This is a genomic window from Pseudomonas sp. BIC9C (assembly GCF_034541995.1).
Lineage (GTDB): Bacteria > Pseudomonadota > Gammaproteobacteria > Pseudomonadales > Pseudomonadaceae > Aquipseudomonas > Aquipseudomonas fluorescens_CC.
Genome location: NZ_JAWDGM010000002.1, coordinates 692,058 through 749,454, shown reverse-complemented (window position 1 = coordinate 749,454; position 57,397 = coordinate 692,058). Strand labels below are relative to the sequence as shown.

Sequence of the window (57,397 nt, the reverse complement as noted above, 5' to 3'; positions counted from 1 at the left end):
GGTGGCGGCTCACGATCTGCGTCATGGGGAAACGGTTGAAGAGACGGTTTGCCATCAGGTCGTGGGCGCCTATCAGAAAACCATGCTCGAATGCGCCGAACAAAGTTCGCTGGAAACCTGGTACGAATCCATCAGCTATGACGACCTGCTGTCACAGGCCAACAAAAGCACCCTGGAACATGTGCAACGCGCCATCAAAAAGCCGAGCGTCGCACCCATGCCGAACTGCTGCCAAAAATCAGCGAACGCGACGCTCATGGTCGTCTGATCATTCGCGATGACCTGCCGGAGATTTTCCACCTGCACAAAAACACCACGCTGCTGGACGCCGATGATGACTGGTTGCGCCTCTCGGACTGGCGTCCGCTCTACGACACCTTCATGCGCGACTATCGCGGCACCCTGCAAGCGGACCGCCGCGATCTGGTGTCGCGTTTTCACGTTCAGGACATGGCGTTCAAAGTGGTGGGCGTCGGCAGTGTCGGCACCCGTTGCCTGGTGGCACTGCTGACCGACGATCAGGAGTTTCCGTTGTTCCTGCAATTCAAGGAGGCGCGGCGCTCGGTGCTCGCCGGCTACGTGAAGGTCAAGTCCCGCGTGCGGCATGAAGGGCAGCGGGTGGTCGACGGCCAGCGGTTGATGCAATCGGCCAGCGACTTGTTCCTCGGCTGGACCACCGGTCCCAGCGGGCGGCATTTCTATGTGCGGCAATTGCGCGATATGAAAATCTCCGCCGAACTCGAGACCTTCGATGGCGACGCATTCGCGGCCTATGGACGGCTCTGCGGCCGGGCCCTGGCTCGCGCCCATGCCAAGTCGTCCGGGCACGCAGCGGTGATCAGCGGCTACATCGGCAAGAGCGACGCACTGGCCGACGCGCTCTACAAATATGCCCGGGGTTGTACCGAGCAGAACGAACGCGATTTCGAGCAGTTCCAGCAAGCCTGCCGCAAGGGCCGATTGCGTGCACGGTCGGAAGCCGACTTTGCTGCGGATCATTTGCCGTAGCGGTATCGCAGGCTCTGGTACGGGGCGTTGATCGAAATGAATTTTTCTTCACCCCACGATTGCGTTCCTGCCTGTACATTGACCTCGCTCATTCAAGAAACTACGGTTTGCCCGCCCTCCCGCGGGCTTTTTTTTGCCTGCGATTTTGTCTGACGGCCACCGCTGATTTTATCCGGCCGACATCGCCCATCACTGTGCCGCTTGCGCGCCATTCCCTTGCGATTGCTCGGGCAGCAAACAGCCTTTGGCCATCCACTGGCAGTCTCTGGCCCAGCGATAACCGGATTCCAGATCACCTCGGTCGTTGTAATACCCCAGCTTGAGTTGAGTGGCACTCAGGTCGAGTTTGGCAAAACCAGCCCGCGAGGCAGTAAAGGTGCTATTCGGCGTTGGCGTTTGCAGGACATCCAGCTTCTGGCCACCCGCCCCGGAAATCACCCACGCGGGTTCACCTGCACGCAACAGCAATTGCTGGTTGTGATCATGACCCGACAAAAGCAGATCGACGTGGTTGCGTTGCAGCACTGGCAACAGCCGTGTGACCAGGTCCGACTCCTCGCCATGCTCGCCTTGATTGCGCACCGGATGATGGGACGCGGCTATTCGCCATACCGGAGCCGGTCCGGATGCCTGATACGCCTGATCGATCAAGTCGATTTGCTGCTGCAGACGTTCACGTGGCGCCGAAGTGTCGAGGAACACCATCCGCACCAATGGCCGCCCGTCGACGTCACCGAAATCCTTGACGTAGAAATTCGCCGGCATCTGCCAGCGGCCCGACCCTCGGTGCTGTTGGCCGTACTCGATCTCGTACTTTTGCGACACCGGATAATCGTGGTTACCCAGCACGGCGTAAAACGGCACATGGCTGAGCCAGTGCCCCCAATAGACACGCTCGAATCGGGTTCCCCAACGATAATCGTGAGTCCCGTTCAATGGCTTGCCGTAGAAGTTGTCGCCGAGGAAAACCACCATGTCCAGACGCCCCTCCCGGGCCGCGACGCGTTCCATGGCTTGCCCCACTCGCCACTGTTGCAGGTCACCGCTGCCTTGATCGCCCACGGCAATCAGCGACACCGAAGCGGGGTCCAGGCCGCTCAGCGGAACATAGGGTGACGGCGGCGTGAGCAGCCAGTAGCCACCCGCGATCAGCAGTAGTGCGAGGGCAATGCTTGAGCCGAGCACGCCCCTTCTGAGTACCAGGCGTTTTATAAATGTCGAGGGGGAATTTGTGCGATTCAATCAGGGACTCACCGGGCATCGAATGTCAGATTGGTTGGCGAAATGAAGGTCGACCTTCACCCCCAATAGATCACAGCAGTTGTTCAAGCTTTGTTAAGAAAGCGTTCCCTATACTTTTTTTCAGCCTTTTTTCGGCCCTCATTTTCCGGGAGCCAGAAGTCATGTCTCGCCCTGTCCCACGGCTGTTTGCACTGTGTTGCCTGCTGTTTTTCTTCGCCCTTGGCAACCACCAACTACAAGGCTCCACCGAAGCGCGGGTCGCCGGAATTGCCATGGAAATGCACCTGGATAATGACTGGGTAACGCCGCGACTTTTCAGCGAACCCTTTCTGGAAAAACCGCCCCTGAGCCTGTGGCTCGGCGCCGGGGCGATTCGCGCATTTGGCGGTACACCGTGGGCCGTTCGCCTGACATCTGCATTCGCCGGGCTGTTCAGTGTGATGCTGCTGTACGCCATGCTGCGCCGGCTCGGCCGGCCCGTTACTGTCGCATGGACAGCGGCGATTCTGCTGGCGACCATGGCCAGCTACTGGAGCAACGTGCGCGGTGTCGGTGAAGATGCGTTGCTCGCCCTCGGGGTGAGCACAGCGCTGCTGGCGTTCCTTGCAGGACAACGACAAACAGGCATCGGCAATGGATTGCTATTTGTGGCGGGGATCACCATCGCGACCTTAAGCAAGGGCGTGCTGGGCCTGGCCATGCCGGGTGTGGTGATCTTCGCGTACCTGCTGGCCACCAGCCTGATGGACAAGCGCCTGAACGTCGCGGGCTGGCTGCGACCAGGCCTGCTGACACTGCTGGGGCTGGTACCGCTGATGATCTGGCTCGCGATGCTGTACCAGCGCGGCAGTGCCCATGCCGTGACCGAGGTGCTGTTGACCAACAGCGTCGGTCGCTTCAGCGGTTCCTTCGTCGAAGCGGGGCACCACGAGCCGTACTGTTACTACCTGGCCAAACTGCCCCAGGCCTTCCTGCCCTGGAATATTCTGGTGTACCTGGGCCTGTGGCATTTTCGTAAAAGCCTGGTGGCTAACCGTTACTTGCTGTTCTTCACCCTGTGGTTGCTGGCGCAATTTGTGATGCTGACGCTGGCGTCGAGCAAACGTACGGTGTACCTGATGTCGCTGACGCCCGCAGCAGCGGTGATCGCTGCCGAGTACGCGAGCGTGCTGCTCGAGCGCTTGAAGTCCCGTGAAGGTTCCCCGACCTGGATCGGTCGCGTGGCCGGGTATCGTAACGCTCTGGCTGCTGGCACCCTGGCCGTGGTCATTTGCGGCTACTTCGCCGCGGCACAATGGGCGATGCCCCATGCCGACCGGAAGTTGTCCTTCTTGCCGCTGACCGAGCAGATCCAGTCGATGCAGGCCAATGGGCAACAAGTTGCCCTGTACCAGGCCACTGAACGATTGGGCGGCGCCAGCGTGTTCTATACCCGCAGCGTGCTCAAAGGGCTCGATACCGAGGCGCAGTTGCATGAGTTTCTGGGGGCATCACCCGATCATGTCGCGGTGCTCTCCGGCGACACTGAGCCTGCTGCACCGTTGAAAGTGCTCAAGACAATGATGGTGGGGCGTCAGGCCTACTACTTCGTTGCGCAGTGAGGCACCCGCCACTTGTAGGAGCGAGCAAGCTCGCTCCTACAAGTGGATCTTTGCTGCGCCCAACCCATGACTCACTGACATTTCCTCAGGCAATAAAAAACCCGCAGCCCTTTCGGGTTGCGGGTCTTGCTGTTCAAAGCCGACTCAATTCACTGGCTGAGCCTGAGTCGCCGGTGCCGGTTGTTGCGCTTTGGAAAGCACCGGCTGTTCCAGCCTCGCTCGCCCGTAAAACGCCAGCGCCGTCAGCAAACACGCCAGCCACACAAAGATCCCGGCCCAGAGGGTGTGGGACATGTAGTGCCAGCCTTGCAACACCCGCGTTGTGCCGTAGATGAAACCGAGGGTCAGCGAGCCGTACATGATCGCCTTGGAATAGCGCCAGCGATAACGGCGAGCCACGAAGTACAACGCCAACATGGTGAAACCACCCGACGCATGTCCGCCCGGCCAGCAGCGACCGTCACCGGCGACTTTCAGCAGGTCGAAATTTTCATACCACTCCACGTGCTCCTTTTTGCCGCCGTACTGGGTGGTCTCGATCGGGCAATACACGCTGGTGTGGCCCTTGAGGTAGTGAATGACCCCGGTACTGATGGAAAACGCGAACACCACGTAGAGAAAGTCCCGACGGTGCCGGGTGGCAAAGCGCAGCACCGGGGCGACTTTGATTTTTTCCAGGAAAGCGATGATTTTCGAGTGCTTTTCAGCCTTCAGGCGCGGCCAGAGAAACGACAGCAAGGCACCGATAATCGCAATTTCTCCGGTCCAGTTCGGGATGATCCGCGCCCATTTGTGAGTGATTTTTTCGAACAGATGGACCTGATCCAGCGGGTACGTCTGCGTCACCGGATCAAAAAAGTAATTGTTGAAGGCGATGTCGATTTTGGTCATGTCGAACATCAGGAACACCGCGACCGCGCAGGCCAGCGGAATACCGAAATTCACCCAGTAAAAGCGGTAGCGAGAAGCGGTCAGCATTGTGAATCCTGATTGAAAAAAGGAGGGAAAACTCAATGAGTGTTCACCGAACTCCAGTCAGAGGCATCGATGAAACCCAGCATGCGCGGAGTTTGCGGGGTTTCGGCGGAAATAAACAGCGAAGCGCCATAACCCAGCGTCGTAGGCGGTAGCTTCAGGTCTTTTTCCATTTGCTCCATGCACTCGCTGTGGGTCACCAGAACCAGGTTACGCCCGGCCACTTTATGCGCAAGCGCGTCGCGCAGCATGGTGCCCTTGCAGCTAATCAGCCAGTCTTGCCCTGTGACAACCTTGTTGAACATGAAGTTGGCGGTCTGTGCTGTGCGCAGGATCGGGCTGTTGTAGATATCGGCCTTGCCCAGGCCAAGGTGCTTGAACTGTGCCCCGAGGCTCTCGGCAACACTGCGAGCGCGCGCGGTAATGCCATCGTTGCCCACCAAGCAAGGCGCCGAGGAGTGATCGCAGCGCTCGACGTGGCGCACCAGCACGATCATGTCGCCCTTGGCCCATCCTGTCATCAAGGCCTGTGCACCGGCCACATTGCCATGGGCCAGGTCCGGCGCAGTGGCGGGACGCAGCAAAAACACGGTCAGCGGGACAACCAGCAGCGCCGAGGCCAACACCACCGCAGCGTTGCGATAACGGGCGAAGCGGTTCAGATCGATCGAGCGTTTTATCCCGAAAAGACTCAGTCTTAATTCCACATCAAGCCGCCTCGCCGGCACGGATCACCTCATTAGAACCGAAAAGGTTAAGGACATGTGCGTTGTCAGCGGGTGAAAGACATGTGAAAAAAAGCTTAAAACGCTGCAAAAACCTTGTTACAGAATCCGCCGCACAAAAACCTTTCAGCTACCGGGATTGCTGCCGATACATCTTGCTTACACAGCTTGGCGGCCCCCAAAAAAAACAATCTTCCAGCCAACCGACGAAATAGAAGCCCTACGTTCCTGGAGGAATTTGATGAATAGCTGGTTCGGCAACATCAGCGTGAACCTGAAACTGGGCCTGGGATTTGGCCTGGTCCTGGCACTGACCTGCGTCCTCGCCCTGACCGGCTGGACCAGCCTGGGCGGGTTGATCGACCGCAGCAACTGGATGAGCGACATCACCCAGCTCAATGCCGGCCTGACCAAGCTGCGCGTGGTTCGCCTGCAATACATGCTCACCAACGGCGACGAAACCGCCGCGCAGAGCGTGCAGACCACCCTCGACGCCTTCTCGGCCCAACAACAGGCCCTGCTGGCGAAGTTCAAGAGCCCGGAAAACCTCAAGCTGCTCCGAGAGCAGGGTGCCGTCATCGACGCCTACAGGGCGTCCCTCGGCAAAATGCGCAACGCTTATCGCGCCGGCAACAGCGCCCGCGACGCCATGAGTGCCAACGCCGAAACCGCCAACACGCTGATCAATGACATCAATACCCGCGTGCAGCAAATGCCGCTGAGCGACCAGCGCTTTGAACAGTTCCAGGCCATTACGGCTGCCAGGGAAGCGTTTCTGCTGGCCCGCTACGAAGTGCGCGGCTACACCGCCAGTACCAATGCCGAGACCGAGCAAAAAGCGGTCGGCCAACTGGACACCGCCATTGCCAGCCTGAAACCGCTGAACGCGCATTTCGCCGATACCCAACAAGACGCCCTGCGTCAGCTGGGGGCTGCGTTGGGCAACTACCGCAACGCCTTGCAGGCCTACAAGGCTGCCAGCAATGACGCGGTGCAAGCGCGCCAGGAAATGACTGACCAGGGCGCCGCCATCGTCTCCCTGAGCGATCAGCTGTATCAGATCCAGCTCGACCGTCGTGACGCCGAAAGCGCCCAGGCGCGCACCTTGCAGCTGGTCAGCACCATGCTGGCGTTGCTGGTGGGCGTCATTGCCGCCGTGGTCATCACTCGCCAGATCACCCGTCCTTTGCGCGAAACCCTGGCGGTGGTCGACCGCATCGCCAGCGGAGACCTGTCCCGGAACGTGCTGGTCACCCGCCGCGACGAACTCGGCGTGTTGCAGCAAGGCATAGCACGCATGGGCGTGACCCTGCGCGACTTGATCAGCGGCATCCGCGACGGCGTGACCCAGATCGCCAGCGCCGCCGAAGAGCTGTCGGCCGTGACCGAGCAGACCAGCGCCGGGGTCAACAGTCAGAAAGTCGAGACCGATCAGGTCGCGACCGCCATGCACGAAATGACCGCCACCGTGCAGGAAGTCGCGCGCAACGCCGAAGAAGCCTCGCAAGCCGCTGCAGCGGCGGACGGCGAAGCCCGTGAAGGCGACAAGGTGGTCAACGAAGCCATCAACCAGATCGAGCGTCTGGCCAGCGAAGTGGCGCGTTCCACCGAAGCCATGAGCGTGCTGCAACAGGAAAGCGACAAGATCGGCAGTGTCATGGACGTGATCAAGGCCGTGGCCGAGCAGACCAACCTGCTGGCGCTCAATGCAGCCATCGAAGCGGCCCGCGCCGGGGAAGCCGGCCGTGGTTTTGCGGTGGTGGCCGACGAGGTCCGCGGCCTGGCCCAGCGCACGCAGAAATCCACCGAGGAAATCGAAGGCCTGGTGGCCGGCCTGCAGAACGGCACGCAACAAGTGTCGGCCGTGATGAACAACAGCCGCACCCTCACCGACAGCAGCGTGGCCCTGACCCGCAAGGCCGGCGAGTCACTGGAGAACATCACCCGCACGGTGTCCAACATCCAGTCGATGAACCAGCAGATCGCCGCCGCCGCCGAACAGCAAAGCGCCGTGGCCGAAGAGATCAGCCGCAGCATCATCAACGTGCGCGATGTATCCGAACAGACCGCTGCGGCGAGCGATGAGACCGCCAAGTCCAGCGTTGAACTGGCGCGGCTGGGTGGTCAATTGCAGCAGATGGTGAGCCACTTCCGCGTGTGATGTATTCAGGCTCGTCCTGTAGGAGCGAGCTTGCTTGCGATGGTGGTCAACGATAACGCGTGCATTCTGAATGACCGCGGCGCTGGCAAGTTCTTCGCGAGCGAGCTCGCTCCTACAGGGGAGTTCAGCTCATCCAGGGATTTATCACTTCAACACCGCTGAACTTGAAATCTCGAACATTGCGGGTGGCTATGGCAGCCCCATGGCTTCGGCAAGTGGCGGCAATTTGCGCATCAGCCATTGAAACCGCACACCCATTGGCTTCAGCACCTGCGGCCAGCGTTGCGTACTCAACAGCGGCATGGGCATCGAACGGCAAAATGCGTCCGGCAAAGTCCTCTTCGAACATTGCCATGGCATGGGCTTCAAGTTTCTGTTTGCGCTTGCCAGAAGGCTGGCGCGCGATGCCGTGGAGTATTTCCGCCACCGTCACCGCACTGACTGCCAGATCCATCGCCGGCTGCGCATCGGCCCAGGCAAGCACCCGGGTTTCAGGTTCGACTCGCATAAACTCTGAAAGAACGTTGGTATCGAGCACTATCATTCAGAGAAATCCACCGCCGTTGCTTTCTCTGAACGCTCTGGCAGATCAAGCTCGACGCCTCCGAGAGTGCTGAATCTGTTGCGGATCCTGCTTCCAAGTCCACCGGCGCGATCAACCGTCGCCAAGGCCCTGCCCAGAATCAGGCGAGCCTCTTCTTCCATGGAATGTCCGTTATGAGCCGCTGTGATACGCAACTGCTCCTTGAGCTTTTCATCAAGGTTTCTAATTGTGATGCTGGCCATGATACCTCCTGCAATCAATGAAATCATTGATTGCAGGCTAGCACATTCAGTCCAACCAAAACCCGGCATTCTTCCGAGTGGCCAATATCACCGCGTCCCACGCTGGCGCAATGCCGACGGCATGAAGTACGCGTCTTCCGGCACCGGTTGGGCGAAGTCCACGGTGGCCGGCTCTTCGTTATCCAGGTTCTGCACGTAGTAACGACGCGCCTGCAAGTCATGGAAGACGTCCAGTGCACTCCAGGTGGTGGGCAGGTCGTAGAAGTTTTTCAGGTAGGCCATCGACACCCGCCACAACTCCCCTCGCCCGTCATATTGATCCACCAGTGCGGCGCCCCAACTGTCCTCGTCCAGAAACAGCACGCGCTTGGAATAAATGTGCCGCGCACCTGGTTTGAGCGTGCCTTCGACCACCCAGACCCGATGCAGCTCATAACGGGTGAATTGGGGGTTGAGGTGGCCCGGTGTAAGCAACTGCGCGTACTTCACCTCAGGGCTGCCGACTTTGTAATTGTTATAGGGAATGTAGACCTCTTGCTTGCCCTTGAGCTTCCAGTCGTAGCGGTCTGGCGAGCCGTTGAACAGGTCGGTATCGTCCGCCGTGCGCAGGCCGTCGAATGAGGCGATCGGGGTGTCATACGCGAGGTTCGGCGCCCGGCGCACGCGACGTTGGCCCGCGTCGTAGACCCAGGCCTGACGCGGGTCCTTGAGCTGGTCCAGGGTCTCGTGAACCAACGCCGCACCGCCAGCCAGCCGGGCCGGGCTCTTCACGAACGCCAGGTAGTAAAACAGGATGTTTTTCAGGTCGGCAAACTGCCCGCCCGGACGGTAATAGTTGAAGAACCCCTCCTGCTGCGAGGTCACAAGCGCGAAGCTGCCGTTACGTTGTACCGGCGCTTCGGAGGCACGCCGGACCACATAGATGCCGCGATAACGGGTGATGTGGTTCCACAACACCTCGATCCCGTCCTTGGGCACCGGGAACGGTACACCGCCGTAGGCATCGGCAAAACCGGTCCCGCCATCGAGCAGCTTGGCCGAGGTCGCATTTTTCAAGGTATTGTCATACAGCCACTGCGGCGCCGAACCAGAGCGGCGAGAGGGGTAGACCGGCATCTGGAAGGTGTCGGGGTAGCTGTTGAACAGTGCGATCTGACCCGGGCTGAGGTGGGCCTTGTACTGATCGAGGTTGGCCTTGGTGATGGTGAACAGCGGCTTGTCCGCCGCATAGGGGTCCAGGTGATGCTGGCCAGGCTTGTAGCCCGCCGGCGCCTGGGTGATGCCGCCGTTCCAGGCCGGTATGGTCCCGGCGGCGTTGCCGGCACGCTCGGCCCCCAGCGGCGTCAGCGTGGTTTTCAATTGCTCGGCCAGCTGGGGCGTGACCGCGGCCAGCGCGCTGCCGGCGGCCAGGCTCAGGAACAGCGCCAGCGTGGTCTTGGTCAGTCGTGGAAGGTCAAACATGGACGTTCTCCGAAATAAAAACAGCCGCATGGGAGTGCGGTCTGCAATACACAAAAGATCCAATGTGGGAGCGGGCTTGCTCGCGAAGAGGGCGGCACATCCAGCACAGTTGTCGCCTGATACACCGCTTTCGCGAGCAAGCCCGCTCCCACAATGGGAATACGTGTAGCAATCAAAGGAAGTACTTGAGGTTGAAGCCGACGTTGTCGCGGTCACGCAGGCCGTTGTCCTGCCCACCGCCATAGAACTCGGTGTATTGCAGCTCGGCCTCCAGCTTGTTCTGGTAGTTGGCCTTGATCCCCAGGGTGTAGGCCTTGCGGCCCTCGATGACGTTGCCCGCCTGATAGCTGTTGCCCTCGAAGTCATCCTTGTAGACGACGTAAGGCGAGACGTTGACGCCGGCATACACGTCGTTCCAGGTGCCATTGAGCATCGCGGTGTAGCTATAGGAGTTGCGGTTGACCTGGTCGCTGCGCTCGCCGCCGGACACATAGGAAAAGTTACCGGTGCCAGCGAAGTAACGGGTACTGCCGTCAAAAGCGGTGTATTGCAGGCTGCTGCCGCGCAGGTGCTCGGACGCCAGCTCGAACACGCCGAACATCGAGTCGAATGACAGGCTCGGGCCAAAGTTGTAAATGGTGCCCAAGGACGTGTTGAAGGCTTCCACCCGCTCGGCGTTATTGATCTGGCTGGCGAGCGTGACCTGCTGCCCGCCAATGTTGATCGTCTGGCCGGCTGCCGCGGCGGCAGCGCCGTTGGCCAGGTCGCCGATCAGGTCGTTGGTGGCGGCGATCCCGATGGGCAGGTTCGGCCGATAAGCCACTTCACCGAACACCGACGCCTGGCCCAGGGTGGTGTTGAAACTGAAGCCGTACATACGGATGTCTTCGGCGTAGCGCCGATGCGCCTGGATATTGCCCAGCACATCCACGGTCGCCAGGCCGTTGGCCAGTTGCCCCGCCTGACTGCCGGCGACACCGGTCAACAGGTTGGTCAGGGCATTCATGTCGATGCCCTTGTACCCTCCCAGATCGGCGGAAATGGTCGGTTCCTTGGCGTGGTAGTTGACCATGTACAACCCGAACTCGGTGCTGTTGAGTTCTTCCGCGATGTAGCGAAAAGCGAAACCGAACTGGCCGTCGTTGCGCGCGTTGAAATCCTTGCCGACCGAGGCCACTTTGACGGTGTTGCCAAAGGCAGGGGTAACCCCTTTGGCGTACAGGCCGGTGGTGCTCAGGGCCTGGTTGAGTACCGGGTTGTTGCCCAGCGCGCTGTACAGACCGATCACGTTGCCGAAGCCTGGCACCGGGGTGTCCAGCGCGGTACCGGTAAAGTTGTTGTAGGCGGAGTTGCCGCCGTCGGCGAACAGGTCCGTCTGCGAGTAGAAAGTGCCGACCGGGTCGATGCGGGTTTCCTTCCAGTTGGTCTGGTAAAAGCCTTCCATGGTCAGGGTGTCGGTCAGGCCGATGTTGAAGCTGAGCGCTTCCACCGGTACCAGCACTTCCTTGACTTCGGCCCCGGGCAGACGGTACTTGGCCGCATCCACCGGGTTGGTGGTGTTGATCCCGCCACGGTAGAAAATCCCCTCGCCCCAGTTGAACACCTGGCGCCCTATACGTGCCGTGAGCGGCATCTGCGCTACGTCCCAGCTGCCATGGATGTAGGCGTCGAGCATCTCCACCCGGCTGCCGGCGATATCGCGGGTCTGGTCAGTGAAGTGGTCGTCCTGCGGGAAACTCTGACTGGGTTGCGACGGGTTGTTGTTGCGGTAGTAATCGTTGCGCTTGTCCATCAGTTGGGTGTCATAGAACGCGGTGCCACGCACGAACATTCCGTAGTTCTGATAGTTGGCCTCAAGCTCCGAGGTGATCTTGTACACCTCGGAAACCAGCCCGGTGTCGAAGTTGCGATTGCCGTCGTTGGTATTGATGTCGTCGTTGTTCTTGTCCCGGCCCTGGACCCGCCACAGGCGGCCATAGGACAAGGTACTGTCGAATGAACCGGTGACCTGATTGTCCAGCACACTGAACTCCCCCGCCTGCACGCCGTCGACCGCGCACAGTTGCAGCAGCCCTGCCAGGCCCACGCCGGGAAGCGCCGCGCCAGACAGGCGAAATCGAGTGCTCATGATCCGTTCCTCTTTCCCTGGTTTTATTGTTTTTGTCTTCTGACACTGTTGCTGCGATGGCTATGGCGCCAATCCCGCACGGGTATAAATCCGGCTGTGGGCGCCGAAATGCCCCAGCAGTTTGAACAGCTGTCGGTTAAGTGCCGGATGGTCGAAGTCTTCGCGCTGCAGCTGATTACCGCTGCTGAAGTCGCTGGTGACCGGTGCGGTGTCCAACCACTGGCCGATGGCTTGATCAAACGCTGCGGATGCGTCGACGGACTCGGCACTCACCACTTCGCGCAGGTAGTCCACCGAGTACGGCGGGTAATGGGCGTCCTGGGCAGAGTCGGCATAAGCATCGAGCATCGGATGGGGCTGACCCGCGCGCAGCAAACGACGCAGCCAGGTCGACTGATACTTCTCCACTTCCATGTGCCGGGTCGCGACGCGTTCGATGGCCGCCTGCTTGTCGGCAGCGAAACCGGCCAGTGCCTTGCCTTCCAGCAGAAGAAGACTGGCAAGGTCGACGCCGGGCAATGGCTTGGCGTGATAAGGCTGGGTCAGGTCCTGAATGTGGTGCAGGCCCCAACCGAGAAAGCGATAGCCCCAGTAAGAATGGCCGGTGGCAAAGGCCAGTCGCGCCAACCCCATGTATTGATAGGCGCGCCAGTCGGGCCAACTGCGTTCGAGAAATCCGGCAGCGGCGTACACCACCGGGCTCTCGTGGAAGAAGCCCATATGGAACGGCGCCTGGGAGCTGTACTGAAACCGCGCGTCACCGAAGGGCTGCGGGCCGAAGCCGTACAACGTGCCGACTTCGCCCGGGTTGTCGCTGAACAGGTTGATGTCGTGGCCGTAATCCGGCTCGTCAGCGGCGCTGGCCAACACGGCCAGGGGCGCGACTTGTTCGTGTTCGCTTATGCGGATGAAGCGCTGGCGATTCCATGGCGAGAGCGTCTGCTCGACCATGACCTGCTCGGCCTTGAGGTGTTCACGCTCGGGCAGATCCTTGCCGGGCAACGGCTGAATGACCATCGCCAGATGAATTTGCGGATTGATCCGCAGCGCGGTGAGGAAGTCGTGGCGCAGATTGTCCCCAGGTACGGCTGGCAATTTCAGGCTGTCGGGGCGCGGTGGGTACTGGGCGAAGTGCTCGCGGGCAAAGCGTTCCTGCTCATCCAGCAGCGCGCTCACGGCTTGATATTGCTGCGCGAGAAACTGCTCCAGTCGCTCGACTTCGACCGGTGGCGCATCGCGCAACGCCGGCAGGTCCTTCAACGCCAGGTAACTGCCCACCGTATGGTTGGACCAGCCCCACGCTGTCGGGGCCGTTGCACAAAGCAGCAACAGGAGGAATGTCAGCTTCATTGCTTTTGGTTCTTATTGGATGTGCAGTAGGGGTTGAGCCTAACAACCGACCCCGCCCCTGACACTGTCCAATCTCACCAGAAAAGTTCTCCGATAGCGCCACGCCTCGGTGCAAAAAACACCACAGTTCATTGTGGGAGCGGGCTTGCTCGCGAATGCGGTGGGTCAGTGGAGTCAATCGGTACTGACACTCCGCATTCGCGAGCAAGCCCGCTCCCACAGTGGGTGGCGGTGTTCTATCAGGCCGGGTAACCGGTAATTTTGCGGATGCTTTGGTACAACGGCTTGAGTTGTCGATACATGCGCAGGTAGACCTCCTTGTACAGTCGCTCATAGATCTGCTGCGCCTCGGGCTGCGGCATGAATACCGCACCGACCCGAGTCATGGCGGCCGTCGCCGTGGGGAAATCCGCGTACAGCCCCAGCCCCACCGCGCAGCAAATGGCCGCGCCCAGGCCGGACGCTTCGTAGACATGCGGACGCTCGGCCGGCAGGCCGAAAATGTTCGCCGTGAGTTGCATCGCGGCATCACTCTGCGAACCTCCACCGGCGACGCGCAAGCGCGTGATGGAGACCCTCGAACGCTTCTCGATCTTCTCCATGCCCTGACGCAAGGCATACGCCAGGCCTTCGAGGATCGCCCGGTAAATGTGCGCGCGGGTATGCACGTCGCCGAAGCCGATCATCGCGCCCTTGGCTTCCACACCCGGCTCGCGGATGCCGGGCGACCAGTAGGGTTGCAGCATCAACCCCATGGAGCCTGGTGGCACGGCGTCGACCAGCGCATCGAAGAGTTGCTCAGGCTCCACGCCCTGGGCTTTGGCCTGTTGCATCTCGCGCAGGCCGAACTCGTTCTTGAACCAGCTGACCATCCAGTAGCCGCGATAGATCATCACCTCGCAGTTGAATTGATCCGGCACCGCCGACGGGTAAGGCGGAATCAACGGAACGATTTCCAGGTAGCGCGACCGGGTGCTGGTGATCGTCGCCGTGGTGCCGTAGGAAAGGCACACGGTGCTGGCGTCGACGACGCCGGCACCCACGACTTCGCAGGCCTTGTCGGCACCCGCGGCGATCAGCGGCAGTCCCTCGGGAATGCCGGTGTGGCGACTGGCCTCAGCGCTGATATAGCCCAGGGTTTCACCGGGCTTGTGCAGGCTCGGCAGTTGCTCGGGGCGCACCGCCAGCGCCTGCCATTTCCAGTCGGCGGGTGCAGCCCATTTCAGGCGTTTGAAGTCGAACGGCAGGTAACCGACGCAACAGCCTATGGAATCGACAAAACGCCCGCACAGGCGATGGGTGAGAAACCCCGAGAGCAGCAAAAACTTGTCGGTCGCCGCCCACACTTCCGGCTGGTGACGAGCGATCCAGTTGGCCTCGGCCTGGGCGCGAAAGTAGTCCACCGTGGCTTGCGCACCGACCAGTTTGAACAGCCAGCCCCACGGCCCCTTGATACAGCCTTCGACTTCGGCCTGGCGTTGATCGAGCCACAGTATCGCCGGGCGCAGCGCCTTGCCCTGGGCATCGACGTTGATCACGGTGCCACGCTGGGTGGTCAGGGATACACCGGCAATCTGTGAACGATCGATACCGGTTTGCTGCCACAACTGCTGGCAGGCCTCACCCAATTTTGCCCAGTAATACTCCGGGTCCTGCTCGGCCCAGCCGGGTTGAGTCGAGTAATAGGCCTGCAACTCGACCTTGCCTTTGCCCAGCAGATTACCCTGCAGGTCGAAGAGCAGCGCGCGCACGCTCTGGGTGCCATTGTCGATGGCCAACAGGTAACGCTTGTTCGGGTGGTTATCCATGGAGCTCTCTTCAATGGGCATCAATGCGCGGCATCCGGCAAACCATGATGGCGTTGCCACAACGCCAGGTAGCGCTGCTGCTCCTGTTGCCAACGCTCATCGTCCCAGCCCAGCCGCGGCTGGCAGAGTCGGCGAATCGCCGGCCAATAATCTTCGGCGCCTCGTGGCAGCAACAGGCCCAGGCGGGTTCGGCGCAGCAACAGGTCATCCAGGTGCAGGACCATTTCCGCATCGCAGGCAACGGCCAGCTCTGTCCACAGGGTGTCTGTGCTTCCTACAGTTTCATGGCCCAATTCGGCAATCAGTTGCGCCAGCCTCGGCAGGTCACGACCATGCCGCCCGGCCAGGCGCCGCCACTGGCTGCCACTGAGTCCAGGTATCGCCAGCGGCGGCACGTTGGCGAACACTGGCGCGGCGTCATCATCGAAGGGGCGGTCGAGCATGCTCGCGCAGGCCTTGAGCACTTCGATGGCTTGCGGGCGAAAGGTGGTCAGCTTACCGCCGGCCAGGGTCACGCAACCCGGCTCCTGCCACAGCACATGCTCACGGGTTTCATTCGAGGGCTTGAGTTCACCCGCAGCGCTGCCCACCACCGGGCGCACTCCCGACCAGGTCGACAGCACATCGGCAGCGACCACCTCGGCCTGGGGAAACTGTTGGTTGCAGGCAGCCAGCAGATAGTCGAGCTCCTCAAGGCTGATGCTCGCGCTCTGGTCCAGATCACCGTGATGATCGAGGTCCGTGGTGCCGACCACCGTGGCCCCCTCCCAAGGGAAAACGAACACCGGTCGACGGTCACGCTCGTGCAGGAAGGTGAAGGCCTGCGCCACTGGCAGGCGCCAGCCCGGCAACAGCAAATGACTGCCACGCAACGGGCGCAACTGGCGAGGCGCATCGGACGGGCGCAAGCGCTCGGCCCACGCGCCGGTGGCCACGGCCAGCACACCACAACGCAATGTCAGTAATCCGCCACCCTCGCAGTCTTCGACCTGAACCCCACAAACGCGCCCCGCGTCACGCAGCAATTGCTGCACGCGCACACCGTTGAGCACCACGGCGCCGTCGGCCCGGGCCTCACCCAATACGCGCATCACAAGACGAGCATCATCGGTCAGCGCATCGACAAAACAGGTGCCACCCAGCAGGTCATCTTCCTTCACCCCAGGCGCCAGATAACGCAGTTGTTGCGCGTCATGGAAGCGATGGCTGCGCCGCCCGGCCAATGCGTCATAGACGGACAGCAAGCCCCCCAGCACCCGCGGTCCGGGAAAACCGCCACGGTAGTGCGGCATCATGAAGCTCATCGGTTCCACCAGCCCCGGCGCTTCGTCGAGCAGGCGCTGGCGTTCGCGGACCGAATCGCGGGTCAGGCGCCACTGGCCCTTGGCGATATATCGCAGGCCGCCATGGACCATTTTCGAGGAGCGGCTGGAGGTGCCCCAGGCGAAATCGCGCTGCTCCAGCAGCAGGCAACGCCAGCCTCGGCGCGCGGCTTCGCGCAGGATACCGGCGCCGCTGATGCCGCCGCCGATGACGATCAGGTCCCAGGTTTCATCCGCCAGCGTCGGCAGCACCTGCTGTCGCCACGCCGCGTTCCAGTCCAGGCTCATGGCCGTCACTCCTGCAACAGCGTGCCAGGGTTCAGTCGCCCGGCCGGATCGAAATGCCGACTCAGTGCCTGCAGGGTGTCCATTGCCAGCGCGCCCTTTTCCCGGCGCAGGTACGGCGCGTGGTCCTTGCCCACGCCATGCTGGTGACTGATGGTGCCGTGGTTGTCGACGATGGTCTGGCTGGCCGCCTGCTTGAGTGCCTGCCAGCGCGCCAGGGTGGCGGGGTAGTCCGCCGCCGGGCGAAACACATAGGTGGTGTAGATGCTCGACCCTTCGCCGTAGACATGGGAAAGGTGGGTGAAAACATGCACCCGCTCGCCTTCGGCAGCCAAGGCGTCGCGCAGGCTGCTTTCGACCAGCGTGAGGAGGTTATCGACGTTGCTCCAGTCAGTGGCCGTTTCCAGAGTGTCCACCACGTAACCGGCGTTCCACAGGTTTTCGCGCAGGTAGGGAAAACGAAAACGGTTCTGCGCCCACTTCTTGCCGAGCAAGGTGCCAGTAAACACCCCGCCGAACGCCTTGAGATGCTGCCGGGCCTGACGCAGGGACAGCGCATTTTGCCGACGATTGCCGGTCACGCCGAACGTCAGCAGGCATTTGCCCGCACCGGCACCGCGCAGGGCCAGGTACTTTTCCAGCCAGGCGATCTGCTGTGGGTGACCGGCCAGCGCCAACTGGGTTTCGGTTTCCACCGCGTTGGACAAGCGCAGCATCGACAGCGGCACCCGCGCCTGGGCCAACTGGCGGATGGCTTGCAGCGCCCTGCTCCAATCGGGCAGAAACACCCCATAGAAACGCTCATCGGCGGGCAGTGCGCTGACCCGTACCTTCACCTCGGAAATGATCCCGAAACGGCCCTCGGATCCCAACACCACTTCGCGCAGATCGGGGCCGGCCGCCGAGGCCGGAAAGCTGGGAATGTCCAACGGCCCGGCGAATGTTTCCAGAGTCCCCCCAGCAAACAGTTGCTCGATGCGCCCATAGCGCAACGACTGCTGGCCACTGGAGCGGCTGGCGACCCAACCGCCCAGGGTCGACAGCTCCCACGACTGCGGGAAATGCCCCAGGGTGTAACCCCGGGCGCGCAGCTGACTTTCCACCTGCGGCCCGCTGGTGCCGGGGCCGAAGGTGGCCAGCAGGCTCTCTTCGTCGAGGTCCAGCAGGCGATTCATGCGGGCCAGGGAAACCGTCACCACCGGCCGCGCGGAACTCAGCGGGTTGATGTGACCGGCCACCGAGGTGCCGCCGCCATAAGGAATCAGGCACAGGTCCTGCTCATAAGCGAGTGTCAGTAACTGGCGAATCTGTTCGGCGCTCTCGGGATAGGCCACGGCGTCGGGGTAATTGCCCAACGCGCCTTCACGCAACGCCAGCCAGTCCGGCAGGCTCTGGCCGCGAGCATGCAGCAAGCGATCATGGGCATCCACGCTGTACAAGAAGTGCTGCTGCAACCGCGACGGGGGCACGCGGGCCAATGCCGTCTCAAGCGTCGCATCGGGCAGCGCTCGACCGTCACCCACCCGTTGGGCGAGAAAACTCGCGCCCTGGGCCGGCAGTTCGACCACCGTGGTTGCATCTCCCCAGCCGTTCCAGCGTCGCATGCGTGTGTCCTTTTGCGGTTCTGATCAGTGATATTTCAGGCCCCCATACTAGTCAGCCGCCGGAAAGTGTCACGGTCGCATCCGGCCAGTTCGAGTAGCCAATTGAGTCAAACGTCGCGCAAGCGTCAGCCATTTACTTTAGCCGTGGTTTCAAATTACCTTTCAGGGCATTCATCCGCGCACGCGGGCCTTGATCAAAGGAAACGATCATGCAATCCCTGGGCTTCACTTCAGTTCCGCCGCTGCTCAAATACCTGCGTCATGCCGAACAACTGGGCATGGCCATCGAGCCTGCGTTGGCGGCTGCCGGGTTGCAGGCGCAGCAGTTGAGTGACAACAGCCTGCGGTTGCCGGGTGAAGCCCATGAACGGCTGCTCGATTATTTCTGCGAACACTCGGGCGATCCGTTGTTCGGTCTCAACGCCGCGCGTTTTGTGTTGCCCAACTCCTGGAGCGTGCTGGGTTACATCACCATGAACTGCGCGACACTGGGCGACGCCATGAGCCGCATCATGCCGTTCGAGAAGCTGGTGGGAGACATGGGCGTCAGCCGTGCCGAGGTGCAGGACAGCAACGTGCACCTGATCTGGACATGCCGCCATCAACGCCCGCGAATTCGCCGGCACCTGGTGGAAAACGTGCTCGGTTCCTGGCTGCAATACGCGCGCTGGATCGCCGACACGCCTATGTCGCCGGCCGCCGTCTGGCTGGAACATGCACGTCCGGCCGACACGACGCTGGCACAGTACGAGCAGCTCTTCGACTGTCCGGTACTGTTCGACCAGCCTTATTCGGCGCTGATTGTCCCGTTGCCGTATTTGCAGTTGCCATTGCGCCAGGCCGATGCGCAATTGCTGCGTACGCTGGAAGAACATGCCCAGGGATTGATGGCCACGCTGGAGGATGCATCGCTGGAACAGCGGGTCAAAAGCATCCTGCGCCAGTTGCTCAAGGAAGGTCTGCCACGCAAGGAGCAGGTGGCCGAGCATCTCGCCGTGTCAGTGCGCACGCTGCAACGCCAGCTGCATCAGGCCGGTACGTCGTACCAGCAGATCCTCGATGACCTGCGCCAGGAACTGGCCGAGCATTACCTGCTCAACAGCACCCTGCCGATTCAGGACATCGCCCAGTACCTGGGTTTCACCGAACCCCGCTCGTTTCACCGCACGTTCAAAAGCCGGCGCGGGATGCCGCCAGGCGAGTTTCGCCAAACCCACCGGGTGCAGAACGAAGGCTGAAGGCTTAAGTCTGAGGGGCTGGAGGCTCAGAGGCTGATCGCGTTGGTGAACACCAACCGATTGCCGAACGGGTCGGCGATGGTCATGTCCTGGCTGCCCCACGGCATGGCCTGAATCTGTGGATGGGAAAAGCTGTATTCCTTGGTCAACAGTTGCTGTTGAAACTTCTCCAGTTCATCGGTCTCGATCCGCAGCGAAGAACCCGGTGCGCTGTCGCCATGGTGTTCGGACAGGTGCAGCACACATTCGCCACGGGAGATTTGCAGGTACAGCGGGAAATTCGCTTCGAATCGATGCTGCCAGTCGATCTTGAAACCGAGGAAGTCGACGTAGAACTCCACTGCCTTGGCTTCGTCGAAAATACGCAGGACCGGAGTGGTTTTGCCGAAGCTCATCGGATTGCTCCCAGACAATGAAAGACCTGTAGGAGCGAGCTTGCTCGCGATGGTCGTTAATGATGACGCGTGTCTACTGGGTAAACGCTGCGCTCTTTTGTCCATCGCGAGCTAGCTCGCTCCTACAAAATACGTAACCGAACCGCAATGATAGTTGGGCTTGATGTCAGCAATTCGGCTTGGTGGGAGAATTCTTTAATTGCACATTGCCACTATGTGACGCAGATCAAAAGATCGCAGCCTGCGGCAGCTCCTACATGGATTGCATTTCCCTGTAGGAGCTGCCGAAGGCTACGATCTTTTCGCCTCACCGCAATCCAACAAACCCGTCACGCAAATCACCCTGCCGCGCCAAAAACCGTCCTTCCCTGCGCCCGTTGGCCTGGCCATCACGGTAACTCAACACACCGTTGACCCACACCCCTTCAATGCCCTCCGCCGCCCGCTGCGGATCGTTGAAATCGGCGACATCCCGAATGGTTGCCGGATCGAACAACACCAGGTCCGCCCAATGACCTTCACGGATTTCACCGCGTTCCTTCAAACCGAAGCGTGCCGCCGACAGCCCGGTCATTTTGTGCACGGCGGTGTGCAGCGGGAATAGTCCTACGTCACGGCTGAAATGTCCGAGCACCCGGGGGAATGCGCCCCACAAGCGTGGGTGTGGGAACGGGTCTTCCGGCAAGCCATCCGAGCCGACCATCGACAGCGGATGCGCGAGGATCCGGCGCACGTCCGCCTCATCCATTCCGTAGTACACCGCACCGGCCGGTTGCAGTCGGCGGGCGGCATCCAGCAACGGCACTTTCCATTCGGCGGCGATGTCCATCAGGTCGCGGCCCCCCATCTCCGGATGCGGGGTCGACCAGGTGATGGTGATGCGGTGGGCATCGGTCACCTGCTTGAGGTCCAGGGTCGATGAGCTCGCGGCGTAGGGATAACAGTCGCAACCGACCGGGTGGGTCTTCGCCGCCTGTTCGAGGGATGCCAGCAACTGCGGACTACGCCCCCAGTTTCCGGCACCGGCACATTTGAGGTGGGAAATGATCACCGGGCTTTGTGCATGGCGACCAATCCGGAACGCCTCGTCCATGGCCTCCAGCACCGGTTCGAATTCGCTGCGCAGATGGGTGGTGTAGACCGCTCCGAATGCCGTCAATTCTTCGGTCAGCTGCATCACTTCATCGGTCGATGCCGAGAAGGCGCTGGCATAGGCAAGGCCGGTGGACAAGCCCAAGGCGCCGGCTTCGAGGCTTTCACGCAGTTGCTCGCGCATCGCGCTGATTTCATCGGCCGTGGCGGTGCGAAACAGGTCGTCCAGATGATTGCTGCGCAACGCCGTATGGCCGACCAGCGCGGCAACGTTCAACGTGGTGTTCGCCGCTTCGACCGCCGTGCGGTAGTCGCGGAAGGTCGGATAAACGAACGCTGCGGCCGTGCCGAGCAGGTTCATCGGATCCGGCGGATCGCCGCGCAAACTCACCGGCGACGCACTGATCCCGCAGTTGCCGACGATCACCGTGGTCACGCCCTGGCTGAGTTTGGGCAGCATCTGCGGCTGACGAATCACCACGGTGTCGTCATGGGTGTGCACGTCGATGAACCCTGGCGCCAGCACATGGCCCTGTGCATCGATTTCTTCGTTTGCGTGGGCATCGCGCAAGTCGCCGATACGCTCGATGCGCCCGTTGAAAATCGCCACGTCGGCGGGGTAACCGGGGCTGTTGCTGCCGTCGATGATCAGGGCGTTGCGAATCAGCGTGTCGTACTGCATGTCAGTCTCCCAGCGGCAAGTGATCGTCGCCACCGCGGTATTCGTCCAGGGCGAGTTTGATCCGCCGCAGACGTTCTTGATTGTCTTCAGGATTGGCCAGGGCCAGCTCGGTGGCGAGCACATCGATGGCCAGCAGCATGCCGTAGCGCGCTGCCGTGGGTTTGTAGATGAACGAGGTTTCGGCACTTTGCAGGGGCAGGACGATGTCGGCCAGTTGCGCCAGCGGTGAACCCGCGAGCGTAATGGCCAGAATGCGGGCGCCATAGTTGCGCGCCAGCTCCACCGTTTCAATCAGCTCCGGGGTGATCCCGGTCAGCGAGCAGACAATCACCACGTGTTCAGCGCTGAGGCTGGCGGCGGTGACGCGCATCATCACCGCATCGTGGCACGCCGTAATCGGATAGCCGAGGCGCACCAGGCGCACTTGCAGTTCGTCGCTGCACAGGGTCGAGCAACCGCCCATGCCGAAAGCGTGAATCATCCGCGCCTTACCCAGCAGTTTCACCGCATCTGCGAAACGCGACTCATCGAACGCCGCCAGATGTTGGCGCAAGGTCGATTCGATGTCACTCACGATCTGCCCGTAGAACGCCGACTGCTCGGGTGTGCCCGCCGGGTCGAGAAACCGGCTGCCAACGCCGCTGGCCTGGGCCAATTGCAAACGCAAGTCGCGCAAATCCCGGCAGCCGACCGTGCGGGCGAAACGCGACAGCGTGGCGGTGCTGACCTCTGCCCGCTGCGCCAGTTCATCGAGGCTGGCGGAAGCGGAAAATCCTACGTCGTCGAGCATCAGGCGGGCGATGCGTCCTTCACCGGCGCTGAAGGAGTCCTGACGGGCACGGATCTGGTAGAGGATGTCCATACGTGTGGCTCCGGCTAAATCAGATAAGAAAGGCCAACGGTCAGTCCGAAGGCAACGACCGAGATCAACGTCTCGAGCACGGTCCAGGTCTTGAAGGTTTGGGCAACGGTCATGTTGAAGTATTCCTTGATCAACCAGAAACCGCCGTCGTTAACGTGGGAAAAGATAACCGACCCGGCGCCGGTCGCCAGCACCAGCAGCTCCGGATGGGGATAACCCAGACCAATGGCCACGGGTGCGACCACACCTGAAGCGGTTGTCATGGCCACAGTGGCAGAACCGGTGGCGATGCGCATCAGCGCGGCAAACAGCCAGCCCATCAACAGTGGCGACAGATGAAATTCGTGGGCCAGGCCAACGATCTGGTCGGTGACGCCGGCGTCCACCAGAATCCGGTTCAAGCCACCACCGGCGCCTACCAACAGCGTAATGCTCGCGGTCGGCGCCAGGCATTCGTTGGTGAACCTGAGGATCGATTCGCGGTTGAAGCCCTGGGCCAGGCCGAGGGTCCAGAAGCTCAGCAATGTCGCCAGCAACAGCGCGATCACCGAGTTACCGATGAACAACAGGAACTGGTTGAAGCCACTGCCCGGCGTGGAAATCAGATTGGCCCAGCCGCCGATCAGCATCAGCACCACTGGCAACAGGATGGTCGCCATGGTGGTGCCGAAACCCGGCAGGCTGTCGCGGGGTTCACGCTCCAGGAACTGTCGCTCCAGCGGGTTTTCCGCCGGCAATTGAATACGCGGCACGATGAATTTGGCGTACAGGGGACCGGCAATGATCGCCGTCGGAATGCCGATCAGGATCGCGTACAGCAACGTCTGCCCCACCGATGCCTGATACACCTGTACCGCCAGCATCGCCGCCGGGTGCGGCGGCACCAGCGCATGCACCACCGAGAGCCCGGCGACCATCGGCAAGCCGACCATCAGGATCGATACGCCCACGCGCCGCGCCACGGTAAAGGCAATTGGCACCAGCAAGACGAAACCGACTTCGAAGAACAGTGGCAGCCCGACCAGAAACGCGATGCACACCATCGCCCAATGCGCGTTCTTCTCGCCAAAACGGTCGATCAGCGTGCGCGCCATCTGCTCGGCGCCACCGGACTCGGCCATCATCTTGCCGAGCATGGTCCCCAGCGCCACCACCAGCGCGATGTGCCCCAGGGTTTTGCCGACACCGGCCTCGTACGCCCCCACCACACCGGACGGTGGCATCCCGGCGACCAGCGCCAGGCCAAGGGAAATCAGGGTGATGACAATGAACGGATTAAGCCGGTAACGGGCGATCAGAACGATCAGCGCGATGATGGCAACGGCGGCATACACCAGCAGCCAATAGCCGAAGGACGGGGTCATGCGGTACTCCTCGAGAGGGTCACGTCGAAATATTTGTGAAACTCTTAAAACATTTCGACAGGTGATTTTCAAACGAGGTGAAAGTAATTTTCGTTCACGGGTAAGAGGTGTCGTACAGAGACATGGTGTGTCGCGAATTATGAAAGTCGGCCGTACGAACTTTCATCGCCGAAAGGCAGATCTTTCCCACGCTCAGTGTGGGAAAGATCGAATGATCTGAGGTCAGTCGTGCTGCATCCGGGCGCGCTTGAGCAGTTTCTTGCAGCGTTCGGACAAATGCAGCACCCGCAGGTGCTTGCCGGCCTTGGTGTAGCGCTCGCGCAAGGTGCCCAGCGCGGCGATGGCCGAGTAGTCGACAAAACTCAAGTGCTGGCAATCAAGTGTCACTTGCGCCGGGTCATTGGCCGGATCGAACTGATTGAGAAAGGGTGTGGTCGAGGCGAAGAACAGCGTGCCATGCAGCCGATACAGCTTGCTGCCATCGTTCTCCAGATGACTGTCGGCATACAGCTGGCGGGCCTGCTGCCAGGCAAAATTCAGCGCCGCAATGATGATGCCGCAGAGCACCGCGATGGCCAGATCGGTGAAAACGGTAATCACCGTCACCGCGATGATCACCAGCACGTCATTCAGCGGCACTTTGTTCAGCACCCGCAACGAGGCCCAGGCGAAGGTCTGTTGCGACACCACGAACATCACCCCGACCAGCGCGGCCAATGGAATGCGCTCGATCAGCGGCGACAGAAACAGGATGAACAGCAGGATCGACACTCCGGCCACCGCCCCGGACACGCGCCCGCGACCACCGGAACTGAGGTTGATCATGGTCTGGCCGATCATGGCGCAACCGCCCATGCCACCGAACGCACCGGACACCACATTCGCCACCCCCAGCGCCACGCACTCGCGATCCGGGTAACCACGGCTCTCGGTGATTTCGTCGGTGAGGTTCAGGGTCAACAGGGTTTCCAGCAACCCGACCAGCGCCATCAGGATCGCGTAGGGCGCGATGATCCGCAGGGTGTCCGGATTCCACGCGATGTCCGGCAGCGCCAGCGTCGGCAAGCCACCGGCAATGTGCGCCATGTCGCCGAGGGTGCGGGTCGGCAGGCCAAGCAGATACACCGCCAGGCCCACACCGAGAATCGCCACCAGCGCCGGCGGCACCGTACGGGTCAGGCGCGGCAGCACATAGACAACGGCCATGGTCACCGCGACCAGCCCGAGCATCATGTACAGCGGCGTACCGCTCAACCAGGTCCCACCGTTCTTGAAGTGCTCCAGTTGCGCCAGGGCAATGACGATCGCCAGGCCGTTGACGAAACCGAGCATCACCGGGTACGGCACCATGCGCACCAGCTTGCCGAGCTTGAGCAGCCCGAACGCGATCATTATCAGTCCGCCCAGCAACACCGTGGCCAGCAAATACTGCACGCCGTGTTGCACCACCAGCGCGACGATCACCACGGCCATCGAGCCCGCCGCGCCGGACACCATGCCTGGTCGCCCGCCAAATAGCGCAGTCAGGGTGCAGATGATGAATGCGCCATAGAGCCCCATCAGTGGATTGAGATGCGCCACCAGCGCGAAAGCGATGCACTCGGGCAACAGGGCAAAGGAGGTGGTAAGTCCGGCCAGGACATCGGCGCGTAGACGTTTTGCTTTCATGGGGGGACCGCACACAGGGAGAGACGAGAGAAGAGTGTGCGGATGTTACGGAATCGAGGGCAGCCCGGCCATCATCTGTGTCATCGAAAATGTCTTCGCGAGCAAGCCCGCTCCCACACTCGGCCGCATTCCTTCTGACGGAACGCGATCAATTGTGGGAGCGGGCTTGCTCGCGAAGAACGATGACGCGGTCTACAGCGAACTCACACCATCTCGCCACGAATCCACTCAACCACCGACGTGCGTTTCGGCCCCCAGCCTTGCGCAGCAATCAAGAATCAACCCTTGAAGTCTGCACTCGCATAATCCGCCAACTTGCCCTGGATAAAGTCCAGGAAGCATTGAATCCGCAGGGCCAGTTGCGAGTTGCGGTAGTACACCGCATTGATCGGCTGGCGATAGCCGCTGTTGAACTCGGCCAACAACACTTTCAAGCGTCCGGCACGAATGTCTTCGATGGTCATGAAATGCGACAGGCTGGCGATGCCCTGGCCGTCCAGTGCCAGATGTCGGATGGTTTCGCCGCTGGAGGCGCTGATCGACGCCTGGATCGGCCAGCGATCGCCATGCACGTAACGCAACGGCCATTGGTTGAGGCCTTCGTTCTGGGTGAACCCCAGCAGCGTATGGTTGGCCAGGTCCGCCACGGCTGTCGGTGTGCCGTGCTTTTTCAGGTAGGCGGGGCTGGCGACGATGTGCAGCGGGCTGCAACCCAGGGAGCGGGCATGCAATGTCGAGTCGGTCAGGGTGCCGATGCGGATGGCGATGTCGGTGCTCTGCTCCAGCAGGTCGATGATCAGATCATTGCTGTTGAGTTCGAGTTGGATGTCGGGGTAGAGCCGGCGGAATTCATCGATGTAGGGCACGATGGCGTGCAGCATGAACGGTGATGCCGCGTTGATACGCAAACGCCCGGACGGCGTTTGCTGGCGTGAGGACAGGCGCTCTTCGAGTTCGTCCATCTGATCGAGAATCCGCTTGGCGTGCTCGAAGAAGTACTTGCCCTCTTCGGTCAGGTCCATGCGCCGCGTGGTGCGGTTGATCAGCGTGGTGTCGAGCTTGGCCTCCAGCCGCGACAGCGTACGACTGACCGCCGAAGGCGTTTGCCCGACCTGCTCGGCCGCCGCAGAAATCGACCCGCATTCAATCACGCAGACGAATATCTGCAATTCATCGGATCTGGCTTTCACGTATGTCCCTTTATCGAATGCATGCTTATTGTGGCGAGGGAGCTTGCTCCCGCTGGACCGCAAAGCGGTCCCAATATCAGCCAACCTGGTACATCAGGCAAACCGCATGCTCAGGTTTCACGGCTGCTGCGCAGCCGAGCGGGAGCGAGCTCCCTCGCCACAGTACGGTGCCATGCCCAGATGATCGATAGTAGCCGAGCGTTACGCCTTGAGGCCAAACACCTCAGTCAAATGCTGCGCATAGCGTGCCACGTCGCCTTCAATGTTCGGGCGTTTCATCACGTCCACGCACAGGAAGGTCGGCAATCCGGTCATGCCAAGGAACTCGTTGGCTTTGTGGAACGGGAAGTACACCGCGTCCACACCTTTGGCTTCGAAGAAATCGGTCGGGTCGTCGAAGGCTTGCTGCGGGGCGTTCCAGGTCAACGACAACATGTACTGCTTGCCGTGAATCAGGCCGCCGCTGCCGTACTTCTGCGACGCATCCGAACGGGTGCGACCGTCGCTGGCATAGAGGCTGCCATGGCCTTCGGTGAAGACTTCGTCGATGTACTTCTTCACGGTCCACGGCGCGCCCATCCACCAGCCGGGCATCTGGTAAATGATCACGTCGGCCCAGAGAAACTTGGCCACTTCTTCGGCGACGTCGTAGCCCTCGTCGATGAAGGTGGTTTTGACATCCACGCCACCGCGATCCAGCACGCTCAACGCGGCTTCATGCAGGGTGGTGTTGTAGCGACCATCGGAGTGCGCAAATTTTTTGCCGCCATTGAGCAACAGGACTTTTTTCATGGGAGTTCTCGGGAAGGGTCGGAATTCGATGGCGGCAGAGTACCGACCGGCTTCGCGCGGAATAAGCATCGATTTGGCAAAATTCATTTGAGCTACAAGCACGAATCAACAGGAGATTGTTGCCTTAGACTGGCGCCAGTTCTGACTTGAGGAGAGATGTACATGAGTGAAATCCAGGGCTTCATCCTGCACGCCAAGACCCGCCCGGAAAAATCCGACGCCTTCGAAGCGTTCTTCAGCAGCTACGTGGAAGCGAGCCGAGCCGAACCCGGTTGCATCGAATACCACATGCTGCGCGACAAACAGGACCCGACCCTGTTCATCTTCTACGAGATCTGGCAATCCCGGGCCCACCTGGATGTGCACTCGAACCTGCCGCACATGAAGCAGTTCCTCGACCAGCGCGAAGAATACCTGGAACGGGACTTCGAGATCCGCGCCATCGAGATGATCAGCCCGTCGTCCGCTAGCCGCTGATCAGCAAATGGCCGCCGAGCACACCAAGGCCAATGAAGAACACCCGCTTGAACCACAGGGCGCTGATCCGCTGGCGCAGCGATTGCCCCAGCCACATGCCAAGCATTGCCGGGATCAGCGCCAGCAGCGACGCGCTCAACTCGCCCCCGCCGAGAGCGCCGCGCCATAGCAATCCACCGGCCAGGGCCAGGGTCGAGACGGTGAACGACAGGCCCAGCGCCTGCACCAGCTCGTCCTTGCCCAAACCCAGCGCCTGCAGATAAGGCACCGCCGGAATCACGAACACGCCGGTGGCCGAAGTGATGACACCGGTCAGCACGCCACACAATGGCCCGAGCCAGCGTTCGCTGCGCCGCCCCACGTGCAAAGTCGGCAGGAACAAACCGCTCAGCGCATACAGCAACAATGCCGCCCCCAGCCCCCGCACCACCCAATGGCCACCGCTCATGCCGATCCACAGCGAGCCCGCTCCGGTGCCGAGAAAAATCGCCAGCAGCATTGGCCACAGCCGTTTGACCAGCCCCGACAGGTGACCGCCGAATGCCAGTTGCCAGACATTGGTGAGGGTCGCCGGAATGATCAACAGCGCCGCTGCCTGCGTCGGCGCCATAGCCAGACCGAGCAGGCCCATGGCAACGGTCGGCAGGCCGAGGCCGATCACGCCCTTGATCATGCCGGCCAGCACAAAGGTACCGATAACCAACAGCGAAAGGGCCGATCCGAGATTCTGATAAAACGCCGAGAGTGTATTCATGGGGGCTATGGTGAGCCCGCGAGGGTTGATTGAAAATCTGCCATATACTGAGGTTGCCTCTTGCCTTGACAGAGGCTGAATATTTCGCTGCAGCGACTGGCCTCTTCGCGGGCAAGCCCGCTCCCACAGTGGATCGCATTTCTTCCATGAGAACTCGGTCACCTGTGGGAGCGGGCTTGCCCGCGAAGGCGTCCGCCCAGACAACATCAAATTCAAGGTTGTACCGATGCACTTCGACCTCACCGACCTGCGCCTGTACCTGAACATCCTCGACACTGGCAACATCACCGCCGGCGCCGCACGCAGTCATTTGTCCCTCGCCGCGGCCAGCGCGCGAATTCGCGCCATGGAGGCATCGCTGGGCGTCGAGTTTCTTCAGCGTAATCGCCGTGGGGTCAGCCCGACACCGGCCGGCAATGCCCTGGCGCGGCACGCCCGGGTTCTGCTGCAACAGGCCGAACGCCTGCAACAGGAACTGGCCGAGTACGCCAAGGGCGTCAAAGGTCAGGTGCGACTGCTGTGCAACACCACGGCGATCACCGAATACCTGCCAGAGTTGCTCGCGGACTTCCTGCGCAGCCACCCCAACCTCGACATCGACCTGCAGGAACTGCCCAGTGCCCGCATCACCCATGCCTTGCGCCAGGGGGCGGCGGACCTGGGCATCGTTTCCGACGCGGTGGACACCGATGACCTGCAAACCCACCCATTCTGTGATGATCCGCTGGTGTTGATCATGCCCCGCGAACATCCCTTGGCACAGGCGGCCTCAGTGAGTTTCACCGACACATTGCGTCACGATTACGTCGGCCTGAACGCCAACAGCGCCCTCGCCGTGTACCTGGAGGAACAGGCGCTGCACACCGGCCTACGGATGCAGATCCGCATCCGCGCCGACGGCTTCGACGGGGTGATGCGCATGGTCGCTCACGGAGCCGGATTGGCGATTGTGCCGTTGGCGGCGATCCAGCGCGGGTCGCTCGATGAGCCGTTGAAAAGTTTCGCGCTGGAGGAAGACTGGGCGCAGCGCAAACTGCTGCTCTGTGCCCGCTCATTCGACAACCTGCCCGGTTATGCCAGAGCCTTGTTCGAGGCATTGCAGGGCGACTTCCTTTGAAGACTGTCGCCCCGCCGAGTTGCTTCCAGACTAGACCTTGGGCAACGGACGCAAGGCTTCGGCTGTCTTGGGTTTTCTGAAAAAGATGCCGTAGATCACTGTGAGTACCAGCAGGAAAGGCACACCGAACACCAGGGTCATCTTGAAGGCGTCGGTGAAGTAGGTGGTGATCATCACCGCGCCCATCAGCACCAGCCCCAACAGGGTCGAATAAGGGAACAGTCGCATGCGGAACGACAGTTTGCGTTCGCCGTTGCGTTGGTGATAACGACGGAAGCAGTAGTGCGTCAGGAAAATCATGAACCAGGTGAAAATGGCGCCGAACATGGAGATTGCCATCATCAAGGTGAACGAGCTTTCCGGATACAGGATGTTGAGCAAGGTCGCCAGGGCGATGCCGGAGCTCGACAGCAACAGTGCGTTCAGCGGAATCCCGCTCTTGCTCAACACGCCCATGGACTTCGGCGCATAACCACCACGGGACAGGCTGAACATCATGCGCGTGGTGATGTACAACTGACTGTTCATCGCCGACAACGCCGCAATCAGAATCACGAAATTCATCACGCCGGTCGCGCCGGGAATACCGATCGACTGCATGACCGTGACGAACGGGCTCTGGGCTTGACCGGCCTGGACCCACGGTACAATTGCCAGCATCAGCGCGAGTGTCAGCAGGTAGAACACCACCAGGCGCACGATGGTCGCGCGAAAGGCCTTCTTCACCGCTTGCTCCGGATCCTTCGCCTCTCCGGCGGCCACCGCGATCATCTCCACGCTCAGGTAGCTGAAGATCGACACGATCACCGCGACCCACATCCCTTGCAAGCCATTGGGAAAAAAGCCGCCGTGGGAGGTGTAGTTATGCACGCCGTACTCCGGGTTACCGGAGCCGAATACCACATACACCGCAAGAATGATGAAGCCGACAATCGCGCCGATCTTGATGGTCGAGAACCAGTACTCGAAGGTGCCGAAGGTCTTCACGCTGATGGCGTTGAGCACGATCAGCACACTGGAGAACGAGACGATCCAGATCCATTCCGGCACGTTGGCGAACCAGTACTTCATGTACATCGCCACCGCCGTCACTTCCGTACCGACCGCCAGCACGATCGCCGCCCAGTAGGCATAGCGCACCAGGAACCCGGCCAGCGGGCTGACATAGAATTCGGCATAGGCACCGAACGAACCTGAGGTCGAGTGGGCCACGGTCATTTCCGCCAGGCAGCCCATCAACAGCAGGGTGATTATCGCGCCGATGGCGTAGCTGAGCAGCACGCTCGGCCCGGCATAGCCGATGGCGTAGGCGCTGCCCATGAACAGCCCGGTGCCAATCGCACCGCCAATGGCGATCATGCTCATCTGCCCCGACGTCAGTTGACGCCGCAAGCCGTGTTCACGGTTGGATATCGTTTCAAAACCGGAGTTATCGGTCATTTGCCTGTCCTCTGAATATTGTCTTTCTTGAAGTGAGCACGTGGTTGGATAGTCTCGTGGGGATCAGCCACGCACAGCAGGACACGGATCAGAAAATACTCAGTGGATACTCGATGATGACGCGGACTTCGTTGTTGTCCGTGGTGTCGGCGCGCGCCACTTGAGCGGTCGAACGCACACTGGCCTGACGCACCCGCACCGACAGATCCCTGGCCTTGCCCGACTGCACGACGTAGCGCGCTTCGAGGTCGCGCTCCCAACGCTTGCCATCATCGCCGTAACGCCCGTAAGCGCCGTTGGGGCCGCCGTCGTAGTGGCTGTCGTCGATATGGTCACCGCTGACATAACGGGACATGAAGCTCAGGCCCGGTACGCCGAATGGCGCCATGTCCAGGTCGTAGCGCAGTTGCCAGGAACGTTCGTTGGGGGCGTTGAAATCGAGGACCTGGATCGAGTTGGCGAGAAAAATCGAAGTCCCCGGTTGTTGATCGAACCCCAGGTAGTCGAACGGCTCGTCGCCATCGACGCGCTGGTAAGCCAGGGTTACCCGATGGGCACCGACCTTGTAGGCAGCAGACATCGACCAGGTGGTGTTGTCGATCTTGCCGGCCAGGCTCTGGCCATCGTCGTTGGTGCGGTAAATATTGAAATCAAGGTTCAGCGACTGATCGGGCGTCAACGGGTAGGTGTAGTTGGCATTGGCGTAGTACTGCCGCCAAATGTCGATGAACTGCGAACCGTACAGGCTGACGCTCAGTTGATCGCTCACCGCATAGCTGCCGCCCAGATAATCGACGCTGCGGGTTTCCACCCCGGCATACAGCGCTTTCAGGGCGCCATCGGAGTTGGTGGAATTACTGTCGTTGCCGGATGTGAAGTGGCCGATGTCCACTTGCAGCGCCTTGAGTTCATTACTGGTCAGCTGAAAGCCAGTGGCCACGCTGGTAAACAGCCGCGCATTGCCCGTGCCGAACACCGGATTGAGCGGGGTCAGGTTGCCGTACTTGAGTTCGGTGTTGGAGATCCGCGCCTTGAGCGCACCACCCGCTTCGGAATACTGATCCTCGGGACGACCGTCGGAATCGACCGGCAGCAAACCGGTGCCGGTTCGTCCCTTGCCGCTGTCGAGTTTGAAGCCCAACTGCGCATAGGCATCGACGCCGAAACCCACCGTGCCCCGGGTATACCCGGAACGGTAATCGAGCATGATCCCGTGGGCCCATTCGTCCCGATAGTTCTGACCACCCGGGTTATTGAGGTTGTTGCGGTAGAAATAGAAGTTACGGTTGGTCAGGACCAGGCTGCTGTCTTCGACGAATCCATTGTCGGCTGCGGCATAAGCTATTTGACCGAGGCAACTGGTAATGGCGAGCGGCAAGGCGGGCCAAAGGGACAATTTCATTCTGCGTGCTCCTTATTATTGTGTTTGCACAGAACTCTTGATTGACGGCACCCGAAGCCCTGCTACCAGGAAAACCCGGTAGCAAGACGCGGACATCGGTTAACTCAGGTGACGCTGTGGCGGACCTGGAATTGCGCCTGCGCCCAGGTTTTCTGGTCGAGGATTTCGCCGAGGATCTGCACTGCATCCCAGACCTCAGTGAACGTCGTGTACAGCGGGGTAAAGCCGAAGCGCATGATCCGCGGCTCGCGGTAGTCACCGATCACACCGCGGTCAATCAGGGCCTGGATCACGGCATAACCCTGGGGATGCTCGAAGCTGACATGGCTGCCACGCCTGGCGTGTTCGCGTGGCGTGACCAGGGTCAGCTCATGTGCGGCGCAGCGCTGCTCGACGAGGTCGATGAACAGGTCGGTCAGGGCCAGGGATTTGCGGCGCAGGCTGGCCATATCGGTCTGGGCGAAAACATCCAGCCCACACTCGACCATCGCCAATGAAGTGATTGGCTGGGTGCCGCACAGGTAGCGGGCGATGCCGCTGCTCGGCTCGTAGCGAGGCTCCATGGCGAACTGCCGCGAATGGCCGAACCAGCCCGACAAGGGCTGCGGCACCAGATCGCACAGCTGCGGCGAGACCCAGACAAACGCCTGCGAACCCGGACCGCCATTGAGGTACTTGTAAGTGCAACCGATGGCGTAGTCGGCGCCTGCCTGATGCAAATCAACCGGCACCGCCCCGGCGGAATGCGCCAGATCCCAGATAGCCAGTGCGCCACACTCGTGGCTCAGCGCGGTCAGGGCCTGCATGTCGTGCATGTAGCCGGTCTTGTAATTGACGTGGGTGAGCATCACCACGGCCGTGTCCTGGTCAATCGCTTGCGGCAACTCTTCCGGGCTGTCGACCAGACGCAAGGTGTACCCCTGCTGCAGCATGTCGGCCAGGCCTTCAGCGATGTACAGGTCGGTCGGGAAATTGCTGGTTTCGGTGACGATCACCCGGCGCTCTGGCGACCGGGTGGCCTGCACACGCAACGCGGCGCTGAGCACCTTGAACAGGTTGATCGAGGTGGTGTCGGTCACCACCACTTCGCCGTCGCGGGCACCAATCAGTGTGGCCAATCGGTTACCCAGACGCTCGGACAGATCGCGCCAGCCCGCGCTGTTCCAACTGCGGATCAGGCCATTGCCCCACTCCTCGGCGATCACCGCCTGAGCGCGAGCCAATGCCGCGACAGGGCGTGCGCCCAAGGAGTTGCCATCGAGATAAATCACACCTTCAGGAAGCGCAAACTGCTGACGCAGAGGTGCCAAACTGTCCTGTGCATCAAGCGCCAGGCAATCGTTTCTTGTAGTCATTGGATGTCCTGTTTTTTTGAATGACATGCCGTCCGGGCACATCGTGAAAGTCAAGGCGAGCAGAGCGCCCAGCGCCCTGTTTCAGGCGTTATTCGCGCCTTTTTGGTGGAGAGATAATGAACTAAGCCTTGGAGAATTTTCGTGCAAAGTGAGCGGCGCTATAGTACTTATCCCGCAGAAAATTCGATTCCAATGCCAATAAACACGGATTTATTTCAACCATGAATCTCGACTCGACAGACCTGCGAATCCTCCATCAACTGCAACAGGATGGTCGTATCAGCAACCAGGAATTGGCAGAGAAAGTCGCGCTGTCGCCGTCAGCTTGCCTGCGTCGATTACGCCTGTTGGAAAGCGAGGGAATCATCACCGGCTATCGCGCGGTGCTGAATGCCGAACGGCTGGGAATCGAACTGGAAGCCATCGTTCACGTATCGTTGCGACAGGACGTCGCGGACTGGCACGAGACCTTCATCAAGAAGGTACAGTCGTGGCCGGAAGTGGTCACCGCGTATGTGATTACCGGGGCGAGCAACTATGTGTTGCGAGTACAGGCGCGCAACCTGAAACACTTCTCGGATTTCATCGTGAATCACCTGAACCGCACGGCGGGTGTCACCGATATCCGCTCGGAAATCGTCCTGCAGAAAATCAAGGAGCGCGACGAATTGCTGGATCTGGTGGTGCGCAAGTAAGGGCGCCCTGCCCCTCAGAAGCCACGCATGCGGCGGGCTTCGTTGCGCTGCAAAGTCATGGTCGGGGTTTCGTCGAACAACTTGCGGTACTCGGCGGAAAAACGCCCGAGATGGGTGAAGCCCCAGCCCATGGCGATCGCGGAAATATTGCGCGCAGAACCGTGCTCAAGAATCTCCTGACGCACGGCGTTCAAGCGGTATTTTTTCAGGTAGACCATCGGCGACAAGGCGAAGTACTTCTTGAACGCCTCGAACAGCTTGAAGCGCGAGACGCCGGCGGCGGCTTCGATGTCCTCCAGGTGCAGGGCTTCGCGGGCGTTTGCATGGATGTACTGCCGGGCCCTGATCAGGTAGTGCGGCAACTTCACGCCCATCACGCTTCGCAGTTCTTCTGAATAGTTGTTCGGCTGAGCGAGGATCAAGCCTTTGATCAGCGAACTTTCAATGTCCCGAGTGAAGGCCACCTGTTCATAGAGTTCGCTGCTGCGCTCCAGCTCGGCGATGAAATAGCGCGCCATGCGCCACCATGAGGCCGACGCTCCGTCGACCGCGTCCATCACCGGCTCGAACCGCAGCGGTGTATCCAGAGGCCGCTGTAGAAGCCCCTCCAGAGACTCGCTCATGGCGACTCGGGTAATCACCACCTGGACCTTTCGGCAATCGCCGGAGATCGCCAACAGCTGGTTTTCATTCGGGGAAATGATCACCCCTTGATCGCGGTCGGACTTCACCACGCTGCCGTTCTTGCTCAACTCCTGCTCGCCCACCAGCGGCAGACTCAGGCTGTAACTGCTGAAGTGCTCGGCGTCTTCGATATCGATGGTGACATCGGTGCCGTACTCGATGGTGCCAAGGGTCGTGGCCATCGACTTGAACATATTGGCGCTGTGATGAAAACGGATCCGTTCGGGCGTCGTGGTGACGAGTCGATGCGGCCCGCAGATACCGGACATCCAGCTCCTCGCGGCCTCAAGGTCATCGCTGTCGACACGAATGTCGCGACACTGCGGATCAGTTTTGCTGTTCATCACGGCGCACCCACGGGCTATTTTTTCGGCGCGCTCTGACGGCGCGTCTCCGGATTGGAAAGGCAAGTTCCAAGCCACAAAACACCAGCGCCAACTTAGCGGATAGCAATCCTCGACTAAGCGGATAACGCCGCCGACCAGAGGCAGGCAATCGCTATCAAACAGCATTCGACGCTGCACAAAACAGTACCTGATTGCTGCAAACAGGGGCAGCCGTTCATCGCATGGAGCGCCATTTGAGTCGTCGCTGCCCAGCTTGATACCGGGTGGGTGTTACCGCACCAATTTTATGGACTGCCTTCGCCAACTAACCGGATAGACCCCTACCCGCCCTGCTCCTTCTAATGAGCCCACGATTAGCCCCAATAAAAACAGGTACACACCCATGAGTGGCGAAAAAAACGTCGAGCAGTGGAAAGCGTTTATCGAAGGCTGCCTGGATTTCCGTCCGGTAGAGGGCGTGTTCCGCATCGCCCGGGACATTTTCACCGAGCCGCAGTTGTTCGATCTGGAGATGGAACTGATCTTCGAGAAGAACTGGATCTACGCCTGTCACGAAAGCGAGCTGGCCAACAATCACGACTTCGTCACCCTGCGCGCCGGCCGTCAGCCGATGATCATCACCCGCGACGGTGAAGGAAAACTCAACGCCCTGATCAACGCCTGCCAGCATCGCGGCACAACCCTGACCCGCGTCGGCAAGGGCAACCAGTCGACCTTCACTTGCCCGTTCCACGCCTGGTGCTACAAAAGCGACGGCCGCCTGGTGAAGGTAAAGGCGCCCGGCGAATACCCGGAAGGTTTCGACAAGGCCACCCGGGGCCTGAAAAAGGCCCGTATCGAGAGCTACAAGGGCTTCGTGTTCATCAGCCTCGACGTACACGCCGACAACAGCCTCGAAGACTTCCTCGGCGACGCCAAGGTGTTCTTCGACATGATGGTTGCCCAGTCACCAACCGGTGAGTTGGAAGTGCTGCCCGGCAAGTCGGCCTACACCTACGACGGCAACTGGAAACTGCAGAACGAAAACGGCCTCGACGGCTATCACGTCAGCACCGTTCACTATAACTACGTGGCCACGGTGCAACACCGCCAGCAGGTCAACAGCGAGAACGGCACCAGCAGCGGCAGCACCCTGGACTACAGCAAACTCGGTGCCGGCGACGCCAATACCGATGACGGCTGGTTCGCCTTCAACAATGGCCATAGCGTATTGTTCAGCGACATGCCGAACCCGACGGTGCGCTCCGGCTACGCGACGATCATGCCGCGCCTGGTCGAAGAACACGGCCAGCAAAAAGCCGAATGGATGATGCATCGCCTGCGCAACCTGAACATCTATCCAAGCCTGTTTTTCCTCGATCAGATCAGCTCGCAACTGCGCATCATCCGCCCGGTGGCCTGGAACAAGACCGAGATCATCAGCCAGTGCCTGGGGGTGAAAAACGAGTCCGACGCCGACCGCGAAAACCGCATTCGCCAGTTCGAGGATTTCTTCAACGTCTCGGGCCTGGGTACACCGGATGACCTGGTGGAATTCCGTGAAGCCCAGCGCGGTTTCCAGGCGCGCATGGAGCGCTGGAGCGACATTTCCCGAGGCAGTCACCAATGGGCCACCGGCGCCACGCCCAACAGCGAAGCGATCGGCATTGCCCCGGTCATGACCGGCACTGAATTCACCCACGAAGGGCTGTACGTCAACCAGCACAGCAACTGGCAGAAATTCCTGCTCGATGGCCTGGACGCGAAATCCCTGAAACTCCGTGAGGTGCAATGATGAATGCGCAATTGCAGTACCAGATCGAACAGTTTTTCTATCGCAAATCCGAGCTGTGCGACGCCCAGGAATGGGATGCTTATATCAAGCTGTTCGACGAGCAGAGTGAGTTCCACCTGCCGCAATGGGACTCGGAACACGTCTACACCCGCGACCCAAAACGCGAAATGTCGCTGATCTACTACCCCAACCGGTCCGGCCTGGAAGACCGCGTGTTCCGCCTGCGCACGGGCAAGTCCGCGTCTTCGACACCGATGCCGCGCACCTTGCATTTGATCAACAACGTGCGGATCGACGAACTGGAGAACGGTGAGCTGGAGGTGCGCCTGAACTGGAACACCTTGTTCTATCGACTGGCCACGGCCGAGCAGTTCTTTGGCCGCGCGACCTATCATCTCAAGCCTCATGCGGACAGCTGGCTGATCAGCCGCAAGCATGTGCTGCTGCTCAACGACACCATCAACTCGGTACTCGACTTTTACCACCTCTGAATCCATGGAGACCGAGGCATGAATCACAAAGTAGCGTTCAGCTTTGCCGACGGCAAAACCCTGTTCTTTCCGGTACAGCCCAACGAAATCCTGCTCGACGCCGCCCTGCGCAACGGCATCAACATTCCCCTGGATTGCCGCGAAGGCGTCTGCGGAACCTGCCAGGGTCGCTGCGAATCCGGCGACTACAGCCAGGATTATGTGGATGAGGAAGCTCTCTCCAGCCTGGACTTGCAACAGCGCAAAATGCTCACCTGCCAGACGCGGGTGAAGTCCGACGCGGCGTTTTACTTCGACTTCGCATCCAGCCTGTGCAATGCCGCCGGCCCTGACCGACTGACGGCGACAGTCACCGATGTCAGGCAGGTTTCCGCCAGCACGGCGATTCTGCACCTGGACCTGGACCTGGGCACTGGCGGTCAGCCACTGGATTTTCTGCCGGGGCAATATGCCCGGCTGCAGATTCCCGGCACCGAAAGCCTGCGCTCCTATTCGTTCGCCAATCGCCCGAGCAGCACCAATCAACTGCAGTTCCTGATTCGCCTGCTGCCCGACGGGGTAATGAGTAACTACATCCGTGAACGCTGCCAGGTGGGCGACGAAATCGTGCTGGAGGCGCCGCTGGGCGCCTTCTATCTACGCCACGTCGCCAAGCCACTGATTCTGGTAGCGGGTGGCACGGGGCTTTCCGCGCTGCTGGGCATGCTTGACGACCTCGCCGAGCGCGGCTGCGGGCAACCGGTGCATTTGTATTACGGCGTGCGGGATGCGGCTGACTTGTGCGAACGCGCGCGTATCGAAGCCTATGCCGAACGCATTCCGGGGTTTCGCTACACCGAAGTGGTCAGCGAACCCTCGCCCCAATGGACGGGAAAACGCGGCTACATTGCCGAGCATTTCGACAGCAGCGAACTGCGCGACGCGCCGGTTGACATGTACGTCTGTGGCCCACCGCCAATGGTCGAGTCGATCAAAAGCTGGTTGCAAACCCAGGCGCTGGACAGCGTGCACCTGTACTACGAAAAGTTCACCGAGAGTAATATCTGATCTTGCAAATCAAGCCTGGCAACAATAACTAGAAGGGAACGAGATGGCAGATGAAATCTTGCAACAGGGAACGCTCAAGCGGGGGTTGAAAAATCGTCATATTCAACTGATCGCCCTGGGCGGGGCGATTGGTACCGGGCTTTTCCTCGGTTCTGCCGGTGTGCTCAAGTCGGCCGGGCCGTCGATGATCCTCGGCTATGCGATTGCCGGTTTCATCGCGTTCCTGATCATGCGCCAGTTGGGCGAGATGATTGTCGAAGAGCCCGTGGCCGGTTCATTCAGTCATTTCGCCCATAAGTACTGGAGCGGTTATGCCGGCTTTCTGTCCGGCTGGAACTACTGGGTGCTGTACGTGCTGGTGGGCATGGCCGAACTGACGGCCGTCGGCAAGTACGTGCAGTTCTGGTGGCCGGACGTGCCGACCTGGGTCAGCGCGGCGGTGTTCTTCGTGCTGGTCAACCTGATCAACACAATGAACGTCAAAGTCTTCGGTGAGATGGAGTTCTGGTTCGCGATCATCAAGGTCGTGGCCATCATCGGCATGATCGTACTGGGCTGCTACATGCTGTTCAGCGGCACGGGCGGCCCACAGGCTTCGGTCAGTAACCTGTGGAGCCATGGCGGTTTCTTCCCCAACGGAACCACCGGCCTGCTGATGTCGATGGCCTTCATCATGTTTTCCTTCGGCGGCCTGGAGCTGGTCGGCATCACTGCCGCTGAAGCCAGCGAACCGAGAAAGGTGATCCCCAAGGCGATCAATCAGGTGGTGTATCGCGTGCTGATTTTCTACGTCGGCGCTCTCACCGTGCTGCTGTCGCTGTACCCGTGGGATCAACTGCTGCAAACCCTGGGCGCGTCCGGCGATGCCTATGGCGGCAGTCCGTTTGTGCAAATCTTTTCGCTGATCGGCAGCGACACCGCCGCGCAAATCCTTAACTTCGTAGTGCTCACCGCGGCACTCTCGGTCTACAACAGCGGCGTCTACTGCAACAGCCGCATGCTCTATGGCCTGGCCGAACAGGGCGATGCACCCAAAGCGCTGATGAAGCTGAACAAACAAGGGGTGCCATTGCGGGCCCTGGGGATCTCGGCGCTCATCACGATGTTGTCGGTACTGGTCAACTACCTTGCCCCGCATGAAGCGCTCGAACTGCTGTTCGCCCTGGTGGTCGCATCGCTGATGATCAACTGGACGCTGATCAGCCTGACCCATCTCAAGTTCCGCAAAATCATGGGCCAACAAGGCATAGTGCCAAGCTTCAAGTCCTTCTGGTTTCCCTTCAGCAACTACCTGTGCCTGGCGTTCATGGCCATGATCGTCTGCGTGATGTGGATGATTCCCGGGATACGCGCGTCGGTCATCGCCATTCCGGTGTGGGTGTTGATCATCTACGTGTTCTACCGGTTGCGTGCGGCGAAGGATCGCGGTTTACCCGTCGCTCAATAATCTCCCGTGTAATAAAAAGCCCCGACATTCAATGAATGCCGGGGCTTTTCCATTTTGGATCAGACTCTGCGTCTCAGAGAGTAGAACGCACTCGCCACAACTCCGGAAACAGCACGGTGTCGAGCATCTTGCGCAAATAGCCGACACCTTCAGTGCCGCCGGTGCCCGGTTGAAAACCGATGATCCGCTCGACCGTGGTCACATGGCGGAAGCGCCACTGACGGAACGAGTCTTCCAGATCGATGAGTTTTTCGGCCAACTGATAGAGGTCCCAGTAACGCGAAGGATCCTTGTAGACGACTCGCCAGGCGGCTTCGACCGAGGCGTCATGCTGCGTCGGGCTGGTCGGGTCACGTTCGAAACGCTGTGGATCAATCGTCAGACCGGCACTGGCCATCAAGCGAATCGCTTCGTCATACAGCGACGGTGTGGCGATGGCTTTTTCGAGCTCCTCCAACAGCTGCGGACGATGCGCGTGGGGCCGCAACAAGGTCGCGCTTTTGTTGCCCAGAATGAATTCGATCTCTCGGTACTGGAACGACTGAAAACCCGACGACTGTCCCAGAAAAGGCCTGATCGAGTGGTACTCGGTGGGCGTCATGGTCGCCAGTACCGTCCAGGCATGCACTAATTGATCAAAGATCCGCGAGACTCGCGCCAGCATCTTGAAAGCGGGCGGCAACTCGCCCAACCGCATGTGTTCGCGGGCAGCCTTGAGCTCGTGCAACATCAACTTCATCCACAGCTCGGAGGTCTGGTGCTGGATGATGAACAGCATCTCGTTGTGATCGGGTGACAACGGGTGCTGCGCACTGAGAATGCGCCCCAGGTCCAGGTAATCGCCGTAGCTCATGGAGTCGGAAAAATTCAACTCGGCGTTATGCCATTCCGCAGTCGGATTGGCCGATGAATAGGGACATTGGCTCATTGAGCAGGCTCCTCACGTTGCGGTGAATTCAGTGGACGCAATATGGCCCGGACCGGGCTGGCATCGAGATTGGCAAAACGTAACGGCAGCGCGATCAGTTCATAATCGCCTTCGGGGACTTCATCGAGCACGATGCCTTCGAGAATGGCCATGCCGTGATGCGCCACCGCGTTGTGCGAATCCATGGTCTTGGATTGCTGCGGGTCCAGCGACGGCGTATCGATGCCGATCAGCCGCACGCCGAGGCTGGCCAGCAGATCGACGGTTTCTTTGGCGACGGCGGTGAAATTCGGGTCCCAGGTGGTCAGCGGTGCGTTTCGATAAGTACGCAGCAGGACGCGCTCAGGGAGATAGTCCAGGCGCCCCCGCAGTTGCTCCGGCTGCACCAGTTGGCCGCTGTCCAGGCAATGCAACACCCGGCAAGGCCCGATATAGACGTCCAGCGACACTTCGCCAATGGCCTTGCCATCCGCGCTGTAGTGCAGTGGCGCGTCGACATGGGCGCCGGTATGCGGCGACAGCGTGATGCGCCCGACATTCACAGGGCACTCGGGCCCGAAGCTCCAGACACGCTCTTCCTGAAACGGCGTATCACCTGGCCAGGTCGGGGTTGCGGTACTCAAGGGCGGGCTGATGTCCCACCACGACATTGTTTTTTTCATAGCAAAGCTCTCGGCCTTTTCCGAAGTGAATGATACGAGTGATGCCTGTGCATGTTCTTGCGAAAACTTTCGGTAATGCTCGAGTCTTTCGCAGAAACCGCCGGAAATCGATCAATTATCGATGGTAAATTTCAACCGCTTCGGGTAACGCGGCCAGGCAATGGCCGCTGCGTTTCTGGATACATCAATGTCGAGCACAGACAACTGATGCCCGGCCAAGCCCTATAGGGTGCGACTTCAGCTCTCCCTCATGCCCGGAGTCATCATGACCGCACCGATTACCGTTCTTCGCGATACCCACCCGCTGCCCGTACTCGACGCCTGCAAATGGGAAAAACTCGAAGGCGACCCGCACACCGTCAACCTCAACGCCTACACCAGCGAAGACGGCAGCAAGATCATGGGCACCTGGATCTGCACGCCGGGCAAGTGGTACGTGGAATACGTGAAGTGGGAATACTGCCACTTCCAGGAAGGCTACTGCATCATCACCCCGGAAGGCATGGCGCCGATCCACCTGCGCGCCGGTGACATTTTCGTCATCGAGCCGGGGATGAAAGGCACCTGGGAAGTGGTGGAAACCGTGCGCAAGTATTTTGTGTTTGCTTGAACACCCCCGCTAAAACCACAGCCCGCTACAACCTGTAAATCGTTGTTCGCAGTACCCTGCCGCAACGAGTGGCTACTGAAGTAACTACTCGCTGCGGCACAAGCCCTCCACAATCACCTGCGCCTGCAATCGGCCCTTCCCGAAAACGTCCTGGACGCTCAAAACGCCCACACGCCCCCATTCGCTGCGAACCTGGCAGATCTCTCAACAAAACAAAAATGTTGCTTATTGCCATTCCGTGACCGACTGGTTTTAATCGCGAACGCAACGCTTGCTCGTGTCGATTTCAGACACCGTGGTGGCGCGATCAGAAAACTGGAGCGGCGGACAAGCCGGGTAAGGTGGCGCTGCTTTTCATCGAAATAACCACATCACGATGATGGGTTTGACAAGAACAGCAGCGCCTGGAGGGCGCCGCTTTCAGAAAGGGCAACAGGCAACCCGTGATGATCGCTGCCCCCCATCAGCACGCCTAAATGTCGTTCACCAGAGAAAAAAAATAATGATCAGCCCGAGCTCCAAGGATTCGAGTGGCCAATTGGCGCAGGGCTTCAAGCCTCGTCACGTAACAATGTTGTCAATCGCCGGGATTATCGGCGCCGGTTTATTCGTGGGCTCAGGACATGCCATTGCGGCGGCTGGCCCGGCCGTGCTGCTGGCCTATCTGTTCTCGGGCCTGCTGGTCGTTCTGGTCATGCGCATGCTCGGTGAAATGGCGGTGGCCAACCCGGACACCGGCTCGTTCTCCACCTATGCCGACCAGGCCATCGGTCGTTGGGCGGGCTTCACCATCGGTTGGCTCTACTGGTGGTTCTGGGTGTTGGTGATTCCTATCGAGGCACTGGCCGCCGGCCATGTGTTGAACCAGTGGTTTCCCCAGATCGATGCCTGGCTGTTTGCCCTGGTGTCGATCATTGCATTGGTGGTGACCAACCTGTTCAGTGTCTCCAAGTACGGCGAATTCGAGTTCTGGTTCGCCATGGCCAAGGTCGTGGCGATCATTGGTTTCATCGGTGTGGGTTTTGCCGTGTTGATGGGCTGGGTTCCCGATCGGGAAGTCAGCGGGTTGAGCGGCCTGATGGCCGAGCACGGCGGGTTTGCTCCCAACGGCCTGTCGGCGGTAGTCGGCGCCTTCATCACCATCATGTTCAGCTTCATCGGGACCGAGGCGGTCACCATCGCCGCCGCCGAATCCAATAACCCTGCTCAGAACATTGCCAAGGCAACCCGTTCGGTGATCTGGCGCATCGGGGTGTTTTACCTGCTGTCGATTTTCGTGGTCATCTCCATGGTGCCCTGGAATGATCCGCTGTTGGCTTCAGTAGGCTCCTACCAGCGCGCACTGGAAATCATGAACATTCCCCACGCCAAGTGCATGGTGGATGTGGTGGTGCTGATTGCCGTGGCCAGTTGCATGAACTCCTCGATCTACATCGCCTCTCGCATGCTGTATTCGCTGGGGCGGCGTGGCGATGCGCCGAAAGCGCTGAAGGCAACCTCCTCCGAAGGCGTGCCACGGGCGGCGGTCATCGCCAGTACCGTGTTGGGGGCGGCGATTACCGTTTGGAGCTACTTCATGCCCGCCGGGTTGTTTGAGTTCCTGCTGGCCAGCTCCGGCGCGATTGCCTTGCTGGTGTACCTGGCCATTGCGGTATCGCAGTTGCGCATGCGCCGGATGCTGCGTCGGCAGAACGTCGAGCTGACCTTTCGCATGTGGCTGTTTCCATGGCTCACATGGCTGGTGATCGCGTTCATTTGCGCTGCGCTGGCAGTCATGATGGTCTCCCCGCAACACCGTACCGAAGTGAGCACGACCATTGGCCTGGCGCTGGCGATTTCCTTTATCGGCCTGGTCACATCGCGTCAACCTGCGCAATCGGCAAGGGTGACATCAGCGGGATAACACAAGAGAGGTGCCTGCGAGAACCTGATACTTGCGCATACCCGAGGCAGGGGTGTTACACGCTGCCGTGCCTCGTGGAACGATCCCTGGGTAACAGACACTGTGATCGTGTGCGTGCGATCTTTTTCCGATAAAAAAACCGGGAACCCGCCCGACGCGGTCTCCCGGTAAATGTTGATGCGCAAATGCCTTGCCTGTAGGAGCGAGCTTGCTCGCGAAAAACTCGAGAGCAACGCGGGGTGTCAGCTTCCCCCGCATTATCGTTAACGACCATCGCGAGCGAGCTCGCTCCTACAGAGGTTTGCGATAGCTGTTGATGATCGCTGAGAAGTCGTTGCCGCCCTCCCCACGCAGGCTCATCGCCTGATACAACTGCTGGGCCACCGCGCCGAGTACCACCGGCTGGTGCGCCTGACGCGCCGCTTCAGTAGCCAGCCCCAGATCCTTGAGCATCAGTTCGGCTCCAAAGCCGCCGGTGTAACCGCGCGACGCCGGTGCCGTTTCAACGATGCCCGGCCACGGGTTGTACATCTCCGAACTCCAGCAACGCCCGGTGGAGCTGTTGATGATGCCCGCCAGCACCTTGGTGTCGATGCCCAGGGCATCGCCCAGCGCCATGGCCTCGCTGACGCCGACCATGGAAATGCCCAGCAGCAGGTTGTTGCAGATCTTGGCGATTTGCCCGGTGCCGACCTCACCACAATGGACGATGTTGCGGCCCATTTGCGCCAGTACCGGTTGCAGGGTGGCGAACAGTTCAGGCGTGGCCCCCACCATGAAGGTCAGTGTCCCGGCGGCTGCACCACCGGTTCCGCCAGAAACCGGCGCGTCGGCCATGGCCACCTCCTGTTTCGCAGCGGCAGCGGCCACGTCCCGCGCGGTCTGCGGATCGATGGTGCTGCAATCTACCGCCGGCACGCCTTTACCGATACCGGCGAGCACGCCGTCTTCACCCAGCCACACACTGCGCACATGCACCGCAGCTGGCAGCATGGTGATCACAAGTTCCGCGCCCTCTGCCGCTTCACGGGCCGATGCGCTGATGCTGCCGCCCAGTTGTTCCAGCTCCGCCAGCACGGCTTTGTTCAAATCGACCAGGCGCAGCGCATGGCCAGCCTTGATCAGGTTGCGCGCCATCGGGGCGCCCATGTTGCCCAGACCGATAAAAGCGATTTTCATGTCCGGCTCCTTAACGCAGATTGATCGTGGTGTTCACACCGTCGTTGACGCTGTCGTCATCGAACCAGCGGCTGGTGACGGTCTTGGTCTGAGTGTAGAACTGCACCACTTGTTTGCCGTACGGGCCGAGGTCGCCAAGCTTGGAACCGCGCGAACCGGTGAAGCTGAAGAACGGCACCGGCACCGGGATCGGGATGTTGATACCGACCTGGCCAACATCGATTTCATTCTGGAACTTGCGCGCCGCCGCACCGCTCTGGGTGAACAGGCCCGTGCCGTTGCCGAACGGGTTGGCGTTGACCAGCGCGATGGCCTCATCGAGGGTGGCGACTTCCAGCACCACCAGCACCGGGCCGAAGATTTCCTGGGTGTAGATCTGCATGTCGGTGGTCACGCCGGAGAACAGGGTCGGGCCGACAAAGTTGCCCTTCTCGTAACCGGGAACCGAGATCTCGCGACCGTCCAGCTCCAGTTTCGCGCCTTCCTTGATGCCGCTTTCGATCAGATCGAGAATCCGTGCCTTGGCTTTTTTCGAGATGACCGGACCGACATCGGTGCCCGGCTCGCTGCCGGCATTGACCTTGAGTTTTTGCGCCAGCGCCTTGAGATCCGGCAGCCATTGTTTGGCCGCGCCCACCAGCACCACCACCGAAGTGGCCATGCAACGTTGACCGGCGGCACCGAAACCGGCACCCACCAGCGCATTCAGCGCTTGTTCGCGATTGGCGTCCGGCAGCACCACGGCGTGGTTCTTCGCGCCCATCATCGATTGCACACGCTTGCCGTGCTTGCCGGCCAGGTCATAGACGTGAGTACCGACGGCGGTCGAACCGACGAAGGAAACGGCCTTGATGTCTTTGTGGGTGCAAATTCCATCCACCACATCCTTGCCACCATGCACGACGTTGAGCACGCCAGCGGGTATGCCCGCCTCAATCGCCAGTTCCACCAGCAGCATGGTCGACATCGGGTCCTGTTCCGACGGCTTGAGCACGAAGGTGTTACCGCAGGCGATGGCCATCGGGAACATCCACAGCGGAATCATCGCCGGGAAGTTGAACGGTGTAATACCCGCGCACACGCCGATCGGCTGGCGCAGGGTGTAGGTGTCGACGCCGCCGGCGACGTTTTCAGCGAACTCGCCCATTTGCAGGCTGCCGATGGAGCAAGCGTGTTCGACCACTTCCAGGCCACGGAAAATATCGCCTTCGGCGTCGGCAATGGTCTTGCCCTGCTCGGCGCTCAGGACGGCGGCGATGCGCTTGGAGTGCTCGCGGATCAGCGCCTGGAGCTTGAGCATGATGCGCATGCGCGCGCCGATGGGTGTCAGCTTCCAGGTCTGGAATGCACGATGAGCGGCGCTGACGGCAGCATCGACTTCTTCAGCGGTGGCAAACGGCACCTTGGCCAGCACTTGCTGGGTCGCCGGGTTGATGATGTCGTGCCATTCGGTGGACTTGGATTCGACCCACTGGCCGTCGATCAACAGTTTGACCTTTTGCACGGTGGTGTCATTGGGCGTGAGCGATACGTTCATGTGGGTCTCCAGATCTTTGTTGTTATCTTGGGAGCCAAGGCGAAATAATCGCCTTGAGAAGAGGCGTGTGCCGCGAATTGGTTAACGGGCTGTTTTTGGAGTATAGATGTGCAAACTTCTAATAAGAACGCACATAAAAACCGGTCCAACATGCAAAAAAACATCACCTCCCTCGGCTCGTTGAACTGGGACGACCTCAAGTTTTTCCTGGAAGTCGCCCGCACCCGCAAAGCCAGCACCGCGGCCAAACGCCTGGCGGTGGACTACACCACGGTGTCGCGGCGCATCAGTTCCCTGGAAACGGCGCTGGGCACATTGCTGTTCGAGAAATCCCGGACCAGCGGCTTTGTCCTGACCGCCGAAGGCCAGCGGTTGATGGGCTATGCCGAGTCGATCGAAAGCACCTTGCACATGGCGTGCGAGCAGGTTTCCGGGTCCGGTGTGGCGCTGTCCGGTCATGTGCGCATGGGATGCACCGAAGGCTTCGGCAGCTTTTTCATCACGCCGCAGCTGAGCCACTTCGTCGACACCTATCCGGCGATCTCGGTGGATATCCTGCCGCTGCCGCACTTCATCAGCCTGTCCAAGCGCGAGGCCGACATCGTCATCGCCCTGGAGCGTCCGGAGCATGGCCCGTACGTCTGCTGCAAACTGTGCGACTACCGGTTGCAGCTGTACGCGACCCAGGAATATCTCGACAACCACCCGGCCATCCGCCGCCCGGCAGACCTGGCGAAACATTCGTTCATCAGTTACGTCGACGACCTGGCGTTCAGCTCAGAGCTGTTGTACCTGGCCAATGTACTGCCCGGCGCCAGTGCCAATCTGCGCAGCACCAGCGTGATCGCGCAGTTCGTGGCCGCGCAGCAAGGACGCTCACTGGCGATCCTGCCGTGCTTCCTCGCCACTCAGGACCCGCGCCTGCTGCCGGTGTTGCCACAGGAAATCAACATCACCCGACAGTTCTGGATGTACTGCCGCGAGGATCTCAGGAAGCTCAAGCGGATCACCCTGTTGTGGGATTACATCCGCGAGGTCACTGAGCAGAATCAAGGCCTGCTGATGGGTGACAGTCGGGAGATGCTGTTCGCCGACTGAGGATCTTCAAGCAATCAGGTAGCGGCATCGTAACGAGGTCAGCAGGCCCTTTCCAGCAGTTTGTAACAGGAATTGGTACGCAACTTGTAACACCGAGAGACGCTCGCAGACACCGAAATGGACCAACCACTAGAGGCCCCGGCTTCCCTTCGGCTTTTAGGAGCAATCTTCCGCCTAAATGCGAAAACGGGAGCTACGCTTCCAAGCTGAGGGCTTTTCAGAGTCGAGACTGGTGAATGAAAACTGCATGGCTTATCACGTGGGAGTGGATCGGTGATCATGCTGCCGTAGATGATAAAGTGGTTGCGATCGTCAACTACCGTCGTCCAGCAGCTTACATAAAGGACTTGATGGAGCAGCTGTACATCGAAAAGACTTCATCGGTTTCCGAGAAAGTAGCTTACGCAAAAGATATGAAGTCGAATCCATATCCTGCGTCTTTTGGCGACGTTGGTGGGGTTCAGTGGCGGGGTCAGCTGAACTGCGGCCATAACCCACACCTGTTCGCTCGGCTGGTGAACAATGTTCGAACCGAAGTGCAAGAAGGTGAGGAGAAATTGCTATGGGAGGAGCGCCCCGTCCCTGCTCCTGTTCTGAGCTCCAGCCAATCGCCAAGGAGGTCGATATGAAACTGAGCCTTATCGTATTGAGTGTCACTGTCGCCATTGCTCTTGGTGGTTGTGCCATGGCATCCAAAACCTACACCTCTGATGGACGGGAGGGATTCAGTATTGACTGCTCTGGAAGTGCATTGAGTTGGGGGAAGTGCTACGAAAAAGCTGGAGATTTGTGTGGGGCTCGTGGCTACGACTTACTCGAAAAGTCAGGCGATCAAGGCAGCACTGTCGCAGCTAATCAGTTTGGACTCTATGGTGGGTCAGTCATGAGCAGAAGCATGGTAATTGCGTGCAAGTGACGCTGTAGCGATTTCCCGCCCCGCCGCCGGAGCGGTCTTAGCACTTCCAAAGTGATCTATGTGCCCCGGCCACAGTCCGTGCCCCCGTGTCATGGTGCGTTACCTGTCACCTAAGCCTTTGAGGATGATATCCTTGAGCCATCACTGAACCGAAGTGGAAGACCGCATGAAAAAGGGATTGTTTTTGGTAGCTGTGATCGCAGCCGCAGCGCTTTCAGGGAATGCCTTTGCTCGCGGTAGCAGCTTTGGCGGACACTCTTCATACAAATCTAGTTATTCGTCCATGAGTCGTTCTGATCATACTATCAGCGGATATACGCGGAGTAATGGAACGTATGTCCAACCTTCCCACGCAACAAACCCAGATACCACCAGGAACAATAACTACAGTACGAAAGGGAATGTGAATCCGTACACTGGGAAATACGGCACTAAGCCTCGTGATGGCAAGTAGTTGTGGAGTTACGTGACTGGTTTGGTAATGCATGGCGAGGTTAGCAATGAAGACGTTGTATACAATGATGCTGCTTGTATTGATGCTGGGCAGCACAACAGCTTTCGCTGATACGTTTGACGGGTACGAATGCACTGACGACTGCTCCGGGCATCAGGCAGGGTTTGACTGGGCAGAACAGAATGACATTGATGATGAGAATTCATGCGACACCTCGTCCCAATCATTCAACGAAGGTTGTCAATCATTCGTTCAAGGTGGCAGCGGGATTGTCTCATCGGATGATGGTGACGAAGACGAATGAGTGACGTGATAGCAGGAAGCTACTGCACCCGATAACATGCCTCGATCACTCAGAAGGAAGACATCATGAAGGCATGGATTGGGGCGGCTGCACTGGCGGGAACTCTGGCAAGCGGCCAAGCAATGGCAGACGGAAACCAACTACTCGGACAGTGCCAAGCAGCCCTACGGACGATGGACGGAGTGGACAAGGAGAATCCGGGCTTCAATGTCGGCTACTGCATGGGGCAAGTTACCGGCGTCATGGACATGCTGTCCGTCCACTCTGAAGAAATTCTAGTGAAGTATCGGCCATGCACTCCCGATGGAGGTATTCAATATGGACAGGGAATAAGGATCGTCGTCCAGTTCCTAAAAGAGAATCCAAAGTTGCTCCAGCTTGAAGCCTCAACACTGATCAACATGGCACTTAAAGACGCCTACCCCTGCAAGAATTGACCATGACCGCTTTCCACAGAATCCCTTGCCCGCGCCGCAGAAAGGGGTGCAACTCTTGAGGCGCTCCAGATTCGCCGGCTGAAAATAATGATGGGTGCTTGTCGTGAGAATCCACAGAAACGCCCCACCCTCTTAACAGGGTGCAGAGTGGGTGAATGGAAACCTGAGCTTTTTGGAAATAAGTTGAGCGCCCTTCTGGCTCAGTCTGTGAGGCTGACTAGAGCTGTCTCCACGCGCAGCTACCCACCAAGCAAAGACGACAAAGCCCGCTCTGTGGCGGGCCTGTAAGACGCTGTGGACGGTAGATCAGCTAGCTTTCTGCTCACGTTTGATCCTGTAGACAAAGGCCATACGTGCTGCCTTTGTTTGTGGTAGGTATTAGCTAAAGCAGGGAGTATTCAATCCATTGGGAGCCATCGTATCGTTGTAGCTTCAAGTCAGTGAGCGGAACACTTCCTGAAATTGCGAACCAATCTATGGGCGAACCACCCCTCTTCCTCCCCACGGTCTCCAGCTTACGGCGGGCAGTACTGGTTATACCGGCGTATTTGCAAGCGTCCACCCAATTCATCAGGCGAGGATCATCGTTCGGAAGAGAAAAGCGGACGCAACCATATTCGGCCAGTTGCTCAGCAAAAGTTAGTAAGCGAAGACCGCGTTCACTACGCACCATCTTGGTTGCAGTTTTCTCCCACAACTGAGCCTTAGAGAACCACAACAACGGACGTTCATTTTCAGCACCTGCATTGCTTGGTCGCAAAGCCCCTGATGCGAGAATCATCGGGAGGTGATGGTTCTCGGTTGTGTAATGATGAATCATATCTTTGATGCTCAAGTCTTATATCCTTTGATGGGCAGTGTGATACCGGAATAATCAGGCTTTGTTCCAATGACGTTTGACTGTGGCAATGCCAATACCCAATTCGGCTGCCGCCTGTGCCTGTGTCATGTCTTTAGCCTTGAGGCGTTGCACTGATGCTGTCGTATCGGTTGCCTCTGGGCGACCTAGCTTCTTACCTTCTGCCTTGGCTCGCTTCAAACCTTGTTGAGTACGTTCGATCAACAGGTCACGCTCAAACTCAGCCACAGCCCCCAACACCTGCATAGTCATCTTCCCTGCTGCACTGGTCAGGTCTACGCCACCAAGAGCCAGACAGTGAACACGGATGCCATTCGAGGCCAGATGCTCAACCGTCTGACGCACATCCATGGCGTTACGACCTAAGCGGTCAAGCTTGGTGACGATCAGCACATCTCCACTCTCCATACGATCTAGCAGCTTCTGAAAGCCGGGGCGTTCCGTTGCCGAGATGCTGCCCGAAATGGTTTCCTCAACCACCCTACCCGCTTGCACATCGAACCCAGCATTCTTCACTTCCTGCACTTGGTTCTCGGTGAACTGGCTGGCGGTGGAACAGCGTGCATAAAGGAAAGTGCGGGACATGGTGAGCGGCTCCTTGCTGGTATCGGTTAAGGCGGGATCACGATACCGAGGTATCACCTTTGTGTAAAGGCTAGTTTGATGATACCGATTCAAGGTCCATTTACTGGGATCGTTTAACGGTCGTTTGATGATCCCGCTAAATCGTCAAGCACCACCCGCCTTGACTTATGTCAAATTGCCGCTATCAGTTCTTACGGGCATAAAAATTTTTTGCCCATACTCAATCGCGAGTGATCGCACGCACAAACTGAAAAACCAACAAGGACCGTACATGTTCACTGATATCAAGCCGGGCCCCAAACCAGCACGAGAAGACGGAAAGGACGACAGAAGGCGTCATGTAAATCCTGAAACCAAACCTAAGCATCCAACGCTACCGATCCACAAACCATCCAAGTAGCCGCTGTACGAAGTGGAGCTGCCGAACTTGTCGATTCCGTGCAAATTTGGCATGCTCCACAGTTGAAGTCAGCTGAATTTAGGAACGTATCCTCAATCACGCCAACTCCTTCTCCACCAGGAGGACCAGCGCGGACGGGCTGCACTTCAACGCACCGGCCAGCTTGAATAAGACTGCAATCGTGGGCTGATTGACGCCCCTTTCGATCAGACTGACGTAATTCCGTTGCACATCTGCTTCCAGCGCCAACTGTTCTTGGGTAAAGCCCGCTTCCTGTCTTTTCCGTCGCAGTACACGCCCAAAGGCCACCCCGATTTCCAATGCAATCACTCCACGCTAGTGAGCGGGCACTGTCGTGGTTGAGCATCAACGGGTCTTCACAATATACTGTGAATATGACGCCCGAATACATGAATCCACATCAAAGGAATCGCTTGATGAACACCGTTTCTCGCTTGCTGTGCTTGCTGCCCCTGATCGCATCTGCTGCCATGGCGGACACCTACCCTCAGCGAACGCTGATCGCTGGTTCGATGGTTTGCTTCAAAGCCGGAGACTGGACAAAGATGGTAGAAGCATCGCTTGATCAGGACGAAGATGAGGCTGAACGCTTGATCAGTTCGGGGAAGTGCCGAACGATCTCAACGGCAACCAAGGTCAATTTCATCGAGGGTCCAAAGAGCGACGACAAGTCTGCACTGATCCAACTACCCAGTGGGAAAACCGCCTTGACGGCGAATGGTTGGTTACGTTGATTTCTGCTCAAGGAAGGAGCTGAGCCAATACACACGACCAACCGACCAATCAAGGACAAGACATGAACGACCAACTCTACTATTTGACCAGTCAGAAGAAATCCACCAATCACATCCTGCACCTATTGATGTGCATTCTGACCTGCGGACTGTGGGTCTTCGTCTGGGGCATAACCATGCGCAGAAATGACTGGCATAACAGGAAGATTGACAAACAGATCAGGCAGATTTTGCAACGCAGGGGTTAGTGCGACTATCTATCAACAGGATTGTCTTTCAGAGCAGGGTGTTATTGTTGTGGTTATTGGGCTCTCGCACCTTACAGGGAGAACAGCCCTGAACGGACGTTCAGAAGGGATAACCTCCGGGCTATGCCAAGCTGATAACCTCAAAGTGAAAAGTCCATAATACCAACCTACATAACAACCACTACCTTAAGAACTGACGTTCTTGTGAGGGCTTACGACCGACAAGCCTGCTTGTCAGGGCTACTCCTTTTTTAAAGTTGGGTTGTTTGTTAGTTTTTATTGAGAACACTTGGAATAGATCACATTCCGCATCCTGCTGTCCGTGTAAACATTCGGCTGTAAGCCGGGGATGACTCTCACTGTGAACGACGTTCACGGGAATACACTGGGAGAGTTACCCAGATAAAAACAAAACAGATAATACCTACCCTAAGAACTGACGTTCTTGATCCGTGCAGAACCATCCTGTCAGGATGACAAAGGTAGCCTTGTGACGGCAACGTCACGGAGTATAACCACTTTCTTTTTGGGGGATTGATTTCATCAATTATTATCCCCCATAACATTCCAAGTGTATCAACCTTCAGTCGGTACGACTGGATGGTATCCATGTTCAGCGTGCGAATGTTTCACCTTCTATATCCGAGCGTAATTCAACCTGAAGCTTCACGCTTCAAGGTGTCCGATGTCCGGTCCTTATATATGGTGGGAATTCCCGGACATTTGAGATTGGGCATCAGATAAACCGGTCTTCCACTTCCTTCAGCCAGCCTTGAGACTCAACGAAGTCTAGGAACGGGTTTGTGCCTCTAGGTTCTGGGTAGTAATCCAACTTCTCGCCATACCAGTCATCACCGTCACCACCTTTAACATTGGCAATGAGTGCGTCTGGCGTGCCCTCAAGCAAGTCGGTCAGGACAAGTGAGCGTTCCAACAATCTTTCCAAAGGTTCATTCCCAAAGCCTTTGACTGCCAATTTGAACAGGTGCTGCTCCACGGCGTACATCTGCTTGCGTTGGGCAAGGTCGGCCTCTTCGCTGTCTTCTCTCCAGCGTGTGGCGTGAAGTTCCATGTACTGGTGCTTGTACGCATGAAACCTTGTCATCAAGTCGTTAGCAGCAGCTTCCAGGAATTCGCGCCCCGCAGTCGGTGCTACTTCGTCGATCCAGTCAGGTGTGAACAGGACATTGCAGTCATCCTGTGCTGCCCGGATGCGCACCTTCTCTTTCACGTACTTGATGTCGTTCTGGCTGTAGCTGCTGATGTACTTGCCATTTTTGGTGTCCCACTTCGATCCGTATTCCTCATGCATGATGTCGCGTAGCTCGTAGTCACGGATGCCGTGTGGTCTTTGAGCCAGCGTGTACACGCGCTCCACTGCCTTGGCGAGCGGGGTATTGATTGGTGATACCTTCACGATTCCTTTGGTCAGCGCCTTCACTTTACGTTCTGGTAGTCCGGTCGCTTTCACGATGTTGGCGTAGGACATTCCTGCTAGTGTCCCGATCGCTTAATTCATTAGCTTATTTTTCATCGCGCTCAGCTTTGCCATATGTACCGAGCTGATGATGGCCTCTGCCGTCTTGTTCCATTTGAACGGCTTGGCCGAATGCTCGTTGTGAGCCGTTATGAATTGGCGGATCGCAGCTTTCAGGTCAGTAACGCTGGAGAAGACACCTCGATACAACGCCCGTCTCTCCAACTGCGAAAACCAGCCTTCCACTGCGTTCAGCCAAGACGCGCTGGTCGGTGTGAAGTGCAACTTGAAGCGCGGATGTTTTTCCAGCCAGGCCTTGATCGCAGCGGTTTTATGGGTCGAACTGTTGTCCAGAATCACATGGAGATCCAGCTCGGCAGGCGTGTTGCTGTCAATCTGTCGCAGAAAATCCAAGAACTCTTTGGCCCGGTGCCGCTGGGTGATCCGGCCCATAACTTCACCCGTCATGATGTCAAACGCGGCGTACAGGCTTGCCGTGCCATGGCGCTTGTAATCATGGGTTCGCCGCTCGATCTGCCCGGGCCGAAGTTGCAGCATCGGCTGAGTACGGTCCAGCGCCTGGATCTGGGTTTTCTCGTCAACCGAGAGCACCATGGCGTTGTCCGGAGGGCTCAGATAGAGCCCGACCACATCAATGACCTTTTCGGCGAAGTGCGGATCATTGCTGATCTTGAATGTCTTCAGCCGGTGCGGTTTGAGATCGGACGCAGCCCAGATTTGTCGAACTTGCCAGGTGGTAACGCGCGCGTATTTGGCCATCAACCGAACGCTCCAATGCGTTGCTTCCTTGGGAACCCGCTGAGTTGTCAGGGTCAGGATTTCTTTGACTTTCTCAGCACCCAGCTTCAGGGGCTGACCGCTACGCGGCAGGTCGCTCAGGCCCTCGATGCCGGACTCAAGGTAGCGCTTTCGCCACTTGAACACCGTCGGTGAAGTGATCTGTAACTGCCCACAGATGGCCATGGGCGTCACCCCTTCAGCGAGTAAAAGGAGTATCCGCGCCCGCTGGCCGAGGCTTTGCTCCAGCGTACTCATGCGCAACCAACCTTGAAGCGTAATGACGTCGGCGGCTTGCAGTGCAAAAGGAGCAATTGGTCGAGGCATGCGTGGAACCATCTCGGGGCGAGGGGGCACACAGTATATCTTTACACGTTAGTAAATGAACTAGCCGCTCGAGACACTAGGCGTAGCTCGACAGCTCGTTCTTCTTGTTGCGTATTGCTCATGGGTAATTCTCCTGTTCAAGTTCATTTCTTCATAGGCGTTGCCTCGGTAGCTGCCAGTTGGTGTTGCAGGTATTGTAGGAGGGTGTGCTTCGCCTGATTTCGGCAATTACACCCCCGTATTCATTGGTTAGAAACCATGTGAAAACACCTAACCCATAGGGTAGTTATGGGGTAGATTCTTTCACATGAGTTTCGACTAACGAATGCGACTCAGCTGCGAGCCTGTAGTAGTTCAAGAAACGCAGGGCTGACGCTCGCCAGCTCTCCAGCGTCTACCAAAGTGCCGTTTCTGGATCGCATTCCGGCCCGTTTGTCGTACTTGGCCAAAATGGCATCGGACACTCGTATTGCTCGATACTTTGCAGTTTCTCTCAGCTTGATGCTTGAGGAGACCACCTTGATGATCAGATTCGATTCTTTATGTATGACGATGTAGTTCGACATTTTTTATATTTCTCCTATGTTGTTTTGGGTTGGCGTTCACCTCTAAGTATTGGTTGTGCCGTTGGCGTTATTGCCGGAGTAAGAAGAATCACGCCCAGCGGAGTACTCGCTAGGCTGATCAGCGTTCTAAGGTTTACTTCAAGCGAGCCTGTACGACTCGAAAACTAAAGTCGATAGGCTAATTGTTAGCCGCCGACCCTATGTTCCAAGGCGTCGTGGGCCAGATCATAAAGAGCTCGAATAACGGCATCTGAGCGTTCTGGTGTGACCTTCTCGGGGAAGGTCTTTAACGCGATCATATGCTGCCGAATGAATACCAGCTCTTTTTCCATCTCAAAGACGGTAGGGGGCTTGTCTGAGTGGTGATAACTTTGATCAGAGCGGAGTGCCAATGAGCCACTTTGAATCAGGAGATTATCGGCGATATCGTGCTTACCATCAGCACGGAAATAGGCGATCAGATCGGCGGTGGTGTTTACTTCGGATGCAGCGATGTTGAATTTTTGCATTTTATTTCTCCTTGTTCAGTTCATTAAATTGGCATGGTCCTCTCGGGTTGTGCCTGATTGGTTTGCCAAAACTCAG

General features: G+C 59.0%; 52 protein-coding genes and 2 pseudogenes (1 of these 54 running past the window's edge). 20 read left to right on the top strand and 34 right to left on the bottom strand.

Annotated features, from left to right (window positions below):
* A pseudogene (locus tag RS887_RS13345) lies at positions 1-1,008 on the top strand (DUF2252 domain-containing protein); it begins 398 nt to the left of the window's first position.
* Positions 1,009-1,197: 189 nt separating this feature from the next.
* Here the strand turns inward: RS887_RS13345 and RS887_RS13340 are convergent.
* The gene (locus RS887_RS13340; RefSeq protein WP_322615744.1) at positions 1,198-2,193 is read right to left on the bottom strand and encodes a metallophosphoesterase; all 996 of its coding nucleotides are present in this window, start codon (positions 2,191-2,193) and stop codon (positions 1,198-1,200) included.
* Between the two features lie 218 nt (positions 2,194-2,411).
* Between RS887_RS13340 and RS887_RS13335 the strand changes: the two genes are divergently transcribed.
* On the top strand, positions 2,412-3,851 hold the full coding sequence (locus RS887_RS13335) for an ArnT family glycosyltransferase (RefSeq protein WP_322615743.1): 1,440 nt from the start codon (positions 2,412-2,414) through the stop codon (positions 3,849-3,851).
* Between the two features lie 144 nt (positions 3,852-3,995).
* On the opposite strand, the gene RS887_RS13330 is transcribed toward RS887_RS13335, so the two are convergent.
* Both RS887_RS13330 and RS887_RS13325 read right to left on the bottom strand, forming a co-directional pair.
* Complete coding sequence (locus RS887_RS13330) at positions 3,996-4,829, bottom strand: phosphatase PAP2 family protein (protein ID WP_322615742.1); 834 nt, start codon at positions 4,827-4,829, stop codon at positions 3,996-3,998.
* Positions 4,830-4,861: 32 nt separating this feature from the next.
* Complete coding sequence (locus RS887_RS13325; protein ID WP_322615741.1) at positions 4,862-5,533, bottom strand: histidine phosphatase family protein; 672 nt, start codon at positions 5,531-5,533, stop codon at positions 4,862-4,864.
* A gap of 259 nt (positions 5,534-5,792) precedes the next feature.
* Between RS887_RS13325 and RS887_RS30605 the strand changes: the two are divergent.
* A pseudogene (locus RS887_RS30605) lies at positions 5,793-6,806 on the top strand (methyl-accepting chemotaxis protein); the annotation flags it as partial.
* A 42-nt stretch (positions 6,807-6,848) separates the two neighbouring features.
* On the top strand, positions 6,849-7,712 hold the full coding sequence (locus RS887_RS30600) for a methyl-accepting chemotaxis protein (protein WP_416339971.1): 864 nt from the start codon (positions 6,849-6,851) through the stop codon (positions 7,710-7,712).
* Between the two features lie 124 nt (positions 7,713-7,836).
* On the opposite strand, the gene RS887_RS13315 is transcribed toward RS887_RS30600, so the two are convergent.
* The 8 genes from RS887_RS13315 to RS887_RS13280 form a co-directional block, all read right to left on the bottom strand.
* Complete coding sequence (locus RS887_RS13315; RefSeq protein ID WP_322615739.1) at positions 7,837-8,256, bottom strand: type II toxin-antitoxin system VapC family toxin; 420 nt, start codon at positions 8,254-8,256, stop codon at positions 7,837-7,839.
* Positions 8,253-8,498: a FitA-like ribbon-helix-helix domain-containing protein gene (locus RS887_RS13310; protein ID WP_007973186.1), complete on the bottom strand. Its 246-nt coding sequence runs from the start codon at positions 8,496-8,498 to the stop codon at positions 8,253-8,255. The genes RS887_RS13315 and RS887_RS13310 overlap by 4 nt, the downstream gene beginning before the upstream one ends.
* An 87-nt stretch (positions 8,499-8,585) precedes the next feature.
* The gene (locus tag RS887_RS13305; RefSeq protein WP_322615738.1) at positions 8,586-9,959 is read right to left on the bottom strand and encodes a DUF1329 domain-containing protein; all 1,374 of its coding nucleotides are present in this window, start codon (positions 9,957-9,959) and stop codon (positions 8,586-8,588) included.
* Between the two features lie 172 nt (positions 9,960-10,131).
* Complete coding sequence (locus tag RS887_RS13300) at positions 10,132-12,087, bottom strand: DUF1302 domain-containing protein (protein ID WP_322615737.1); 1,956 nt, start codon at positions 12,085-12,087, stop codon at positions 10,132-10,134.
* A 60-nt stretch (positions 12,088-12,147) separates the two neighbouring features.
* A complete protein-coding gene (locus RS887_RS13295; RefSeq protein ID WP_322615736.1) occupies positions 12,148-13,437 on the bottom strand; it encodes a phospholipase in 1,290 nt (429 codons plus the stop codon).
* A 239-nt stretch (positions 13,438-13,676) separates the two neighbouring features.
* Positions 13,677-15,245 (bottom strand): FGGY-family carbohydrate kinase, encoded by a 1,569-nt coding sequence (locus RS887_RS13290; protein WP_322615735.1) that lies wholly within the window; start codon positions 15,243-15,245, stop codon positions 13,677-13,679.
* Positions 15,246-15,265: 20 nt separating this feature from the next.
* Positions 15,266-16,855, bottom strand: a complete 1,590-nt coding sequence (locus RS887_RS13285; protein WP_322615734.1) for a glycerol-3-phosphate dehydrogenase/oxidase — start codon at positions 16,853-16,855, stop codon at positions 15,266-15,268.
* Between the two features lie 5 nt (positions 16,856-16,860).
* Positions 16,861-18,456 (bottom strand): FAD-binding oxidoreductase, encoded by a 1,596-nt coding sequence (locus RS887_RS13280; RefSeq protein WP_322615733.1) that lies wholly within the window; start codon positions 18,454-18,456, stop codon positions 16,861-16,863.
* Between the two features lie 209 nt (positions 18,457-18,665).
* Here RS887_RS13280 and RS887_RS13275 point away from each other — a divergent pair, with 209 nt between their 5' ends.
* On the top strand, positions 18,666-19,694 hold the full coding sequence (locus RS887_RS13275; RefSeq protein WP_322615732.1) for an AraC family transcriptional regulator: 1,029 nt from the start codon (positions 18,666-18,668) through the stop codon (positions 19,692-19,694).
* A 26-nt stretch (positions 19,695-19,720) separates the two neighbouring features.
* Here the strand turns inward: RS887_RS13275 and RS887_RS13270 are convergent, their stop codons facing one another.
* The 7 genes from RS887_RS13270 to RS887_RS13240 all read right to left on the bottom strand — a co-directional run bounded on the left by RS887_RS13270 (position 19,721) and on the right by RS887_RS13240 (position 27,739).
* Complete coding sequence (locus RS887_RS13270; protein ID WP_322615731.1) at positions 19,721-20,089, bottom strand: glyoxalase superfamily protein; 369 nt, start codon at positions 20,087-20,089, stop codon at positions 19,721-19,723.
* 307 nt (positions 20,090-20,396) lie between these two features.
* Positions 20,397-21,863, bottom strand: a complete 1,467-nt coding sequence (locus RS887_RS13265; RefSeq protein WP_322615730.1) for a D-aminoacylase — start codon at positions 21,861-21,863, stop codon at positions 20,397-20,399.
* Position 21,864: 1 nt separating this feature from the next.
* Positions 21,865-22,725 (bottom strand): MurR/RpiR family transcriptional regulator, encoded by an 861-nt coding sequence (locus RS887_RS13260; protein WP_322615729.1) that lies wholly within the window; start codon positions 22,723-22,725, stop codon positions 21,865-21,867.
* A gap of 14 nt (positions 22,726-22,739) precedes the next feature.
* Entirely contained in the window at positions 22,740-24,089 is a 1,350-nt protein-coding gene (locus RS887_RS13255; protein ID WP_322615728.1) for a GntP family permease, read from the bottom strand.
* Positions 24,090-24,311: 222 nt separating this feature from the next.
* A complete protein-coding gene (locus RS887_RS13250; RefSeq protein WP_322615727.1) occupies positions 24,312-25,757 on the bottom strand; it encodes a SulP family inorganic anion transporter in 1,446 nt (481 codons plus the stop codon).
* A gap of 278 nt (positions 25,758-26,035) precedes the next feature.
* Positions 26,036-26,947: a LysR family transcriptional regulator gene (locus tag RS887_RS13245; protein ID WP_322615726.1), complete on the bottom strand. Its 912-nt coding sequence runs from the start codon at positions 26,945-26,947 to the stop codon at positions 26,036-26,038.
* Between the two features lie 201 nt (positions 26,948-27,148).
* On the bottom strand, positions 27,149-27,739 hold the full coding sequence (locus RS887_RS13240; protein ID WP_322615725.1) for an NAD(P)H-dependent oxidoreductase: 591 nt from the start codon (positions 27,737-27,739) through the stop codon (positions 27,149-27,151).
* 162 nt (positions 27,740-27,901) lie between these two features.
* Between RS887_RS13240 and RS887_RS13235 the strand changes: the two genes are divergently transcribed.
* Positions 27,902-28,216, top strand: coding sequence for a putative quinol monooxygenase (locus RS887_RS13235; protein WP_322615724.1), 315 nt, complete (start codon positions 27,902-27,904; stop codon positions 28,214-28,216).
* Here RS887_RS13235 and RS887_RS13230 read toward each other — a convergent pair.
* Positions 28,206-28,970, bottom strand: coding sequence for a sulfite exporter TauE/SafE family protein (locus tag RS887_RS13230; protein ID WP_322615723.1), 765 nt, complete (start codon positions 28,968-28,970; stop codon positions 28,206-28,208). The two genes, RS887_RS13235 and RS887_RS13230, sit on opposite strands and share 11 nt — an antisense overlap.
* A 226-nt stretch (positions 28,971-29,196) precedes the next feature.
* Here RS887_RS13230 and RS887_RS13225 point away from each other — a divergent pair, with 226 nt between their 5' ends.
* Entirely contained in the window at positions 29,197-30,087 is an 891-nt protein-coding gene (locus RS887_RS13225) for a LysR family transcriptional regulator (protein WP_322615722.1), read from the top strand.
* A gap of 30 nt (positions 30,088-30,117) precedes the next feature.
* Here the strand turns inward: RS887_RS13225 and RS887_RS13220 are convergent, their stop codons facing one another.
* The 3 genes from RS887_RS13220 to kynU all read right to left on the bottom strand — a co-directional run bounded on the left by RS887_RS13220 (position 30,118) and on the right by kynU (position 34,284).
* The gene (locus RS887_RS13220; protein ID WP_204929113.1) at positions 30,118-31,527 is read right to left on the bottom strand and encodes an amino acid permease; all 1,410 of its coding nucleotides are present in this window, start codon (positions 31,525-31,527) and stop codon (positions 30,118-30,120) included.
* Between the two features lie 88 nt (positions 31,528-31,615).
* The gene (locus RS887_RS13215; RefSeq protein ID WP_322615721.1) at positions 31,616-32,929 is read right to left on the bottom strand and encodes an OprD family porin; all 1,314 of its coding nucleotides are present in this window, start codon (positions 32,927-32,929) and stop codon (positions 31,616-31,618) included.
* A 104-nt stretch (positions 32,930-33,033) separates the two neighbouring features.
* Positions 33,034-34,284: a kynureninase gene (gene kynU, locus RS887_RS13210; protein WP_322615720.1), complete on the bottom strand. Its 1,251-nt coding sequence runs from the start codon at positions 34,282-34,284 to the stop codon at positions 33,034-33,036.
* A gap of 221 nt (positions 34,285-34,505) precedes the next feature.
* Here kynU and RS887_RS13205 point away from each other — a divergent pair, with 221 nt between their 5' ends.
* Complete coding sequence (locus RS887_RS13205) at positions 34,506-34,979, top strand: Lrp/AsnC family transcriptional regulator (protein WP_085719050.1); 474 nt, start codon at positions 34,506-34,508, stop codon at positions 34,977-34,979.
* 14 nt (positions 34,980-34,993) lie between these two features.
* On the opposite strand, the gene RS887_RS13200 is transcribed toward RS887_RS13205, so the two are convergent.
* Complete coding sequence (locus RS887_RS13200) at positions 34,994-36,007, bottom strand: AraC family transcriptional regulator (RefSeq protein WP_322615719.1); 1,014 nt, start codon at positions 36,005-36,007, stop codon at positions 34,994-34,996.
* A gap of 385 nt (positions 36,008-36,392) precedes the next feature.
* Here RS887_RS13200 and antA point away from each other — a divergent pair, with 385 nt between their 5' ends.
* From antA to RS887_RS13180, 4 genes are read left to right on the top strand one after another with little or no spacing between them, the layout of a single operon-like run.
* Complete coding sequence (gene antA / locus RS887_RS13195) at positions 36,393-37,784, top strand: anthranilate 1,2-dioxygenase large subunit (protein ID WP_322615718.1); 1,392 nt, start codon at positions 36,393-36,395, stop codon at positions 37,782-37,784.
* Positions 37,784-38,275, top strand: a complete 492-nt coding sequence (gene antB, locus RS887_RS13190) for an anthranilate 1,2-dioxygenase small subunit (protein ID WP_322615717.1) — start codon at positions 37,784-37,786, stop codon at positions 38,273-38,275. The genes antA and antB overlap by 1 nt, the downstream gene beginning before the upstream one ends.
* Positions 38,276-38,293: 18 nt before the next feature.
* Positions 38,294-39,322, top strand: coding sequence for an anthranilate 1,2-dioxygenase electron transfer component AntC (gene antC / locus RS887_RS13185; protein WP_322615716.1), 1,029 nt, complete (start codon positions 38,294-38,296; stop codon positions 39,320-39,322).
* Positions 39,323-39,365: 43 nt separating this feature from the next.
* Positions 39,366-40,769, top strand: a complete 1,404-nt coding sequence (locus RS887_RS13180; RefSeq protein ID WP_322615715.1) for an amino acid permease — start codon at positions 39,366-39,368, stop codon at positions 40,767-40,769.
* Between the two features lie 73 nt (positions 40,770-40,842).
* On the opposite strand, the gene kynA is transcribed toward RS887_RS13180, so the two are convergent.
* On the bottom strand, positions 40,843-41,697 hold the full coding sequence (kynA, locus tag RS887_RS13175; RefSeq protein WP_104450832.1) for a tryptophan 2,3-dioxygenase: 855 nt from the start codon (positions 41,695-41,697) through the stop codon (positions 40,843-40,845).
* Positions 41,694-42,359 carry an arylformamidase gene (gene kynB, locus RS887_RS13170; protein WP_322615714.1) on the bottom strand — a complete coding sequence of 222 codons (666 nt, stop codon included), beginning with the start codon at positions 42,357-42,359 and terminating at the stop codon, positions 41,694-41,696. The genes kynA and kynB overlap by 4 nt, the downstream gene beginning before the upstream one ends.
* A 265-nt stretch (positions 42,360-42,624) precedes the next feature.
* On the opposite strand from kynB, the gene RS887_RS13165 reads away from it, so the two are divergent.
* Both RS887_RS13165 and gabP read left to right on the top strand, forming a co-directional pair.
* On the top strand, positions 42,625-42,969 hold the full coding sequence (locus RS887_RS13165) for a cupin domain-containing protein (RefSeq protein ID WP_007900627.1): 345 nt from the start codon (positions 42,625-42,627) through the stop codon (positions 42,967-42,969).
* 502 nt (positions 42,970-43,471) lie between these two features.
* Positions 43,472-44,872 carry a GABA permease gene (gene gabP, locus RS887_RS13160; protein ID WP_322615713.1) on the top strand — a complete coding sequence of 467 codons (1,401 nt, stop codon included), beginning with the start codon at positions 43,472-43,474 and terminating at the stop codon, positions 44,870-44,872.
* Between the two features lie 291 nt (positions 44,873-45,163).
* Here the strand turns inward: gabP and mmsB are convergent, their stop codons facing one another.
* Positions 45,164-46,051: a 3-hydroxyisobutyrate dehydrogenase gene (gene mmsB / locus RS887_RS13155; RefSeq protein WP_057396590.1), complete on the bottom strand. Its 888-nt coding sequence runs from the start codon at positions 46,049-46,051 to the stop codon at positions 45,164-45,166.
* Between the two features lie 10 nt (positions 46,052-46,061).
* Positions 46,062-47,588 (bottom strand): CoA-acylating methylmalonate-semialdehyde dehydrogenase, encoded by a 1,527-nt coding sequence (locus RS887_RS13150; RefSeq protein ID WP_322615712.1) that lies wholly within the window; start codon positions 47,586-47,588, stop codon positions 46,062-46,064.
* Between the two features lie 150 nt (positions 47,589-47,738).
* Between RS887_RS13150 and RS887_RS13145 the strand changes: the two genes are divergently transcribed.
* From RS887_RS13145 to RS887_RS13125, 5 genes are all read left to right on the top strand, one after another.
* Positions 47,739-48,686: a LysR family transcriptional regulator gene (locus RS887_RS13145; RefSeq protein WP_322615711.1), complete on the top strand. Its 948-nt coding sequence runs from the start codon at positions 47,739-47,741 to the stop codon at positions 48,684-48,686.
* Positions 48,687-48,922: 236 nt separating this feature from the next.
* Positions 48,923-49,315, top strand: coding sequence for a hypothetical protein (locus RS887_RS13140; protein ID WP_322615710.1), 393 nt, complete (start codon positions 48,923-48,925; stop codon positions 49,313-49,315).
* Positions 49,312-49,602, top strand: a complete 291-nt coding sequence (locus tag RS887_RS13135; RefSeq protein WP_322615709.1) for a hypothetical protein — start codon at positions 49,312-49,314, stop codon at positions 49,600-49,602. The genes RS887_RS13140 and RS887_RS13135 overlap by 4 nt, the downstream gene beginning before the upstream one ends.
* A 500-nt stretch (positions 49,603-50,102) precedes the next feature.
* On the top strand, positions 50,103-50,360 hold the full coding sequence (locus RS887_RS13130) for a hypothetical protein (RefSeq protein WP_322615708.1): 258 nt from the start codon (positions 50,103-50,105) through the stop codon (positions 50,358-50,360).
* Positions 50,361-50,425: 65 nt separating this feature from the next.
* On the top strand, positions 50,426-50,797 hold the full coding sequence (locus RS887_RS13125; RefSeq protein WP_322615707.1) for a Rap1a/Tai family immunity protein: 372 nt from the start codon (positions 50,426-50,428) through the stop codon (positions 50,795-50,797).
* 382 nt (positions 50,798-51,179) lie between these two features.
* Here the strand turns inward: RS887_RS13125 and RS887_RS13120 are convergent, their stop codons facing one another.
* From RS887_RS13120 to RS887_RS13110, 3 genes are all read right to left on the bottom strand, one after another.
* Positions 51,180-51,632 carry a hypothetical protein gene (locus RS887_RS13120; protein ID WP_322615706.1) on the bottom strand — a complete coding sequence of 151 codons (453 nt, stop codon included), beginning with the start codon at positions 51,630-51,632 and terminating at the stop codon, positions 51,180-51,182.
* A gap of 39 nt (positions 51,633-51,671) precedes the next feature.
* Complete coding sequence (locus RS887_RS13115; RefSeq protein WP_322615705.1) at positions 51,672-52,241, bottom strand: recombinase family protein; 570 nt, start codon at positions 52,239-52,241, stop codon at positions 51,672-51,674.
* Between the two features lie 496 nt (positions 52,242-52,737).
* Complete coding sequence (locus RS887_RS13110) at positions 52,738-52,971, bottom strand: helix-turn-helix transcriptional regulator (RefSeq protein WP_322615704.1); 234 nt, start codon at positions 52,969-52,971, stop codon at positions 52,738-52,740.
* Positions 52,972-53,078: 107 nt separating this feature from the next.
* Here RS887_RS13110 and RS887_RS13105 point away from each other — a divergent pair, with 107 nt between their 5' ends.
* A complete protein-coding gene (locus tag RS887_RS13105) occupies positions 53,079-53,396 on the top strand; it encodes a hypothetical protein (RefSeq protein ID WP_322615703.1) in 318 nt (105 codons plus the stop codon).
* Positions 53,397-54,380: 984 nt separating this feature from the next.
* On the opposite strand, the gene RS887_RS13100 is transcribed toward RS887_RS13105, so the two are convergent.
* From RS887_RS13100 to RS887_RS13085, 4 genes are all read right to left on the bottom strand, one after another.
* Positions 54,381-55,133: a hypothetical protein gene (locus RS887_RS13100; RefSeq protein ID WP_322615702.1), complete on the bottom strand. Its 753-nt coding sequence runs from the start codon at positions 55,131-55,133 to the stop codon at positions 54,381-54,383.
* Positions 55,134-55,154: 21 nt separating this feature from the next.
* Positions 55,155-56,246 (bottom strand): IS630 family transposase, encoded by a 1,092-nt coding sequence (locus RS887_RS13095; RefSeq protein WP_322615701.1) that lies wholly within the window; start codon positions 56,244-56,246, stop codon positions 55,155-55,157.
* 332 nt (positions 56,247-56,578) lie between these two features.
* Positions 56,579-56,812 carry a hypothetical protein gene (locus RS887_RS13090; RefSeq protein ID WP_322615700.1) on the bottom strand — a complete coding sequence of 78 codons (234 nt, stop codon included), beginning with the start codon at positions 56,810-56,812 and terminating at the stop codon, positions 56,579-56,581.
* Between the two features lie 185 nt (positions 56,813-56,997).
* On the bottom strand, positions 56,998-57,321 hold the full coding sequence (locus RS887_RS13085; protein ID WP_322615699.1) for a hypothetical protein: 324 nt from the start codon (positions 57,319-57,321) through the stop codon (positions 56,998-57,000).
* Positions 57,322-57,397 lie beyond the last annotated feature (76 nt).

Excerpts from the sequence above, each read along its gene's own strand:
- RS887_RS13335 (WP_322615743.1), top strand. The coding sequence starts at position 2,412 with ATGTCTCGCCCTGTCCCACGGCTGTTTGCACTGTGTTGCCTGCTGTTT.
- RS887_RS13330 (WP_322615742.1), bottom strand. The coding sequence starts at position 4,829 with ATGCTGACCGCTTCTCGCTACCGCTTTTACTGGGTGAATTTCGGTATT.
- RS887_RS30600 (WP_416339971.1), top strand. The coding sequence starts at position 6,849 with ATGGGCGTGACCCTGCGCGACTTGATCAGCGGCATCCGCGACGGCGTG.
- RS887_RS13315 (WP_322615739.1), bottom strand. The coding sequence starts at position 8,256 with ATGATAGTGCTCGATACCAACGTTCTTTCAGAGTTTATGCGAGTCGAA.
- RS887_RS13310 (WP_007973186.1), bottom strand. The coding sequence starts at position 8,498 with ATGGCCAGCATCACAATTAGAAACCTTGATGAAAAGCTCAAGGAGCAG.
- RS887_RS13305 (WP_322615738.1), bottom strand. The coding sequence starts at position 9,959 with ATGTTTGACCTTCCACGACTGACCAAGACCACGCTGGCGCTGTTCCTG.
- RS887_RS13300 (WP_322615737.1), bottom strand. The coding sequence starts at position 12,087 with ATGAGCACTCGATTTCGCCTGTCTGGCGCGGCGCTTCCCGGCGTGGGC.
- RS887_RS13295 (WP_322615736.1), bottom strand. The coding sequence starts at position 13,437 with ATGAAGCTGACATTCCTCCTGTTGCTGCTTTGTGCAACGGCCCCGACA.
- RS887_RS13290 (WP_322615735.1), bottom strand. The coding sequence starts at position 15,245 with ATGGATAACCACCCGAACAAGCGTTACCTGTTGGCCATCGACAATGGC.
- RS887_RS13285 (WP_322615734.1), bottom strand. The coding sequence starts at position 16,855 with ATGAGCCTGGACTGGAACGCGGCGTGGCGACAGCAGGTGCTGCCGACG.
- RS887_RS13280 (WP_322615733.1), bottom strand. The coding sequence starts at position 18,456 with ATGCGACGCTGGAACGGCTGGGGAGATGCAACCACGGTGGTCGAACTG.
- RS887_RS13275 (WP_322615732.1), top strand. The coding sequence starts at position 18,666 with ATGCAATCCCTGGGCTTCACTTCAGTTCCGCCGCTGCTCAAATACCTG.
- RS887_RS13270 (WP_322615731.1), bottom strand. The coding sequence starts at position 20,089 with ATGAGCTTCGGCAAAACCACTCCGGTCCTGCGTATTTTCGACGAAGCC.
- RS887_RS13265 (WP_322615730.1), bottom strand. The coding sequence starts at position 21,863 with ATGCAGTACGACACGCTGATTCGCAACGCCCTGATCATCGACGGCAGC.
- RS887_RS13260 (WP_322615729.1), bottom strand. The coding sequence starts at position 22,725 with ATGGACATCCTCTACCAGATCCGTGCCCGTCAGGACTCCTTCAGCGCC.
- RS887_RS13255 (WP_322615728.1), bottom strand. The coding sequence starts at position 24,089 with ATGACCCCGTCCTTCGGCTATTGGCTGCTGGTGTATGCCGCCGTTGCC.
- RS887_RS13250 (WP_322615727.1), bottom strand. The coding sequence starts at position 25,757 with ATGAAAGCAAAACGTCTACGCGCCGATGTCCTGGCCGGACTTACCACC.
- RS887_RS13240 (WP_322615725.1), bottom strand. The coding sequence starts at position 27,739 with ATGAAAAAAGTCCTGTTGCTCAATGGCGGCAAAAAATTTGCGCACTCC.
- RS887_RS13235 (WP_322615724.1), top strand. The coding sequence starts at position 27,902 with ATGAGTGAAATCCAGGGCTTCATCCTGCACGCCAAGACCCGCCCGGAA.
- RS887_RS13230 (WP_322615723.1), bottom strand. The coding sequence starts at position 28,970 with ATGAATACACTCTCGGCGTTTTATCAGAATCTCGGATCGGCCCTTTCG.
- RS887_RS13225 (WP_322615722.1), top strand. The coding sequence starts at position 29,197 with ATGCACTTCGACCTCACCGACCTGCGCCTGTACCTGAACATCCTCGAC.
- RS887_RS13220 (WP_204929113.1), bottom strand. The coding sequence starts at position 31,527 with ATGACCGATAACTCCGGTTTTGAAACGATATCCAACCGTGAACACGGC.
- RS887_RS13215 (WP_322615721.1), bottom strand. The coding sequence starts at position 32,929 with ATGAAATTGTCCCTTTGGCCCGCCTTGCCGCTCGCCATTACCAGTTGC.
- kynU (WP_322615720.1), bottom strand. The coding sequence starts at position 34,284 with ATGACTACAAGAAACGATTGCCTGGCGCTTGATGCACAGGACAGTTTG.
- RS887_RS13205 (WP_085719050.1), top strand. The coding sequence starts at position 34,506 with ATGAATCTCGACTCGACAGACCTGCGAATCCTCCATCAACTGCAACAG.
- RS887_RS13200 (WP_322615719.1), bottom strand. The coding sequence starts at position 36,007 with ATGAACAGCAAAACTGATCCGCAGTGTCGCGACATTCGTGTCGACAGC.
- antA (WP_322615718.1), top strand. The coding sequence starts at position 36,393 with ATGAGTGGCGAAAAAAACGTCGAGCAGTGGAAAGCGTTTATCGAAGGC.
- antB (WP_322615717.1), top strand. The coding sequence starts at position 37,784 with ATGAATGCGCAATTGCAGTACCAGATCGAACAGTTTTTCTATCGCAAA.
- antC (WP_322615716.1), top strand. The coding sequence starts at position 38,294 with ATGAATCACAAAGTAGCGTTCAGCTTTGCCGACGGCAAAACCCTGTTC.
- RS887_RS13180 (WP_322615715.1), top strand. The coding sequence starts at position 39,366 with ATGGCAGATGAAATCTTGCAACAGGGAACGCTCAAGCGGGGGTTGAAA.
- kynA (WP_104450832.1), bottom strand. The coding sequence starts at position 41,697 with ATGAGCCAATGTCCCTATTCATCGGCCAATCCGACTGCGGAATGGCAT.
- kynB (WP_322615714.1), bottom strand. The coding sequence starts at position 42,359 with ATGAAAAAAACAATGTCGTGGTGGGACATCAGCCCGCCCTTGAGTACC.
- RS887_RS13165 (WP_007900627.1), top strand. The coding sequence starts at position 42,625 with ATGACCGCACCGATTACCGTTCTTCGCGATACCCACCCGCTGCCCGTA.
- gabP (WP_322615713.1), top strand. The coding sequence starts at position 43,472 with ATGATCAGCCCGAGCTCCAAGGATTCGAGTGGCCAATTGGCGCAGGGC.
- mmsB (WP_057396590.1), bottom strand. The coding sequence starts at position 46,051 with ATGAAAATCGCTTTTATCGGTCTGGGCAACATGGGCGCCCCGATGGCG.
- RS887_RS13150 (WP_322615712.1), bottom strand. The coding sequence starts at position 47,588 with ATGAACGTATCGCTCACGCCCAATGACACCACCGTGCAAAAGGTCAAA.
- RS887_RS13145 (WP_322615711.1), top strand. The coding sequence starts at position 47,739 with ATGCAAAAAAACATCACCTCCCTCGGCTCGTTGAACTGGGACGACCTC.
- RS887_RS13140 (WP_322615710.1), top strand. The coding sequence starts at position 48,923 with ATGAAAACTGCATGGCTTATCACGTGGGAGTGGATCGGTGATCATGCT.
- RS887_RS13135 (WP_322615709.1), top strand. The coding sequence starts at position 49,312 with ATGAAACTGAGCCTTATCGTATTGAGTGTCACTGTCGCCATTGCTCTT.
- RS887_RS13130 (WP_322615708.1), top strand. The coding sequence starts at position 50,103 with ATGAAGACGTTGTATACAATGATGCTGCTTGTATTGATGCTGGGCAGC.
- RS887_RS13125 (WP_322615707.1), top strand. The coding sequence starts at position 50,426 with ATGAAGGCATGGATTGGGGCGGCTGCACTGGCGGGAACTCTGGCAAGC.
- RS887_RS13115 (WP_322615705.1), bottom strand. The coding sequence starts at position 52,241 with ATGTCCCGCACTTTCCTTTATGCACGCTGTTCCACCGCCAGCCAGTTC.
- RS887_RS13105 (WP_322615703.1), top strand. The coding sequence starts at position 53,079 with ATGAACACCGTTTCTCGCTTGCTGTGCTTGCTGCCCCTGATCGCATCT.
- RS887_RS13100 (WP_322615702.1), bottom strand. The coding sequence starts at position 55,133 with ATGTCCTACGCCAACATCGTGAAAGCGACCGGACTACCAGAACGTAAA.
- RS887_RS13095 (WP_322615701.1), bottom strand. The coding sequence starts at position 56,246 with ATGCCTCGACCAATTGCTCCTTTTGCACTGCAAGCCGCCGACGTCATT.
- RS887_RS13090 (WP_322615700.1), bottom strand. The coding sequence starts at position 56,812 with ATGTCGAACTACATCGTCATACATAAAGAATCGAATCTGATCATCAAG.
- RS887_RS13085 (WP_322615699.1), bottom strand. The coding sequence starts at position 57,321 with ATGCAAAAATTCAACATCGCTGCATCCGAAGTAAACACCACCGCCGAT.